Raw genomic sequence first — 56871 nt, 5'->3', positions numbered from 1 at the left:
GCACTATCTCAGGCTCGGCCCGCTGGGCACCGCGCTGCTGCCCCATGAGCTGCCCCGCGTGCTCCTCATCGACGAGCTCGACAAAAGCGACATAGACCTACCGAACGACCTTCTTGACGTACTAGAGGAGGGCGAATACGGAATCACCGAACTCTTCCGCGTGAGCGCCCGCGAACCCGTGGTGAAGGTTCACACCGCCGATCCGGACGGCACGGCCGACATCGTGCGGGGGAGAGTGCGTTGCCGGGCGTTCCCCATCGTGGTCATCACCAGCAACGGTGAGCGGGAGTTCCCGCCCGCGTTCCTGCGCCGGTGCCTGCAGTTCTCGATGAAGGAGCCCGACGAGACCCGGCTCGCCGACATCGTGGCGGCGCATTTCGCCGAGCGGTCCGACGAGCGCACCCGGCGGCTGGTCCGCAGTTTCCTGGAGCACCGCAGCAGCCACCGCGGGCTCGCCGCGGACCAGTTGCTCAACGCCGTCTACCTCGCGACCTCCGGGGCACGGGATCCCGATACCGGCTGGGAACGGCTCCTCGATCTCATCTGGCAACGGTTGGAAGTGGCGCCTGAGTGAGTGAGCGGACCGGAGATCCAGCGGCGCGAGGCTCGGGACGGCCCGACGCCTCGGCCGGTTCTCCCGTCTGGCACGAGGTCTCCGACGCCATCTGGCTGGCCGCGCAGATGAACGCGGCCGCCCTGGCGGCGGACGAGGGCGGCCCCGCCGCCCTCCGCCCACCCCGCGAGGCCCCCGGGCGGCCTGCAGGCGGTGAATCCTCTGGCGCCGACCGCGCCGGGCCTCCGGAGGGCGACGGCTTGGACGGGCCTTCACGCGACTCCCCCGCCGGCGCTGGACGGGCGACGCCGCCCAGTGCGACCAGGACTCCGCGTGCGCCGGGTTCCGGGACGTCCCCAAGTGACGGCCCACCAGACCCCTGGCCACGTCAGGCGACGGGCCTGAACGGACACGCCGGACCCGCTCGCCTCCTCCTCCCCGTCCGGCGCGACCCGTTCGCCGGAGTACGGCCCCTGGCCGACCGCCGCCGCCTCGAGCAGGCGCTCCGCCCCTTCAAACGGGCGGTCGAGTCCCGCCGCGGCGAGGTGGAACTGGACGCCGAGGCGACCGCGGTCCGCGCGGTTCAGGACGGGCTCTGGCTGCCCCAGACACGGCCCGTCCCGGAACGCTGGCTCGATCTCGACGTCGTCGTGGACGACGGGCGCCTGGCCGCGCTCAACCGCCCGACGACCGACCGGTTCATCGACTGCCTCGGGGCCGTCGGCGCCTTCAGGATGATCCGCACGCACCTGCTCGACACCGACACCGGCGAGACTTGCCCGCTGGCGCTGCGCGAGCCGGGGCCGCTGGCCGCCGCGCGCCCGGCCGAGGGGCTCACCTCCCGGGGACGCCGCGACCGGCGGCTCATCTTCGTGCTGACGGACGGGATCGGAGACGCCTGGCACTCGGGGGCCGCCCAGCGACTGCTGGCCCGCTGGGGCCGCCAGGCCCCGATCGTGGTGATCAATCTGCTCGCCCGGCGCCAGTGGCGGCGTACGGGCCTCACCACCCGGCCGGCCAAGCTCTACGCGGCGGGCCCCGCGATCGCCAACCGCCTCTACCGCGCGCGCTATCCCGCGGCGCCGTTCGGCGGCGATTCCGGCACCGGCGCCCCGCACGCGGACCGTTCGCACGTCCATGTGCCCGTGATCGAGCTCGACCCCGGGCAGCTCGCAGGCTGGGCGGGCTTCGCGGCGGCGCGCCGCGCTGACTGGTACGGCGCGGTCGCCGTCTGCGGAGCGCCCCCGGAATCCACCCGGGCACCGGATACGGCGGAAACCGAGGAGGCCTCGTCCACGGACGAGTCGGCGACCGAGATCGTCCGGCGGTTCCGCGCCGCGGTCAGCCCGACCGTGTACGCGCTGGCGGTGCATCTGGCCGCGGCGCCCTTGAACGCTCCGGTGATGCGGCTCGTCCAGCGCACCATGCTCCCGGAATCGCGGCCCTCGGACCTGGTCGAACTGGTCGGCAGCGGGCTGCTGCACCGGGTCGGGCCCGAGCCCGGGCCGGCGGCCGACGCCCGGGACGAGGTCGTCTTCGACTTCGCTCCCGGGGTCCGCGACGAGCTCCTGGCCGGGGGGCGGCGTTCCGACACGACCCGGGTGCTGACGACGGTGGCCCTGCACCTGGGCGACCGCATCGCCGGGCTCCGCGATCTGGCCGGAATGGTCACCGCGCCGGAGCGGGGAGAAATGCCGGAATTGACGCGCGAACTCGTGCCGTTCGCCGTCCCCGTCCTCCACGTTTTCAGGGCTCTCGCGGGGCCCTATCTCAGGCCGGCCAGGGCGCTGGACGCCAAGCTGCACGACAAGGTTGACCACTACTATGGGAAAATGCAGGATAGACAGGATAGAGCCGCCGGGGAAGCGGGAAGGACTGGCTCCATGCAATCGCTGGACATCGCCGCTCTCGACGCGCTCACCGGACCTGAGGACATTGTCAAGGCCCCCCACCTTGGAGTCGGTGTGACAGTTCGCGATATCCCGGAGAAAGTCGGGCGCAAGGCGGACGAGCCGCCGCCCGTCTGGGGAAACGTACCTCCCCAGAACATCAGTTTCACCGGGCGGGAAGAGTTGCTGGAGCAACTGCACGAGCGTCTTTCGCAGGGAACGACGGCGGTCCTGCCCCAGGCTTTGCATGGAATGGGCGGAGTCGGCAAATCCCAGATAGCCATCGAATATGTGTATCGCCATATGGCGGATTATGATGTTATTTGGTGGATCAGATCGGAGAGGCCCGGTCAGATCCAGCAGGATCTCGCCGAACTGGCGGCCGAGCTCGACCTGCCGGTCAGCCAGGAGGTCAACGTCGCGGTGCCGGCCGTCCGCGAGGCGCTGCGCCTGGGCCGCCCCTATCGCAACTGGCTGCTGGTCTTCGACAATGCCGAGGAACTGCCCGACGTCCGGGACTTCTTCCCGACCAACGGTCCGGGAAAGATCCTCGTCACCTCCCGCAACCAGGAGTGGACGAAGGTCGCCAACTCCCTTGAGGTCGACGTCTTCGCCCGGGAGGAGAGCAAGGCACTGCTCCGCCTCCGGGGGCCCGAGCTCGCCGACGCCGAGGCGGACGAGCTCGCCGAGGTGCTCGGCGACCTTCCGCTGGCGATCGCCCAGGCCGGGGTCTGGCTCGCCGAGACGGGCATGCCGGTCGACGAGTACCTGCAGCTCTTCCGGGAGAAGCACGAGAAGGCGACCGAGCTGCTGGCGGACGCCGCGCTGGTGGCCAACGAGCTGCCGGTCGCCGCGGCCTGGAACGTCTCGCTGGACCGGTTGCGGACGAGCGATCCGGCGGCGCTGCAACTGCTCCAGGTCTGTGCTTTCTTCGCACCGGAACCCATTTCGCTTCGGATGCTGTCCGGCGCGCGCAACGTCGACGGTCCCCGGGAGCTGATCGAGGCCCTGGGGGACCCGGTCAGGCGAGGGCGTGCGATCCGCGCGATCAACCGGTACGCGCTGGCCAGGATCAGCCACAAGCACAACACGATCATGCTGCACCGCCTGGTGCAGCGGGTCCTCGTCGGGCAGATCCCTCCGGGGGAGGCCGAGGAACTGCGCCGGTGCGGCTACCAGCTGATGGCCAACTTCGACCCGCGCGACCCGGCGCTGCCGGCGAACTGGCGGCGCTACGCCGATCTGCTGCCGCACGTCCACTACTCGGGCATCGTCGGCTTCGACGATCCCTGGACGCGCCGGCTCGTCCTCAACGAGATCGACTTCCTCTTCCAGTGGGGCGACCACCGGGGCTTCCTCGAACTGGCGGAGACCGCGGTCAAGACCTGGACCGAGACGCTGGGCGAGGGCAACGAGCAGGTGCAGGAGGCCATGCTCCACCTCGGCCGCGCTCTCCGCCTGCAGGGACGGTTCGAGGAGGCGTACGGCCACCACGTCCGGGTCCGCGACCTGCGCGCCGAAGAGCACGGTGCCGACGACGAACGCACGATCGAGGCGCAGCGCTTCGTGACGGCCGACCTGCGCTACCTGGGGCAGTTCCAGCAGGCTCTCGAATACGACAAGCGCTCCTTCGAGGCACTGCGCCGCATGTACGGCGAGGACGACCCGATCACGCTGCAGCAGGCGCATCTCTACGCCATCAGCCTGCGGCTCAACGGTGATTTCCGGGCGGCGTGCGATCTCGATCGGCAGACCTACCGGCACCTGATGAACATCTTCGGGGAGAACCACGGCCGGACCCTGTCGTCCCTGGCGGCGATCGCCGTGGACGAGATGGAGCTGGGCCACTTCGACGTGGCCAGGGATCTGACGCGGCAGAACGCGCAGCGTCTCGAGTCGGCGTTCGGCAGCAGCTTCGCCGGTCTCGCCGAGAGCCTGACGGCGTTCTCCGTCATGGAGCGCAAGGCGGGTGACCACGAACGCGCACTCGACCTCTCCACCGAGGCGCTCGAACGCTACAACGAGCGGTACGGGGGTTATCACCCCGGCTCGATCTCCGCCGCACTGAACCACGCGGTGAACCTGCGCCAGGTGGGCAGGCTCGGCGACTCGATTCACCTCGCGCGCGTGACGGCGCAGAACTTCCTGCGGATGTTCGGCCCCGACCACCCCAACACACCGAGCGCGAACATCAATCTCGCGGTCGCCCTCCGGCTGAACGGGCAGCTCGAAGAGGCCAAGAAACTGGACGAGACGGCACTGGACGTTCTGGCCCGCGTTCTCGGTGTCGATCATCCGCGCAGCATCGTCTGCGCGATCAACCTGGCCAGCGACCACTACGCGATCGGCAATGTCCGCGAGGCCATGGAGAGGGACCGGGAGACCCTGGAACGGGCGCACCGCGTCCTCGGGGAGGAGCACCCCACCGCGCTCGCATGCATGTTCAACCTCGGGCTCGATCTGCGCGCCATGGGCGAGGAGCAGGAGGCCGACGTGCTGGCGGCACGGGCCATCGACGGCATGCGCAGGGTGCACGGACCGCAGCATGCGGCCACCACGGCCGCGCAAGAGGGAGTTCGCGCGGACTGCGATATTTATCCGATTCCGGTCTGAGCCGAAACCGAACAGGGGGCCGGAAGCGTGGTCGCCTTACGTTCCCCTGCTCCTGACTCGGGATTGTTTCAATGCCGGTCAAGTGGGGTATGGATAAACCCCGGCGATACGTCTCGAACGGCGTTGGAACGTAGAGTTCTTGATCTGGACACGGCTATGCTCCCCACGTATAGTAGGGGAGCAAATTTGTATGCCCGCACGGATTGTTTATCTTCGGTAATTGTCGGCGACCACGTGAGCGTCGCGGGAATTCAGCCGATCCGGCCGCCGAGGGATCGGGCTCGCGGACAGCGCCGTCCTCTCTCACCGAGAACCACCGCGATGCTCCCGAGGACGGAAGAGGTAATGGGCGGTCAAGGAGACTGGGACAAGGCGTCTTGGCGCAAGAGCAGGCGATCTGGCTCGGATGGGGCGGGAGGGTGCGTCTCCCTTGCCGTCTCCGCGTCGTACGGCGCCATTCGGGACAGCAGGAACCCGTGCCGGACGACCATCGTCCTTCCCAAGACCGTCTTACGCAGGATGTTGGACGACATCAAGAACGGGGCCTTCGACCTGCGATGACGTGGTCTCGCCACCGGTTGGAGGCGCGACGTCCATCGCGGGATCCGCGCCTCCGCCTCCGTCTGCTCAGCCCTGGAGGGCGTCGGACTTGACCGCGTCCATGAACGTGCGCCAGGAGTCCATGGACAGCGACAGCCGCGGGCCCTCGGGGTCCTTGGAGTCGCGGATGGCGCGGGTGCTGCCGATCGACGCCACTTCCACGCATACCGCGAGGTCGGGGTCGCTGCTCCGGCTGCTCTTCCTCCAGACCGGCGCGGACGCATTGGTATGAGTCATGGCTAAATTCTCCTTGTGAACTGTTTCGACACCGCCTGACAGTGCATGAGGCCGTGTCTGGCTGCACCTGGCGGAAATTAATCTACCGCACGGACAAGATGTTCATCGCCAATCCGAGTCCAAATCCAGGGCTGCGCGACAGTGGCATTGTCCGGCAAAAAAAGCTCAGATCTGACATTTAACGTGAAAGGGAGGAATGTCCACCGAACTACGCAGTTCCTGGGCGGTCTGATGTGGTGCCCCTCGGCCGGCCGTCGGGTGATCGGGCGTGGCGGTCGGGATGGAGGCGGGCGGCCTGGGTGCGGAGTAGGCGGATCATGCGGTGGACGTGGTGGGGGAGGTGGCGGGTGCGGGCGTGCTCGGCGGCGAGGAGGACGTCGGGCCCGTCGGCGTCCAGAGGGCGGCGGGTGATGACGCCGGTGAGTTCGAGGGGGTCGTCGGCGATGCTGTAGTCGGGCAGAAGCGTGACACCGAGCCCCTCGGCGACCATGACCTTGCCCATTTCGGCGCCGTCGACGGAGTAGGCGAACGCGGGCTCCCGCCCTCGCAGCAGGCGGTGGACGTAGCGGTGCATGAGATAGCCGGACCGCATCGCGACGAAGGGCTCGGCGAGCATCCGGTCGAGCGGCACCGCGTCCAGCCGGGCGAGAGGGCTGTCGGTGCGGCAGCAGACGACGGCGCGCCCGCGCAGCAGCTCGACGGCGGCGAGGTCCGGGGGCGGGTCGTCGCCCTCGATGACGTTGATCAGGCCGAGGTCGAGTCCGCCGCCGCGCAGCGCGTCGCGGATGTCGGCCTGCTGGGCGGTGACCAGTTCCACCTGCGTCGCGGGGTGTGCGGCGCGGAACTCGCGCATCGCGGGCGTGACGAGCGGGACGGTCGCGGCGTTCACGGTGCCGATGCGGATCATCTGCCGCGATCCGGCCTGGTCGTCGGCGGCCGCGCGGAGCCGGTGCACCGCGTCCAGCACCTCGGCGATCCAGGGCAGCAGCTCCCGGCCGCCGGCGCTGATCCGGGCGCCGGCGCGGTGGCGGTCGAGCAGCGTGACGCCGAGCTCGCGTTCGAGGTTGCTGATCGTCTGGCTGAGCGCGGGCTGGGACAGGTGCAGCGCCTCGCTGGCCCGGCGCATGGAGCCGAGGCGGGTGACGGCCGCGACGCATTCCAGCTGTTCGATCCGCATGGGCCCTCCGGCGGTGACAGGTTTCCCTTATCGCCCCGTCGCGAACGCCACATTGACCGGCGGCGGGATGGTGCGCACAATCCTAACTATGCCTGTAGGAAATATCGAGAACCATGCGGAGCCGCTGAGGTTCGCGTACTGGGTTCCGAACGTCAGCGGCGGCCTGGTCGTGAGCGGGATCGAGCAGCGGACGGACTGGGGGTACGACTACAACCGGCGGCTGGCCGTCCTCGCCGAGAGCAACGGGTTCGAGTACGCCCTCAGCCAGGTGCGCTACATCGCGTCCTACGGGGCCGCCTACCAGCACGAGTCGACCGGGTTCAGCCTCGCGCTGCTGCTCGCCACCGAGCGGCTGAAGGTGATCGCCGCGATCCACCCGGGCCTGTGGCACCCCGGCGTGCTCGCCAAGTTCGTCGCCACCGCCGACCATCTCTCGGGCGGGCGGGCCGCGGTGAACGTCGTCAGCGGCTGGTTCAAGGACGAGTTCACCAAGCTCGGGGAGCCCTGGCTGGAGCACGACGAGCGCTACCGGCGCAGCGAGGAGTTCATCCGGGTCCTGCGGGAGATCTGGACGTCCGAGCACGCCGAGTTCCGCGGCGACTTCTACCGCCTGCACGACTTCGACCTGCGGCCGAAGCCCGTCGCGGGGCCGGGCCGCCCGCACCCGGAGATCTTCCAGGGCGGCAACTCCACCAGTGCCCGCCGGATGGCGGGGCGCGTCTCCGACTGGTACTTCAGCAACGGCAGGGACTTCGACGGCGTCAGGGAGCAGATCGCCGACGTGGGCGCCGAGGCGGTCCTGCACGGGCGGCGGGTGCGGTTCGGCCTGAACGGGTTCGTGATCGCCCGCGACACCGAGGCGGAGGCCCGCGAGGTGCTGCGCGAGATCGTCGCCAAGGCCGACCGGGAGGCGGTGGAGGGCTTCGGCTCGGCCGTCAGGCAGGCGGGCCGGTCCGCCTCGGACGGCAAGGGCATGTGGCAGGACTCCGAGTTCGCCGACCTCGTGCAGTACAACGACGGCTTCCGCACCGGGCTGATCGGCACGCCCGAGCAGATCGCCGAGCGCATCGTCGCCTACAAGCGCCTCGGCGTCGACCTGTTCCTGCTCGGGTTCCTGCACTACCTGGAGGACGTCGAGTACTTCGGCGCGCGCGTGCTGCCGCTGGTGCGCGAGCTGGAGGCCGCGGACGCCGACCGCGGCGAGCCGGCGCGGACCGGGTCCTGACACGCCCATGCGCCTGGTCAGCCGCCGCCACATCGACCTGCTGAGGACCTGCAGCGCGCTGTGTCGCGAGACCCGCGTCCACGACCGGTCCGCATCCCAAGAGGAGAAGCAGAGGCATGTCCGTCAACACCGAGCAGCAGACCATCACCGACCACCCGAGCCGTGACGAACGATTCGCCGCGGCCCTGAGGCGCGCCGACCTCGTCGCCGCCGAACTGCGCGCCACCGCCGCCGAGCGCGACCGCGCCAACAGGAGTCCGCGCAACGAGGTCGAGCTCCTGTGCGCGCACGACCTCCTGCAGGTCCAGGAGCCCGTCGAGTACGGCGGCGACGGCCTGTCCTACGCGCAGGCGTCCCTGATCACCCGCAGGATCGCCCGCGGCGACACCTCGATCGCCCACCTCATCGGCTACCACTACGCGCAGACCCGCATCGCGCCGCTGTTCGGCACTCCGGAGCAGGCCGACGCGTTGTCGCGCCGCAACGGTCAGGAGAAGCTCTTCTGGGGCGGTGTGCAGAACCCGCGCGGCGGCTCCGACCTCGTCCTGACCCGCTCCGGGGACGGATTCCGGCTCGACGGGCGCCGTTCGTTCGCGTCCGGCGCGAGCCTCGGCGACCACCTGTCGGTGACCGCCGCCCACGAGGGCGAGCTGGTCTTCATCTCGCTGCCGGCCGGGCGGCAGGGCTTCCGCGCCCTCGGCGACTGGGACAACATCGGCCAGCGGCTGACCGACTCCGGCGGCGTCGAGTTCGACGGCACCCGCGTCGACCGCGCGGAGATCCTCGGTCCCGATCCTCTGACCGGGCGCACCCTCACCGCCTACCACACGCTTGTCACACCGCACTGGCAGCTCGCCTTCGTCAACTTCTACACAGGGACGGCCGAGGGCGCACTCGACGAGGCCCTCGACTGGACGCGTCTGCGCGGGGCCCCGTGGGAGACCTCGGGCGTGGACAGCGCCGCCGAGGACCCGTACGTCCTGCAGACCGTGGGGGAGGTGCGCAGCGAGATCCGTGCCGCCGCGCTGCTCGCCGACCGGGCCGGGGAAGCCCTCCAGGCGGCCCTGGACACCGGCCCGTCGCTCACCGACGAGCAGCGCGCCGAGGCGGCCGTCGCCGTCTACGAGGCGAAGTACCTGACGACGAAGATCGCGCTGGCGGCCGCCTCGCGCCTGTTCGAGATCCAGGGCGCGCGGGCGACCACCAGCGCCTACGGCTTCGACCGGCACTGGCGCAACCTGCGCACCCACACGCTCCACGACCCGGTCGCCTACAAGGCGCGCGAGGTCGGGGACTGGACGCTGAACCGGCGCGCCCCGCAGTTCTCGCTCTACCGCTGAGTGACTCCGGTCCCGTGGCGACCCGTCCAATCTCCGCCACGGGACCGGACCCGCGAAGGGAGACCCATGACGACGACCGCACCCGTTTCCCCCGGACCGGGCCGATGACGACCGCTCCCGTGATCCAGTCCGGCGAGGAGGCCGTGGAGGTCGCCCGCAAGCTCGCCGACTCGTTCGCCGAGCAGGCGGGCGACCGCGACCGCGAGCGGCGCCCGCCGGCCGCCGAGGTCGCGGAGCTGTCGGAGTCCGGCCTGCTCGGCATCACCGTCCCGGCGCGGTTCGGCGGGGCGGAGGTGAGCGTGGCCGCGCTCACGGAGGTGTTCCGGACGCTCGCCGCGGCCGACGCCAGCATCGCCCAGATCCCGCACAGCCACTTCGTGTTCCTGGAGGCCCTGCGCCGCCAGGGCACCGAGGAGCAGCACGCGCGCTACTTCGCCGAGGCGCTGGACGGAGCCCGCTTCGCCAACGCGCAGTCCGAGCGGGGCGGGCGGACCGCGGCCGAGGACGCGACGACACTGCGCCGCCGCGAGAACGGCGGGTACGTGCTCGACGGCGAGAAGTACTACAGCACCGGCGCCCTCTTCGCGGACTGGCTGGTGGTGCGGGCCGTCCTCGCCGGCGAGGCGCCCCTGCCGACCGGCGCCGCGCCCAGGGCGCTGGCCTACATCCGCCGCGGCACCGAAGGCGTCACGGTCGAGGACGACTGGGACGGCATGGGCCAGCGCACCACCGCGAGTGGAACGGTCCGGCTCGACGGCGTGCGCGTGGACGACGGCGAGGTCGTCCCGTACAGCCCTCTCTTCGACGGGCCGACCACCTACGGCGCCCGCGCGCAGGTGCTGCACGCGGCGATCGACGCCGGCATCGCCCGCGGCGCTGTCGGCGCCGCGGTCCTCGCCGTGGCGAAGGCGCGGCCGTGGTTCGAGAGCGGCGCCGGCACCGCGGCGGGGGACCCGCTGGTCGCCCAGCAGGCCGGCGAGGTGGAGATCGTCGTCCGGGCCGCCGAGGCGCTGCTGCGCGAGGCCGCGGACGCGGTCGACACCGCCGAGCGCGAGCCCACCGGCGGCGCCACCGCTCGGGCGTCGGTGGCGACGGCCGTGGCGAGGGTCGCCGCGGCCCGCGCCTCGCTGGAGGCGTCGTCCGCGCTGTTCGAGCTGGGCGGGACGCGCTCTGCGGCCGCTTCGCCGAACCTGTCGCGCTACTGGCGCGACGCGCGCACGCACACGCTCCACGACCCGGCCCGCTGGAAGGTGCAGCACGTGGGCCGCTGGCTGCTGTCGGGCACCCCGCCGCCCCGTCACGGCCAGCTCTGAGCCCGGTTCCACGCCCGGCCCCCGAGGCGGGCCGGGAGAAGGAAGGCACACTGTGACCCTTACGTTCCACTGGTTCCTGCCCACCTACGGCGACTCGCGTTCCGTCGTGGGCGGCGGGCACGGCCAGCCTGCCGGGGCCGCGGCCGGCGACCGCCGCGCCTCGATCGGCTACCTGGCGTCGATCGTGCGCTCCGCCGAGGAGTTCGGTTTCACCGGTGCGCTCACCCCCACCGGCGCGTGGTGCGAGGACGCCTGGCTCACGACGGCGATGCTGGCGCGCGAGTCCGAGCGGCTGGCGTTCCTGGTGGCGTTCCGGCCCGGCCTGATCAGCCCGACGCTCGCCGCGCAGATGGCCGCCACGTTCAGCGCGCACGCGCCCGGGCGGCTCTCGCTGAACGTCGTCACCGGCGGCGAGGCCCACGAGCAGCGCGCCTACGGCGACCACCTGCCCAAGGACGAGCGGTACGCCCGCTGCGGGGAGTTCCTGTCGGTCGTGCGGCGGTTGTGGGCAGGCGAGACGGTCACCCACCGCGGCGCGCACCTCGACATCGACGCGGCCCGCCTGCCGACGACGCCCGACCCGGTGCCGCCGCTGTACTTCGGCGGCTCGTCGGACGCGGCGGGGCCGGTCGCGGCCGAGCACGCCGACGTCTACCTGACCTGGGGCGAGCCGGTCGACGCCGTCGCCCGCAAGCTCGGCCGGATACGCGAGCTGGCCGCGGCCCGGGGCCGCAAACCGCGCTTCGGCGTCCGGCTGCACGTCATCACCCGCGACACCGCCGAGGAGGCGTGGCGGCAGGCGGGACGCCTCGTCGACGCGCTCGGCGAGGACACGATCGCCGCCGCGCAGGCCGTCCTGGCCCGCAGCGAGTCCACCGGCCAGCGGCGCATGCGCGACCTGCACGCGGGAGCTCGCGCCGACGGCACGTGGCGCGACCCCCACGCGCTGGAGGTGGCGGCCAACCTGTGGGCGGGGGTCGGGCTCGTCCGCGGCGGCGCCGGGACGGCCCTCGTCGGCTCGCACACCGAGGTGGCCGACCGGATCGCCGAGTACGCCGCCATCGGCATCGACGAGTTCGTCCTGTCCGGGTACCCGCACCTGGAGGAGCTGTACTGGTTCGGAGAGGGAGTGCTTCCCCACCTAGCCCGGCACGGCCTGTTCCACGACACCGGCGGTGTCGGCACGGGGCTCAACGCCTTCCTGCCCAAGGAGACATCGGCATGACGGCCGTGGAACCGGAGCTCCGCCGGGTCTACGGCGCCTACCCGACGGGCGTCGCGGTGGTGGCGGGCCTCGTGGACGGCCGTCCGGCCGGCATCGCCGCCAGCTCGTTCGTCCCGGTGTCGCTGGATCCGCCGCTGGTGTCGGTGTGCGTCGCGCACACCTCCACGACCTGGCCGCTGCTGGGCGGGCTGCCCCGCATCGGCATCAGCGTGCTCGGCGCCCACCAGGAGCACATCGGCCGGCGCCTCGGCGCCCGCACCGGCGACCGGTTCGCCGGCGTCGCTTGGCGCTCGACAGCCGGCGGCTGCGTGCTCGTCGAGGGCGCGTCGGCGTGGTTCGACTGCACCGTCGAGCAGCGGGTCCGGTCGGGCGACCACGACATCGTCGTCTTCCGCGTCCACGACCTGGACGCCGCTCTCGACGTGCCCCCGCTGGTCTTCCACGCCAGCGCCTTCCGCAGACTGGGCTGACAGGCCGCCGCACCAGCGGTCGTCCACGCGCCATGAATCCGAGTGGAGGAGTCGCCGTGAGCCTCTCTGTCCTCGTGGGAAATCCGCGACCGCGGTCCCGCACATTGCAGGTGGCGCTCGACGCCGCCGCCGCGGTCGCGGAGCGGGTCGGTCATACGGGCGCGGCACAGGTCGTCGACCTGTCCTCGCAGGCGCCAGAACTGCTCAGTCCCACCCCGTCGCCGCAGGTGCGGGACGCACTGGACCGCGTCGCGGGCACGGACGTGCTGGTGGTCGCAAGCCCCACCTACAAGGCCACCTACACCGGCCTTCTCAAGGTGTTCCTCGACCGCCTCCCCGGTGGCGCGCTCGCGTCGACGGTGGCCCTGCCGCTCCTGGTGATGGGCGACCCCAGGCACTCTCTGGCGGTCGAGGTGCACCTGCGGCCGCTCCTGGTGGAGCTGGGCGCGACCGTCCCGACGCCTGGACTGGCGTTCCTGGAATCACAGGTCCCCGGCGCCGCCGACGTGCTCGGCGCATGGGCCGACCTGGTCGCCCCGCAGGTGTCCGCCGCGCTCGCTCGCAGGCGGGCGGGCCGGGTGGACGGTCCGTAGAGAGCGTGTCACGGTCCGTCCGTCCGGGGCTTCCCAGGCGGTGTGATCTGCGTAACCGTGGAGGCGATCGGCGCGGAGGGCCGTCCCGGACATATTCCCAGGTAAAACGGTAGGTTTTATCGGAAACTTGCTTCCGAACGGACGTCTTCGCAGGTGAAGCCGGTCTTTTGGGGGCTTCACAGGGACGGATGCCGAGTGCATGCTGAGGACATGAACGCAGCGAAGGTCCTGGTGGCGAGGCGCCACGTCGACCTCCTTCGCGTGTGCAGCGCGTCCTGTTGAGCCGCTCTTTCGTGCGTCGACGCCACTGACCGGCGAGCCCCCCTTCCACCGGCCTCCCCCTGCGCCGGGACCCTGCCGCCTTCCTTCCGTTCCCCTCTTCCGGAGGTGCCCCGTGTCCACCCATCTGCTCGATCCGCCCCGTTCGGCGATTCCCGAAGCGGCGCGGCCCGCGGTCGCGGCCCGTTCCGGCGCCGTGCTGCTGTCCCTGCTGCGCCGGGTCCGCAAGGTCAGCGGGCTCGTCGTCATCCTCGCCCTGTGGGAGGCCGGCGCCCGTGCGGGCTGGCTCGGCAGCACGACCCCGCCGCTCAGCGACGTCGCCGTCCGCGGCTGGGAGATGGTGTCGTCGGGCGCGCTGTTCCAGAACCTCGGGGTCTCGCTGACGCGGGTTCTGAAGGGCCTGGCGATCGGGCTGCCGGCCGGCCTCGTCCTCGGCCTGCTCTCCGGGCTGTTCAGGGTCAGCGAGGACGTCATCGACGCACCCGTCCAGGCGGTCCGGATGCTTCCGCACCTCGCGCTGGTCCCGCTGTTCATCATCTGGTTCGGGATCGGTGAGACGTCCAAGGTCGGCCTGATCGCGGTCGGCGTCGTGTTCCCGCTCTACATCAACGTGTTCCATGGCATCCGGGGCGTGGACGAGCGGCTGGTGGAGTCGGCCCGCACCTGCGGGCTCGGCCGTCTCGGCCTCATCCGGAAGGTCATCCTGCCCGGCGCGCTCCCGCAGATCCTCGTCGGCCTGCGCCTGTCGCTCGGCGTCGCCTGGCTGACGCTCGTCGTCGTGGAGCAGTCCGCGACGGCCAGCGGCATCGGCTTCGTCATCAACCAGGCCACCCAGTTCCTGCAGATGGACACGGTCTTCCTGGTCCTCGTGGTCTACGCGCTGCTCGGCGTGTCGACGGACCTGCTGGTGCGGCTCGTCGAGCGGCGGGCCCTGGCGTGGCGGAGGGGGCTGGTGGCGCGATGACGACGACGGTGGCGAGCGGCGTGCGCGTCCGCGGCCTCAGGCGGGTGTTCGGCGAGCGCGCCGTCCTGGACGGCGTGGACCTCGACATCGCGCCCGGCGAGTTCGTCGCCCTGCTCGGCGCGAGCGGCTCCGGGAAGAGCACGCTGCTGCGCGCGCTGGCCGGGCTGGACGGCGAGGGGGGCGGCGAGATCGACGTCCCCGGCAGGCGCGCCGTCGTCTACCAGGAGCACCGCCTGCTGCCCTGGAGCCGGGTGTGGGACAACGTCGTCCTCGGCCTGCGAGGCCGCGACCTGCGCAGGCGGGCCGAGGCGGCCCTGGCCGAGGTCGGGCTGACGGCTCGCGCCGACGCGTGGCCGCTCACCCTGTCCGGCGGCGAGTCCCAGCGCGTCGCGCTGGCCCGGGCGCTGGTGCGGACGCCCGACCTGCTCCTGCTCGACGAGCCGTTCGGGGCCCTGGACGCGCTCACCAGGCTCAACGCCCAGGCGCTCGTCGCCGACCTGTGGGCCGAGCACCGGCCGGCGGTCCTGCTGGTCACCCACGACGTCGAGGAGGCGCTCCTGCTCGCCGACCGCGCTCTGCTGCTCGCGGACGGCCGGATCGAACGGGAGTACTCCGTGGACCTTCCCCGGCCGCGGTCGGTGGACGACCCGAGGTTCATCGCGCTGCGGCGCGACCTGCTCGACGGGCTCGGAGTGCGAACCGTCCTCCAGCCCCCACCCACCGCCATACAACCGACGAGCTCCGCTCGACGAACCGTCTGACTGCCAAGGAGGCATCATGACCGACCTGACCGCCGATGTGCTCGTCGCGGGCGGCGGCCCCGCCGGCGCGTGGGCCGCGATCAAGGCGGCGGAGGCCGGCGCCGACGTCGTCCTCGCCGACAAGGGGTACCTCGGGACGAGCGGCGCGACGGCGTCGGCCGGGACCGGGGTCTGGTACGTCGAGCCGGAGCCGGAGGCCCGGGAGGCGGCCATGGCCAGCCGCGAGGCCCTCGGCGGATACCTCGCCGACCGCGGGTGGATGGCCCGCGTCCTCGACCAGACGTACGCGAACATGAACGAACTGGCCGAGATCTCCAGGTACCCGTTCCCGGAGGACGGGAACGGCCGCCAGATCAGGCGCGGCCTGCAGGGCCCCGAGTACATGCGGCGGATGCGCGTGCGGGTCCGCCGGTCGGGGGTGCGGGTCCTCGACCACAGCCCCCTCACCGAACTGCTCGCGGACGGCGCCGGGGCCGTCGCCGGCGCCGCCGGGTACCACCTGCGGGACGACCGGCCGTTCCGGGTCCGGGCGGGCGCCGTCGTGCTCGCCACCGGCGGGTGCGCCTTCCTCAGCAAGGCGCTGGGCTGCGACGTCAACACCGGGGACGGCGCCCTGTTCGCGGCGGAGGCGGGCGCGGAGCTGTCCGGCATGGAGTTCTCCAACGCCTACGCGATCGCCCCGGCCTTCACGTCCGTGACCAAGACGGCGTTCTACTCGTTCGCCACCTTCTACCACGCGGACGGGACCGTCCTGGAAGGGGCGGGCAGCCAGCGGGGACGGTCGGTGATCGCCCGGACGCTGCTCAGCGAACCCGTCCTGTGCCGCATCGACCGGGCCACGCCCGAGGACCAGCGGGCGATGCGGCTCGCGCAGGCGAACTTCTTCCTCCCGTTCGACCGGCAGGGCATCGACCCGTTCACGGACCTGTTCCCCGTCACCCTGCTCGCCGAGGGGACCGTCCGCGGCACCGGCGGCATCCGGATCACCGGCGCCGACTGCTCCACCACGGTGCCCGGCCTGTACGCGGCGGGGGACGCCGCCACCCGCGAGCTGATCTGCGGCGGCTTCACCGGCGGCGGGAGCCACAACGCCGCGTGGGCGATGTCGTCCGGCACCTGGGCCGGGCAGGGCGCCGCCCGGTACGCCACCGGACTGGGCGGACGAGCCGGAGCGCGGACCGTGCACGCCCTCGGCGAGGCGGGCGTCCGCCCGGAGGGCCCGGCGGCCGGAGGCCACGCCGACTACGTCGCCGCCGTCCAGGCCGAGGTGCTGCCCTACGACAAGAACCTGCTGCGGCACGGCGGGCGCCTCACCCCGGCACTGGACGTCCTGGACCGGACGTGGCGGCAACTGCGCGGCACGCTCCGCGAGGAGGGCGCCGGGATCGTCCGGGCGCGCTCGGCCGCAGCGATGACCGCGCACGCCCGCTGGATGTACCGCGCCGCGCTCACCCGCACCGAGACGCGGGGCATGCACAAGCGCCAGGACCTGCCGGACCAGGACCCGGCCCAGCACCGCCGGCTCGTCACCGGCGGCCTCGACGACATCTGGACGCGTCCGGAGGCCGAGGCGGTGGCGTCGTGATCGAGATCGTCTCGCGGGAGCGGTGCATCGCCTGCGACAAGTGCGTGGACGTGTGCCCGACGAACGTATTCGACCGCGGCGCGGACGGCATCCCGGTCATCGCCCGGCAGAGCGACTGCCAGACCTGCTTCATGTGCGAGGCGTACTGCCCGGTCGACGCCCTGTTCGTCGACCCGCGCTCGCACGCGCTGCCGGAGCCTCCGGACGAGGCGGCGCTCGCCGCGGACGGGACCCTCGGCGCCTACCGCGCGCAGATCGGCTGGGGCCGCGGACGCACCCCCGGGGCCAGGCTCGCGATCGGCCCGTCGCTGAACCGGGCGGGCGCCCCCCTCACCTCCTGAAACACGACCCGACAGACCCCCGCGAAAGGCAACACCGTGAGATTTCCCCGAGTTCTGGCCGCCGGCCTCCTCGTCCTCGCCGCGACGGCGTGCGGCTCCTCCGAGGCCGACAGCGGCTCCGGAACGCTCCGCATCGGAGTGATCGGGTCGGGGGTCGGCAACAAGCTGACCCGCGCCGTCGGGTTCCTCGACCAGCGCGGCGAGCTGCTGCCGGAGCTGAAGGCCGCCGGCATCACCAAGATCAAGGTCGCGACGTTCCCGAACGGCCCCGACCTGAACCAGGCCCTCGCCGGAGGCTCCCTCGACATCGGCCAGTACGGCGACACCCCCGCCCTGATCGGCCGGGGGCAGGGCCTGCCCACCCGGCTGCTGTCGCTCAACTCCGTCCGGCTGGACGCCGCGATCGTCGCCAAGAAGGACGGCGGGCCCGCGTCCCTCAAGGACCTGGAGGGCAAGCGGATCGGCGTCCAGACCGGCTCCTACATCCACCGCTACCTGCTCGGCGCGCTGGAGCAGGCGGGAGTGAAGCCGAAAGAGATCATCCACATGTACACGCCGGCGATCATCGCGGCGCTGGAGAAGAACTCGATCGACGCGGGCGGCCTGGTCTCCGCCGACCAGGCCGCGCAGGAGAAGAAGGGCTACAAGTCGATCGACATCGCGTCCCGCGACCATCCCGACCTGCTCGGGACGTCCGTCACCGTGGTGACGGAGAAGTACCTGGCAGGGCACAAGGACATCGTCCAGGTGTGGCAGAAGGCCGAGACCAAGGCCGTGCAGGCCGCCAAGGCCGACTGGCCCGGCTACACCGCGTACGTGGCCGAGACCGGCGGGTACGCCGCCGACATCTCGATCAAGACGACGCTCAAGGACCAGCTTCCCGACGAGCCCTTCCCCGCGGAGGGGCTGAAGCTGCTCGAAGGGACCAAGACGTTCCTCGTCCAGCAGGCGCTGATCAAGAAGGACTACACGCTCGACTCGTGGCTCGCGCCCGGGGCCAGGCCGTGACCCGGCTGGACACCGACGTCCTCGTCCTCGGCGGCGGACCCGCCGGGGCGTGGGCGGCGCTCGCCGCGGCCGGCGCCGGGGCCAGGGTCGTCCTCGCGGACAAGGGCTACTGCGGCACCAGCGGGCCGACCGCGTCGGGCGGCAACAACCTCTGGTACGTCCCGCCGGACGCGGAGGTGCGGGCACGGGCGGTCGACGAGCGCTTCGAGCAGAGCGGCCGGCTCGCCGACCGCCGCGTCATGGCGCGGGTCCTCGACGAGACCTACCGCCGCGTCGACGACCTCGCCTCCTTCGGATACCCGTTCCCCGTCGACGAGGGCGGCGTCGAGCGGCGGGGCAGCCTCCAGGGGCCCGAGTACATGAAGCGGATGCGCCGTCGTGTGCACAGATCGGGCGTGACGATCCTCGACCACCATCCCGCGCTGCGGCTGCTCGTGGACGACTGGGGCGTCGCGGCCGGCGCGTCCGGCATCGCCCGCCAGAAGGGCGGCGAGACCTGGACCGTCCGCGCGGGCGCGGTCGTCCTCGCCACGGGCGGCTGCGCGTTCCTCTCCGGCGCGTTCGGCACCAACGTCGACACCGGAGACGGGCACCTGATGGCCGCCGAACTGGGCGCCGAACTGTCCGGCATGGAGTTCTCCAGCGCCTACGCGTTCTCCCCGGCGCACGGTTCGCACACCAAGGGCTTGATGATGCAGTTCGCGACGTACTACACCGAGGGCGGCGCCCCGATCGACGTGCCGGATCCCCTCGGCGCCAGGATCCGCGTCGCGGAGCGGCTCGCGGCGGGGGAGAAGGTCTACGCGCGGCTGGACAAGGCGCCCCCGCAGCTCCACGAGGCGATGCGGCACGCCCAGCCGAACTACTTCCTGCCGCTGGACAAGGCCGGGATCGACCCTTTCCGCGACCGGTACGAGCTGCGCATGGTGCTGGAGGGCACGGTCCGCGGGACGGGCGGCCTGCGGATCGTCGGCGACGACTGCGCGACGACCGTCCCCGGACTGTACGCCGGCGGCGACGTCGCGACGCGGGAACCGGTGTCCGGCGCCGTCAGCGGAGGGGGCGCCTACAACGGGGCATGGGCGATCTCATCGGGAACCTGGGCCGGCCGCGGCGCCGCAGGGTTCGCGGTGGGCCGGGCGCGTCCGCACGCCGTCCCGGCCGGACGCGCGGGCCTGCGCCCGGGACGGCTCGACGCGGCGGCGGTCATCCGTGCCGTGCAGGACGAGGTGCTGCCCCTCGACCGCAACCTCTTCCGGACGCGTGACAGGCTTCGCGACTCCCTCGCCTCCCTCGACGCGTTGTGGGAACGGATCACGTCCCAGGGCATCGCGGGAACCGGCCGCGAACGCCTCCGCGCGAGGTCGGCCGCCGCGATGACGGCGCACGCCCGATGGAGCTACCGCGCCGCGTTGGCCCGTCCCGAGTCCCGGGGCATGCACCGGCTGGAGAACCTTCCGCAACTACCGCGCTACGAGCACCGGTACCTCGTCGGCGGTCTGGACGAACCGTGGACGACCGCCGAACCCCAGGAGTCGCCGGCATGATCGAAGTGGTGAGCGCGGACCGCTGCGTGCGGTGCGACGTGTGCGTCAAGGTCTGCCCGACGGACGTGTTCGACCGAGGCCCCGACGGCGTTCCGGTCATCGCCCGGCAGAGCGACTGCCAGACGTGCTTCATGTGCGAGGCCCACTGCCCGACGGACGCCCTCTACGTCGCGCCCTTCTCCGGCCCGGCACCGGCGGGCTCCCCGCACACCGACGAGGGCGCGTTGGCCGACGCGTTCGGCGACTACCGCCGCATCGTCGGCTGGGGCCGCGGCCGCACCCCGGGCAGCCGCGCGGACCGCAACCACATCTTCACCGAACGCCTCCGTTCGTCTCCTTGACCTTCCGGGTACGGCCACCGCTGGGAGGGCCGGCCGGCGATGGGGCCTGCCGCCCGGCCGCGAACCTCCGGGCCGGAGTTCGCGGCCGGCGGCGTCTCAGCGGGCGGAGCCCCGGTGATCGTCCTTGGCGAGGGTGAGGAAGAAGTCCCGGACGTCCTCGGCGAACAGGTGCGGCACCTCCATCGCGGCGAAGTGGCCGCCGCGCTCGAACTCCGACCAGTGCCTGATGTCGTACAGCCGCTCGGCCAGCGGTCGCACCGACTGCGTGATGTCGCACGGGAGGACCGCCACCCCGACGGGCACCTGGCACGGCTCGGTCCGGCGCGGAGCGTCGTGGTGCAGCCGAGCCGAGGAGGCCGCGGTGGCGGTCAGCCAGTACAGCGAGATGTCGGTGAGCATCCGGTCGTCGCTGATCTGCGAGCGAGGGTCCGTCCACTCCGCGAAGCGCTCGGCGATCCAGGCCAGCTGGCCGACCGGCGAGTCGGTCAGCGCGTAGCCGATGGTCTGCGGGGTGAGGGCCTGCAGAGCCTGGAAGGGCGGACGGTTCGCCATCAGCCGCCTGACCTTGTCCAGCCGGGCCTCGTCGGTCTCGGACAGTTCGATGCCGGCGTCCGGGACCGGCCGGGTCGGCAGGTAGTTGACGTGCACCCCGACGACCTGCTCGGGCGCCACGGCGCCGAGCGCCAGCGAGACGCCCGACCCGAAGTCGCCGCCCTGCGCGCCGTAGCGCTCGTATCCGAGACGGTGCATCAGCTCGGCCCAGGCACGCGCGATCCGGACGACGTCCCAGCCGCGCTCGTGGGTCGGGCCGGAGAAGCCGTAACCCGGGATGGACGGGATCACCAGGTGGAAGTCGCGGGACAGCGGCTCGATCACGTCGAGGAACTCCAGGAACGAACCGGGCCAGCCGTGGGTGAGGACCAGCGCGAGCGCGTCCGGCCTCGGCGACCGGACGTGGACGAAGTGGATGTTCTGCCCCTCGATCTCGGTGGTGAAGTGCGGAAGCTCGTTGAGCCCGGCCTCGTGCCCGCGCCAGTCGTAGCCGGTGCGCCAGTACTCGGCCAGTTCCCTGAGCCGCGCCAGTGGGAAGCCGTAGTCCCACCCGGCGTCGGCGACCTCGTTGGGCCAGCGGGTGCGGGAGAGCCGGTCGGCCAGGTCGTCGAGGTCGGCCTGGGGGACATCGATGCGGAACGGCTTGATCATGCTCTGACTCCAGGGATCGCCATTTTATTGGCAAGGCCAACGTTGGTCGAGCCAACTATATAGAACATCGTTGGTCCTGCCAACAATGCATGGCCGCCGTCGCGCACAGGGGACGACGCGCGATCGCCGTGGAGCCAGGGTGAGGGTGTTACACGCGCCAGAACGAGTGGGGGAGTGCCTCGATCTCGGTTGCGGCCTGCTCCAGCTGTTCGCCGAACGGCCGCAGCGCGGTCTGGCCGGCCTCGACCAGGTGCCGGATGATGGCCGCCTGACGGCGGGCCCGGCCCACGACGATGCCGGCGAAGGCCCCGCGGTCGCCGTCGTAGCCGTAGCCGTCCAGCAGGAGGTGCAGGCGGCGGGACCTGTCCTCGAACGCCGTGAACCCCTGGAACTCCGCGACGTGCCGGGCCTGTAGCGGCACCCAGGTCAGTGCCAGGTGGGCCAGGTCGAACTCGCGTGAGGAGGGCCCGGCCGTGTCCCAGTCGACGAACCCGACCAGACCGTCGGCCTCGGACCACACCACGTTGTACGGCGAGGCGTCATGATGGCCGATGACCGACCCGGGCCGCCAGCTCTGCCCCGCGAACCAGGTCGCGTCCTCTGGTGGGACGAAGGTCGCGGTCGCGTCGTGCAGCCGCCGCATCCATGCGGCCACCTGCCGTAGCGCCCCGTCCGAATGAGGCCATGCCGGCCAGGGGTGGCGTTCACCGATGGTGTCGCCGTGCAAGAAGGTCAGGACCTCGCGCCCCTGATCGTCGTACCCCAGCACCCGGGGCGCGCCTTCGAACCCGACCGTCTCCAGATGCCGCAGCACCGCGTGCACGGTGGACGTCCAGGGATTCGCGGGACGGTGCACGGTGTCATCGATACGGACCCCGCCCACGTGCCTGCCACCCGGCAGCGGTTGCTCTTCCATGCCGGCTTTGTAACCCGCGGCCACGGGCCCGCGCATCTGGTTTTCCCTGGTGCGATCGGCCGATGGCCGGCCGCGGAGCCAGGACGGGGGAGCGCGTCGAGGGCGGCGCGGATGGGACGGACGGTAGTACTCTCCGAATCTCGATTATGGTGCGAACCTTTCCCCGCCGGTCGGCCGTCAGACAGACGCGTGTTTCTTCAGTGCCCGTCCGTTACCCCCTCTCCCCGGAGCTCCCCGTGTCCAAGACGATCGCGATCCGCCTGGCCGTCAGCGGCCTGGTCCTCATCGGCGCCGCCGCGTGCGACGGCGACGGCCAGAACGCGGCGGCCGGCTCATCGTCCCCGCCGCCCGCGGTGAGCACGCCCTCCACGGGCACCACCGGGGCGGTGCCGCCCTCCACGGTGCCGACCACGAGCGCCCCGCCGACCCCGCGGGCCACTCCCACCGACCCCAAGATCACCAACAGCAAGCAGATCGTGATGATCGATCCGGAGGGCAAGCGCTACACGTTCACGACGATGGCGCAGATGGCCGCGGGCATGCGCGCCACCATGGGTGAGAACGCTCCGTCGGGCTTCTGCGAGAAGTCCTACCAGCAGGGCGTGGAGGGAGGCGGGTCGTTCCCGGCGGGACGCGACGCCTTCCTGGCCGCCTGCCGCGAGGGATGGCGCAAGAGCGAGAAATGGTTGCGGCAGCAGTAGCGGACCGTACGAGACACAGCGGAATGTGACGGAGGCACTGTGCGGCACCAGGTGTACGAGCCCCTGGCCCAGGGCGATCCCGCCGAGATCGGCGGGTACCGCATCCTCGCCCGGCTGGGCGCCGGCGGGATGGGGCGGGTCTACCTCGCCGGCACGCAGAGCGGACGGAAGCTCGCGATCAAGGTCGTCCGCCCGGAGTTCGCCGACGACCGCGAGTTCCGCCGCCGGTTCGCCCAGGAGGTCACCGCCGCGCAGCGCGTGCAGAACCTCTACACGGCCGCGGTCATCGACGCCGACCTGAACGGCCCGATGCCCTGGCTGGCCACCGCGCACATCCCCGGCCCCTCCCTCGCGGCCGCGGTCGCGGAGTCGGGGCCGCTGCCGCCGTCGGCGCTGCCCACGCTGGGGGCGGGGGTCGCCGAGGCCCTGCAGAGCATTCACCGGGCCGGGATCGTGCACCGGGACCTCAAGCCGTCCAACGTGCTGCTGGCCGACGACGGCCCGCGGGTCATCGACTTCGGGATCGCCCGCGCCGCCGACGCGACACCGCTCACCCGGACGGGGAGCGTCGTCGGATCGCCCCAGTTCATGGCGCCGGAGCAGGTGCGCGGCGACGCGGCCACCACCGCGGTCGACATCTTCGCGTTCGGCACCCTCCTGCACTACGCGGCGACGGGGCTCAGCCCCTTCGGGGAGGGCGACCCGCAGGCGGTCATGTTCCGCATCGTGCAGGAGGCGCCCCGGCTCGACCGATGCCCCGAGCCGCTGCGGCCGATCATCGAGCGGTGCCTGGACAAGGACCCCGCGAACCGTCCGTCCGACGCCGAACTGCTGGACGAACTCACCGCCATGCAGTCGTCGCAACCCGCGGTCTGGCCACCTGAGCCCGTCACCGAATACCTTCGCGCCTATACGGAGATACCCGCCCCAACCCGGGTCCTGGCCGAGCCGCCCACCGGCACGCTCATTGCCGACGCGCCCGAACAGCCCCGCTATGGCGCGCCCGAACAATCTCGGTACGGCGCGCCCGAACAGCCCCGGTACGGCGCGCCTTCAAGTGTCTCGTACGGTGCTCCCACCCCGCCTCCGCACGGTGCGCCCACTCCGCCCCCGCACCCTGCGCCCACGCTGCCCTTCCAGGGCGCGCCCCCTCGGCCCCCGCACGGCATGCTCGCACCGCTTCCGCCGGGGGCACACGCCCCCTACCCGGTGAGGCGTTCCGGGGGCTCGGGCTGCGGCAAGACCCTGCTGCTGGTCGGCGGCGGCCTCTTCGCGCTGCTCCTCGTCCTCGGGTACGCCGTGAAGGCCGGCCAGTCGGGCACGGGGGACGGTGCCGGAAAGACGACCGCGTCGCCGCGGTCCGGCGGCGGTAAAGGCGGTAAGGGCGCGAAGCCGCCCGGCACGCTCCTGGCCCACTACACCAAGATCGACATCTCCACCGGCTACACCATCAACTTCACCGGGAACCCGAAGCGCCCCCGGAAGGGCGAGGGCGGCGATCTGGACTTCCTGGCCGGGAACATCCGGGGCGACAGCAAGTTCGGTCCCATCGGAAGCGGCCGGCCGGCGACCTACAAGACCTGTCACGACAACACCAGGTACATCGAGAACGGGCTCTTCCAGCCCAGGCGAGGGACGACCTGGTGCGTCTACACCGAGTCCGGCCTGCTCGGCATCATCAACATCAAGGCCAAGGACTACGAGTTCATGACCATCGACCTGAAGGTCTGGCAGGGTCCTGCGGACTGAATGACGCCCCGGCCCGTCCTGTGAGATCCTCCTGGCCGGCGACGCGCTGTGCTCTGCGCAGCCCATCGGCGCGCCGCACCGCGCACTCGGTCACCGTGGCCGGCCCCTGGGTTCCAGATCGGTGGTCATCGTGGACGTGATCTTCTCCAGCACGGCGGTGTAGAGGTGTCGTCTGTCCGGGCGTGCCCTTCCGGCGGCGTGCCTGAGGGCCGGAATCGCCGGCGCGCCGACGAGAACGAGCCCGTCGGAGGTGGCCCTCCGGACGGCGGGGTGGGAGTGCGTGAGCAGATCGACCAGCGCCGGGATGGCCGGCTTCCACGCCGCGTGGCACAAGGTCTTGACCGCCGAGCGCACGATGTCGGGTTGCCGGTCGTCCAGCAGCGACATGGTCTGTGCCAGATAGTCCCCGTGGTCCATCACCTTGCGGGAGATCCGGTGGGCGTGCAGCCGGACTCTGGCCTCGGGATGGCCGAGTGACTCGGCGAGCAGCTCCCCGAGTTCGGGATCGCGATCCGCCGGCCGGTCCGCGCCGTGTCGGCGCGTGCGGGCGGGGTCGTCGTCGTGATGCTCGGCGAGCAGGGTCAGCGCCCGGCGGATCTGCTCGGGGCCGCCGGTACGGGCGAGGCGGAACAGTTCCGCTCGGGCAGGCCGTTGCTCCGCTTCCGGGACGCGGGTTCGGCTGCGGAGTGCCGAGAGGGCGGCGGCGTCCTGCCGGGCCGCGTCGGGATGGCGCAGCGGCCCGTCCACCATCACGATCTTGTCCGCGAGGTCGTGACGTCCCTCTTCCCGAAGCCGCCGATGCGCCCGCACCAGTGCGGGGGTACGCAGCAGCGCGACGCCGGAGACGAGATCGAGCAGGCCCCAGTCTCCGGTTTCGATGCGGGGGGAGAGGGCCTCGGCCAGGACGTCGGGGTCCGCCTTGCGCAGGGCTCGCCCGGCCGACGCGCGGAGGGAGGGGCCGCCGTGTTCCCACCATGCCGACAACAGGGGGATGAGCCGTTCCAGGTCCGGCGGGTCCAGATGGGCGGCGACGCGGGCGATCCGTTCGCGAACCGCCTCGCCGCCGGAGTCACCGTCACCGGATCGGCGCAGTTCGGCCTCGCTCACGAGGGTCAGGGCCTCCGCGAGATCAGCGGAGACGGCGAGGTCGACCCGGCCGTCGAGGAAGGCGCGCAGCACCGTCAGCCGGAATCGGGGTTCGGGCCAGCTCAGCATGACGCGGGCCGCGGCTTCGCGTTGATCGTGCGCGGGATCGTCCAGCAGCTCCAGGAGGCGCTCATGCAGAATCGCCGAACGGGGCCGGTCCCGATCAATGGAGGGAGAGGCACTGTCGGTCGGTGCGGATCGGCGGGCGTCCTCCGTGATGGTCCACCATGGTGCGTCGAGCGGCTGCAGCTCGATCATCCAGTCCAGCAGAACGTCGCGCGTCCTGGTGCCGGCGTTGGCGAAGACGCCGATCAGTGCGTCGAGCCGGTCCCGTGAACCGGCCGGGGGACCGGCGAGATCGACGGGCCGGTCCGCGGTGCGGAATCGCCGGAGGGCGTCGGGCGTGCGGGCCGCCGCGGCGAGGGCGTCCTCCCACCGGCGTGCGGCGAGACGCCCGGCCGTCTCCTTGCCGCCACCCGGCGCGGCCGGTGTGACCGGTCCCGCCGGCCCGAACGCCTCCCGCAACACCTCCTCTTCGGCCAGCCACGGGTTCGCGCCCGCGCGGGCCGCGGCCAGCGCCCGTTCGAGATCGGCGCGGGTCAGCACTGCGCCGCATCGGCGCAGCAGCACCAGCACGGATCGGCCTCCCAAGGCCTCCGGCGGCAGCGCGCGAATGCGCGCGGCGATGTCGAACCTGCCGGTGGAGGGCAGCCGCACGACGACGTCCTCAAGCAGCGCGACAAGACGGTCGCGGTGAGCATCATCGACGTCGGCCAGCCCCGCGACCAGCGTCCGTACCGACCGGGCGAAGGCCTCCGTCTCACCGGCCGTCCACGGCGGGGGGCAGAGCAGCAACGTGAGCCGCAGGACCCGGCCGCGCTGTTCTGGCCCTTCGGCGGCCAGTTCCAGCCAGCGTTCCAGCATCGGCCGGAGCCGGCCCAGCCGTTCGGCGGTCAGCTCGCCCGGATCCCGCTCGGACCGTGCCGCGAGGCGCCGTGCGATCTCGGTGCTCCAGCCGCGGTTCGCCAGGGCGTCGAGGTCGGCGTCCGGCGGGGCGGCCGGCCGCCCTTGGCGGCCTGGCGGCGTGATGCCGCGTGCCGCCATCCGGTCCGCCAGTTCCGCGGCCGTGCCCGAACCAAGCGTGAGCCGGCCTGCGGCGACGAGCGAGAGCAGGGACGCCCCGGCCGGCGACCCCTGGTCGGCCAGAGCGCCGACGGCACGGGCGGACAGTGAGCGGTCGAGTCCGGTCAGCAGCAGGGCACGGGTGCGGTCGTCGGCGGCGCGGTCGGCCGTGGCGATGACGGTGGCGGCGTAGGCGTCGCCGAGAATCGTGCGCGATGCCGCGATGAGGGCATCGCGCAGGCCCGGATTGTCGTGCCTTCCGAGCCAGAACAGCAGCTTCGGCACGGCCACCGGGGCCCCAGCGCGGATCAGCGCGTTCGCGGCGGTCTTCTTGACGTTCATGTTGGGGTGGTCGAGGCAGGCGGCGATCGCCGCCGCGGCCCAGCATGCGCGCACGTGCCCGAGCGCGAGCAGCGCCTGGCGCGCGGTCTGCACGTCGGGGGCGGTGGTGAGCGGGATCAGGCTTGCCGACAGGGCCTGGGCGTCCTCGCCATCGGTGTCGCGGGCGAGGAGCGCGATCACGTGCTTGCGGACATGGCGGTCACCGTGGCGCAGCAGCGGATGTACCCGTGCCCGGATTCCGCGATGAGGAGTCTGCAGGAGCAGGCCGAGCAGGATCATCTGTTCGGCCGCCGTGAGCTCAGGGCGGTCAAGCAGATCGAGCGTGATGCCGGCGACGAGCGCGTCGCCGGCATCACGCGCGTCCGCGGCGTCCAGCAGGCAGCGCGGCCTGATCCTTCCTCTTTCATGGAGGCGGCCGCCGAGGTCACGAACGGCCGCGACGACCTCCTGCGGCACCGCCGGCTCGCCGGCACCTCCGGACGCGCCCGGCGCCCGGGACGCCGCGAGATCGGACACGACCCGCAGCAGAAGATCGGCGATGGCCGGCACGGTGCCGGAGCCGGCGTTGCGCGCCAGCCTGCACAGGGCCGCCACGGGCTCGTCCGGTTCCAGGCCGGCGCGGACCAGCGCCAGTTCCCGTTCGTCCGGGCCGCCGAGATCGGCGGCGATCCGGCTCGGCAGATCCTGCGGGTCGAGCCGGACCAGGATCGACCGTCGCCCGTCGGGCTCCTCGGTGAGATGCCACAGCACCTCCAGGGCCCGGCGGCGTACCGGTCGCAGGTAGGACACCACAGCGCCTTTTCCGTCCGGCCCGTCCAGGCCCAGACCGTCGCGCAGCGCCGCGACCGTCCGCGCTCCGCCCACGGCTTCGAGGGCCTCCACCGCCGCCGCGGGTGACCGTGGTAGCGCGGCGAGGACGGCTTCCTCGGCGGCCGTATGGCGCAGAGCGCGGATCGCTCGCAGGAACGGCCGCGGATCCGGCGCGGAGCGCAGCAGATCGGTGACCTTCTCGCCCACCGGCAGGTCCCCGGTGCCCTGAGCGGCCAGGGCGACCAGGAGCTCCAGCCGCCGCGGCCAGTGCGGATCGTCCGCAGCCGCCCCCGTCAGCTCCCGGAGCGTCTCGTGCCGGCACGTGAACAGGAGGGTGGCGACCTCGTGCGCAGGCACCGAGTGGTCGGCGATGGCCAAGCGCGCGATCGCCGGGACGGCGTCGCCTGCTGGAAAGTGCCCACGCCGGTGCAGCCCGCGCAGGCACCGGGTGACCGGCCCGGCCAGCAAGAGGGGGTCGGTGGCGGCGATGCCCACGAGGTCGCCGATGTCGTCGCGGCTCGCGAGGTCCCCGAGCAGCTCCAGCGCTCGTCGCCGGAGCCCGTGGGGCCGGCTTCGGTCCGCGGCCACGTCGCGGAGCACGTCCTGATGCCCATGGTGGGCCGCGGCTTCGATCGCCGCGGCGGCCACCGCGGAGACGGTGCCGCCGGACCCGGATTCGAGGAACCGGTACAGGTGCTCCTGCGGGAGCGGATCCAGCGCGGCCCAGGGCTCGGACAGCTCGCGCAGCGCTGCCGAGGCGACACCGGCCGCGGCAGCGCTCGTGGCGGGCTCCCCGGCGATCGCCCCGGCGAGCCGCACCACGAGCGCCCGGGCTCGTTCCGGTGCCAGCAGGCCGGCGTGCACGGCCTCGCGAGTCAGCCGCAGAGCCTCCCCTCGCAGCACAGGATCGAGCCGGTCCATCAACTCCTGTGCCAGGCTCTCGGGGGCGTCCACATCAGCCATGCCGATCCCGCGGACGGCCTGGTAGAGCAGTTCGCCCGGGGGTTCGCCCCGTAGGGTCTCCGGCCGGGCGGCGATCTCGGCGCTCAGCCAGGCGATCTGGACACGGGCCGGCAGATCCGCCTCGCGCCACCGCGGCCAGGGCCGGGGCCGGACGTGGGCGCGCAAACGGAGATAGAGGTGCGCCAAGGCCAACGCGGCCTCCGGCGGACCATCGAGTGAGCCAGGCAACGACGCCGCGAACTCGGCCAGCTCGGAACGGTCCTCATCTCGTCTCGACCCAAGGCGTTCGGCAAGGCAGACGAGGCCCAGTTCCCGCAGGCGCGGGTCCTCGTGCCTGATGAGGAGCTGCAGGACGGCGGGTGGACACTTCCCAAGGTCGAGGACGGCTGAAAGCCGGTCCGCATCAGCGCGGCGTATTGCGGTGAGGACCGCGTCGTCGACCGACGTCATGCGCTATCAACTCCAGCCAGATCACGGAATGGCGCTCAGCGTAGCGAGGTCCCCGCGAAGGCCTTCATGACGAGCAGGTGAGGGCGGCCGGTGTCGATCGCGTCCATGCGGAACCCGACCGAGCGGACGCGGCGACCTGCGATCCGTCCGGCAAAGACCTCGCGATGTCGGTGTGATCAACGAAGGGGGCCGCGCAGAATGACCACAGCTCAGGCACGCAACCGAATGATCGCGCGGCGGGCTCTCCAATCGGACGATCACCCTCGCTCAGCTCGTTCTCAAACAGACGATGGTGTTTGACAAACAGGCAGGTGAGATGTCCGGCACGGGACTCAAGGCGCTCAGGGCCGCCGACCCGCAACGGGTCGGGCCGTACCGGCTGCTGGCACGGCTGGGAGCGGGCGGGATGGGGCAGGTCTACCTGGGCCGGTCCCAGGGCCGGAGGCTGGTCGCGGTCAAGGTCGTCCACCCTCACTTCGCCGACAACGCCGTGTTCCGGCGCCGGTTCACGAAGGAGATCGCGGCGGCGAGCCGCATCACGGGCTTCTACACGGCGCAGGTGATAGACGCCGATGCCGACGCGGACCCGCCGTGGCTGGCCACGGAGTACATCGCCGGGCCGTCGTTGCAGGACGCTGTCGAGGCGAACGGCGCCCTGCCCGAGATCTCGGTGGCGGCGCTGGGTGCGGGGCTCGCCGAAGGGCTGCGGGCGGTCCACAGCCAGAACGTGCTCCACCGGGACCTCAAGCCGGGAAACGTGCTGCTGGCCCAGGACGGGCCGCGGATCATCGACTTCGGGATAGCGCGCGCGATGGACGCGCCCACCCAGAGCCTGACCCTGATGGGCACGCCCGGGTACATGTCGCCCGAACAGTATCTGGGAGGCGACCTCGAACCGGCCAGCGACGTGTTCTGCCTGGCCGCCGTGCTGATCTTCGCCGCGACAGGCCGCCATCCCTTCGGAGAGGGACCGGTCGACGCCCTCGGCTACCGGGTCCGCCACGTGGACCCCGATCTGTCGGGCGTCCCGGCGTCGTTGAGGCCTCTGATCGCGGCCGGTCTGGAGAAGGACCCGGGCGACCGCCCGGAGACGGGAGAGTTCCTGGACCGCTGTTCCGCGCTCGTCGCCGACGAGGGCATGGCCCTGCCGGAGACGTTCACCACCATGATCGCCATACGGGTGGCCGAGACCGAGGTCTTCACGGGGAAGGCCGGCACGGGCGACCACGGGGCGCACCCTGCGCTGGACGAAGGGAAGCGGCCACCCGCGGACCGGCCCGGGGGGTCGTCGCCGGCGCCGCGACCGGTGACGGGGGAGCGTCCGCAAGCGCGCCCACCGGCCAAACCGGCCGCCGCGGTCATGGCCGGGGTCGTCGGCGTCGTGCTCGTCGCCCTGCTCATCGCCGTCGTCGGCGGCAGTGACTCCAAAGGATCGAACGACGGCGACGCGTCGACCTCGACGACGAGCCGCTCGACCGGCCGCACGGGCGACCGAGGCGGTACCCGGCCGAGCCCGAGCCCCGACAGGACCTGGAAGGCGTTCGACGACATCTCGGTCAATGACTGCTTGGACGCGTCCGGGGACCCCTGGAACCCTGGCGGGTGGCGCGAGGACATGCCCCACGCGGTCTCCTGCGGGGAGAGCGACGCCTACCTGAAGGTGGCCGAGGTGGGGGAGACGAGCAGCGCGTGCGCCTCCAAGCCGCTCGATGGAGAATCGTATTGGGAGTCCCCCGCCCACGATGGAGGCAGAATCTATCTCTGCGTGGAACGGCAGTTCAGGCACGGCGAATGTTTCCTGGGCAAGAGGGGCAGGAAACCGGGCCTGGCGGCCATCAGCGGGTACGGTCTGATGACCTCGTGGAGATGTGACGAGAACGACCTCCCGCAGGAATACTCCTACGTCCTCCAGTTCACCGGCTACTACAAGAGCAGGTGCCCCAGAGGCTCACTGGCATGGGACTTCCGACGGGGCGTCCTCTGCGCCAAGGTCGTTTAGGCGAGGGGACCGCGGCTCGAGCGTGCCCGGGGGCTTGACCGGGGGTGGATGTCGGTGCCGTCGCGTTTAATCGAGGGGTGGACGTTGGAGAGCGCATCGCCGAGCTGACCGCTCAGGTCAAGAGGCTGAACGATCTGTACTACGGCGCCGGCGACAGCCCGCTGCCGGACGCCGACTACGACGCGTTGAAGGACGAGCTGGCGGCACTGGTCGCCGAGCATCCGGAGCTGGAGCCGGCCGACAGCCCGCTCGGCAAGGTCAACGCGCCGGCGGAGCTGACCGGCCCGACCGTGCGCCACGCGCGCCCGATGCTCTCGCTGGCCAAGGCGACGAGCGAGGAGCAGATCCGCACGTTCTGCGAACGGTTCGGCGGCCAGGTCTTCCGCGTGTCGGAGAAGCTCGACGGGCTCTCGCTCAGCGTCGTCTACACCGACGGAAGGCTCGACTACGTCGCCACGCGCGGCACCGGTGCGGTCGGCGAGCTGGTGACCGAGAAGGTGCGCCACGTGATTCCGGGCCTGCCGGCCGAGATCGAGGCGCCCGGGCGCGTCGAGGTCCGCGGTGAGGCGGTGATGCTGCGGTCGGTGTGGGCGGCCTACAACGAGGCGCACCCGGAGCGGATCCTGACCAACCCCCGGTCGGGCGCCGCCGGGACGCTGGTGCTGAAGGATCCCGAAGCGGCCGTGAAGGCCAGGCGCGTGCTGAGGTTCTTCGCGTTCGGCGCCGATCGCGGCGGCGTCGCGATCGATGTCCCGGCGGGCTTCGAATCGGTAGCCCAGTACGTGGGCACCGGTGCCGAAGAGGTCATCGACGCGATCCATGAGATCGGCGGACGCCGCGACGGCCTGGACTACGACATCGACGGCGCGGTCGTGCGGCTGCACGAGCCGGCGGCCTTCGACGCGGCGGGTTTCAACAGCGCCGAGCCGCGCGGGGCGATCGCGTTCAAATACCCGCCGGAGGAGAAGCTGACGACGCTGCTGGCGGTCCAGTGGCCGGTCGGCAAGATCGGCCGCGTCCCGCCCCGTGCGAAGGTCGCGCCGGTGTTCGTCGGCGGTGTGACGGTGGAGAACGTCACCCTGCACAACCCTCGCCTGATCCGCGAGCGCGATCTACGGATCGGCGACACGGTGGCGGTCGTGCGGCGCGGCGATGTGATCCCGTTCGCGGGCCGCTCGCTGCCGGAGAGGCGCGACGGGAGCGAGGTCGAGATCGTCCCGCCGGCGCACTGCCCGTCGTGCGATTCCGAACTGGAGGTCCGCGGCACCGGCGAGGAGCGCTGGTGCGTGAACCTGCAGTGCCCCGCGCAGGCGACGCGCCGCCTCATGCACTGGGCCTCGCGCCAGGCGGCCGACATGGAGGGCGTCGGCGACGTCTGGATCGAGAAACTCGCCGAGGACGGCGTGCTCAAACGCCGCAGCGACTTCTACGACCTGACGACCGAGCAGCTCCTCGGCTACGAGCGGATGGGTGAGGTCAGCGCCCAGAACATGGTCGACTCGATCGCCTCGTCCAAGGAGGTGGGCCTGCGCCGCGCGCTGATCGGGCTGGCGATCCCGATGGCGTCCGAGGGCACGGCCAAGCGCCTGTGCCTGGCCGGCTACCAGCGCATCGAGGACGTGGCGGCGGCCACGGCCGAGGACCTGGTGGCGATCCGCGACATCGGGCCGAAGGCCGCCGAGAGCATCGTGGCCTTCTTCGCCCGCGCGGAGGTCCAGGAGGAGATCGCCGCGCTGCGCGAGCGCGGCGTGGACCTCGACGTGCTGGCCGAGGACCGGCCGCTCGACGCGGCGGCCGCGGGCGACTCGCCGCTCAAGGGCAGGTCGGTCGTCATCACCGGCGCGTTCACCGACCCGCGCTCGGGCGCGAAGATCAGCCGACCGGACGTCACGCGCCTGGTCGAGCAGGCGGCCGCGACGACCGCGTCGTCCGTTTCGAGCAACACCGACTACCTGCTCACCGGAGACAACGTCGGAGCCGCGAAGACCGGCAAAGCCGAAAAGCTCGGAGTCACCGTCGTCCCCCAGGACGAACTGTGGCGCTGGCTGGCCGAAGCCGGAGTCGTCTGATCCCGTCGGGCTCGCTCGGTCGGGGCCCGACGCCCCACCGCCGCGGTCCGGCACAGCGCTCAGGAGCTTCGCGGCGGTGCGCGTGTCGGCCTCATGCAAGTCAGGGTGGCCATCTTGACTGATCGTGGTGCCCGGTTATCATTCCAACATGTCGATTGATTCCGAATTTGGAATGACGTCGCTGGACGGACTGGCGCCCGCCGCCGCGCTGTTCCACTCGCTGGCCGACCCGGTGCGGCTGTCGATCGTCCAGCGGCTGGCGCTGGGCGAGGCCCGGGTGGTGGACCTGACCCGCGAACTGGCGCTGGCGCAGTCCACGGTGTCCAAGCACCTCGCCTGCCTGCGCGGCTGCAAACTGGTGGACTACCGCGCCGAAGGCCGCCAGTCCTTCTACTTCATCGCGGTGCCAGAGTTGCTGGACCTCCTGCGCTCGGCCGAGCATCTGCTTTCCGCCACCGATCGCGCCGTTGCGCTGTGCCCCGTCTACGGCACCGCCGGCGACCAGCAGGCGGGCGCTTGCCCTCCCGACGCCGAACGGCGGGCATGACCGCCGCGTCGCCGGGCCCCCGGGTCGGCGCGCAGCGGCCACCGACACCGGCGCCGCGACCATGAGGCCCGGCTGCGCCTGATCCCCTTCACCGAGTTCGGAGGACATCGTGGCGATCCCCGCGCTGGTCATCTATCTGGTCTGGGCCGCGCTGGCGTTCGGCCTGCGCACCCTTCTGCAGTGGCGCCGCACGGGTGACACCGGCTTCCGTGGCGGCGACCTGGGCAAGGGAACCGTGCAGTGGTGGGCTCGGCTGCTGTTCACCGGCGCGCTGCTCATCGGCGCCGCCGGCCCGATCTCCGCGCTGGCCGGCCTCCCCGCCTTCGGTGCTCTGGAGAACACCGGCGTGCGGGCGGCCGGGATCGCGCTGGCCCTCGCCGGCGTGGCGGGCACGCTGGTCGCGCAGAGCTCGATGGGCGCCTCCTGGCGGATCGGCGTCGAAGAGGACGAACGCACCGAACTGGTCACCGGTGGCGCTTTCGCGCTCGCCCGCAACCCCATCTTCACCACGATGATCGCCACCGCCGCCGGGCTGGCCGCCATGGTCCCCAACGTGATCGCGCTGTTCGGCCTCGTCCTGACCGTGGTGGCCATCCAGATGCAGGTCCGCGCCGTCGAAGAGCCCTACCTGCTCCAGGCCCACGGTGACGCGTACGCCGCCTACGCCTCCAAGGTCGGACGATTCCTGCCCGGCATCGGACGTCTTGTCCCATCCCCAGGCACCCGACAGTGACCCGTATCGTCTCGGAGGGCGGGGACGTGGTTCATCATCTTGAACATGGTCCGGCCGGCCTTGGAAAAGGTTGCCATCTCCTTGTCGATGCCGCGGTGTGCGCCCCGCGCGGCGGTGCACGGCCGTATCGTCGGCGAGGACGGCGTCTCCATTCCCCGCCGCTTCTCGTCGAGCAGGCATGCGAGTTGGGCCTGCGGAGGACCACCTCGTGTTCCGGATTCTCAAACGAACATCTGCGTTTGTACGGGATAGAGTCGGCCCGTGATGAGAGGGGACGTGATCAGCGGCCGGTACCGGCTCGGCGAGGAGATCGGCCGGGGCGGAATGGGGATCGTGTGGAGGGCGTACGACCAGGCGTTGGAACGCCGCGTGGCGATGAAGCGCCTCCAGGTTCCCGATGACCTGGCCGAGGAGGACCGGGACGGTCTCAAGGGCCGGTTCCTGCGCGAGGCCCGCGCCGCCGCGCGGCTGGAGCATCCGTCGATCATCAACGTGTACGACGTCGTCGACGACGCGGAGGGCCCGTGGATCGTCATGCAGTACGTCCAGGGCCGCTCCCTGGAGCAGATCGTTCGCGAAGACGGGCCGCTCTCCGTCGTCCGGGCGGCCCGGGTCGGGCTCGCCCTGCTGGACGCGCTGGACTGCGCACACGGGGCGGGGATCCTGCACCGCGACGTCAAGCCCGCCAATGTCCTGATCGCCGATGACGGTCGTGTCCTCCTCGCCGACTTCGGAATCGCGGCGGTCTCCAACGCCACCGCCTACACCAGGACGGGCGGCTTCGTCGGAACGCCCGTTTTCATGGCCCCCGAACGATTCCGGAACGGCACGCCGGGCCCGGCGTCGGATCTGTGGTCGCTGGGGGCGACACTGTACACGGCGGTGGAGGGTCATCCGCCTTTCCAGGCCGATGAGTTGGAGGTCCTCATCGGCTCGCTCCTCATGGGAGACGATCCCGCCTACGTCCGGTGCGGCGCGCTGGAGCCGGTCCTCAGGGGACTCCTGGACAGAGACCCGGGCAAGCGCTGGGGCTCGCGGCAGGCCGCGCAAGGGTTGAAGGCCGTCGAGGACGGGCGAAATCCAACAAGGCCGCTGGCAGGGAACGCCGTACCCGGGAAACCGGGAAAGGGCGTGACGGTCATCGCGGGCCTCCTCATCCTCGTCGCCCTTGTCGGAGTCGGGCTGAGCTTCCCCTTCCTGAGATCGTCCGACTCGGGCTCGAAGGAGGAGTTCGAGTCCGTCCCGGATGCCTGCGCCGTCGTCAGCGACGGCCCCACCCTCAAGGAGACCCTGTCCAACCCCGGCGAGAGCGAGACTCTGGATTGGGGCCCCTACAAGGACCACGCCGATGCCGAGACGTGTACGTGGAGCAATGTCGTCTCCGAGGACGCGAGCTCCAAGACCGTCGACGCCACGCTCGCGATCCGCGCCGACCTCCCCCGGAGATCGACGGTGGTCGACCTGCTGACCTGGAGCAAGGTCCCGGGCCTCGGGGACGCGGCCGTCCGGAGAACGCTCCCCGGTGACGGACAGAGCGACTGGCAGACCGAAATGGTCATCTTCACCCTGCGGAACGCTGAGGTCGGCGTCTACCTCAGCGAATCCCCCTCACGGCGCACCAACGGCGAACGGCGGCCAAGGGCCCTTGAGATCGCCGAAATCATCGAAAGGGCACTCAGCGAGACCCTCTGAGCGCCCATGAGCGTGTCCTGTTCTCGTCGGTCACCCGACTCGTCCGACGCGCCCATGGCACCAAGAGCACACGGTCGGCAGTGCCCCGCACGGAGGTGCCCGGCGCGCCTGCGACTCGCCAGGACGCCGGGCACCTCATCGCCGTTCGGGTGCGCTGGTCACACGGAATCCGCGGACGATGCCTCATCGGCGGTCTCGTGCTCCTGCAAGCTGATGACCTGGTTGGGGCACATCCGGGCAGCCTGGCGGACGGTCTCGTGAAGGTTCCCGGGTGGGGACTCGGTGAGCAGCACGATGGTGCCGTCCTCGTCGGACTGGTCGAAGACCTCCGGCGCGTACAGGGCGCACTGCCCCGCGCCGAGGCAGTGGTCGTGATCGGCGACGATCCGCATGGCGGTCACCGCCCCCAGCTCACCTGGAGCCGGTGGACGCCGTAGACGAACATGTCGTGCCGCATGGGCACCTCGTCAGGCGGCACGGCGAGGCGCAGGCCGGGCAGCCCGTCGAACAGGGCGGTCAGGGCGATGCTCATCTCCACGCGGGCCAGCTGCTGTCCAAGGCACTGGTGGATGCCGTGGCCGAACGCCACATGCTGGGACGGCGGCCGCGCGAGGTCCAGCTCGTCGGGATTCTCGAAGTGCTCGGGGTCGCGGTTGGCGGCCGGCAGCGACAGGACCACGGTCTGCCCGGCGCGGACCGGGTGGCCGTGGATCTCGACGTCCTCCCTGGCGACCCGGACGACGCCGAACTGCAGGATGCTCAGGTAGCGCAGCAGTTCCTCGACCGCGGGGCCGGCGGCCCGGGGGCCGCCGCGAAGGGCGCCCAGCAGGCCGGGACGGGTGAGCAGGGTGAGGGTGCCCAGCGCGAGCATGTTGGCGGTGGTCTCGTGCCCGGCGACCAGCAGCAGCCGGCCGATGCCGCTGAGCTCGGCGTCGCTCAGCCCGGCCCCGGAAGTGATCAGTGAGCCCAGCAGCGCGTCGTCGGGGCTGCGCCGTTTGGCGGCCACCAGTTCCCCCATGTAGCCCAGCAGCGCGTCCCTGGCCTCCGCCACCCGCTGTGCGTCCGCGGTGATGCTGAGGAGGGCGGCGGACCAGGTGTGGAAGCGGTCGCGGTCGGTGTAGGGCACGCCGAGCAGCTCGCAGATCACCAGGGACGGGATCGGGAGGGTGAACGCCGGAACCAGGTCGGCGGGCGGGCCGGCGGCGCGCAGGGCGTCGAGGTGGTCGGCGACGATGCGCTCGACGCGCGGCGCGAGGGCCCGCATGCGGCGGGTGGTGAAGAACGGCGTGAGCAGCCGCCGGTAGCGGGTGTGCTCCGGCGGGTCCATGAACAGTAGCGAACCGGCCCGGTCCTCGGGCCGGAAGGCGGGCCGCCTGATCGGTGAGGAGGCCAGCGTCCGGTCGGCGCTGAAGCGCTCGTCGGCCAGGACCTCGCGCACGTCCTGGTGCCGGGTCAGCAGCAGGCCGGTCGCGCCGTCGGGGAACGACAGCGGGGAGACCGGCGACTCCCTGCGGAGGAGGCCGAGCGCCGGTGGCGGGTCGAGCGGATCGTCGCGCCGCGTGGGCAGCGGGGCGGGGGCGGAGGCGGGGGGCTGCGGAGCGCGCATGGGACGAGATCCCTTCCTCGGAGACTCGCGCTGTGCCGCTCCCGGCGGGACGGCTGATGGCGGGCTCGCCGGAAGGAACGGCATCCGCTCCGAAAATAGAACGGATCCGTTCTATACGCGAGGTTCCGGCAGGTTGGGGACGTCCAGTAGGGGAGACAGGATGCCGTCCACAAACCGATCGACCAGGTCGTGGCCGGGAGGTTCGTCCTGCATCAGCACATGCCCGAGGATGACCGCGAACGGCAGGTCCGCCAGCAGCCCGGCGTCCACCCGGCCGGGGATCTCGCCGCGTGCGCGGGCCCGGTCGAGCGCCGCCTCGATGGAGTGCCGCACGGGATCGGCGAGCCGTTCGCGGCGCAGCCTGGCCAGCTCGGGGTCCCGGCGGCTGCCCTCCAGCAGCGCGATGACCAGCCCGCGGTCCAGGCTCGACCAGCTGGCGACATAGGCCATCAGCAACTGGCGTATGTCCTCGGTGAACGAGCCCGCGTCCCGCCCGGACACCGCGGGCCGGTAGCGCTCCATCGCGGCTATCACCAGATGGGCCTTGGCGGGCCAGCGCTGGTACAGCGTCGCCTTGCCCACCCGCGCGCGCCGCGCCACCAAGTCCATGGTCAGCCGCTCGTACCCGACCTCCGAGAGCAGGGCGAGGACGGCGTCGAACAGTTCCGCGCGCCGCTCGGGCCTGCTCAGCGGCACCTTCCTCAGCCCGCTCCGCGCCGTCGCGTCGTCCCGCATGCCGCCCGCCCTCCGTGCCGGACCGAGAGTGCTCAACACCGTAAGCCAGCCGAAGCGTCACGGCAGTCCCCAAGACGGAAAAGAGCGGATGCAGCGCGCTCTGCTTTACATCACGCAGGTGCCCGGCGTTCGCGACAAGACACGGACCGGCTGAAGGGGTGAGGAGAAGTGTTCTCAAGGAGTGACCAGTGCGGGCACGGGCTCAGGCCCTGGTCAGATTGGTGGGACGCCTGGGACTCGAACCCACGAGGCGCTCAAACGGCGCCCGGTTCTGCCGGGGTGGTGCTGTCCAGGTGCGCGAACACCAGGAGCCGGGTCTGGTGGACCATATGATCCAGCTCTGCGATCGCCTCATGCAGGATCCGGCGCAGTTGCTCACTGTCGGGATGCAGGTGAACGCTTCTCTGAGCAGCCAGGTGGGCGGCCGGGGTGACGATGGCGGGCTGCGATCGGCCGGTACCACCGGCTGGGGCGCTGACACGGCCCAGGATCCCGTGCAGATCCATGCTGATCGCGAACATGTGGCGGACCAGGGCGTCGGCCAGCATCTCCGGGGCCGTCTCTGGGGCGATGTCGAGATCAGCGATGGGGCCACCGGCAGGGGTGATGATGCGAGCCACCGTGGGGCTGCTGGATGCGTTGGGGCCGTGCCGTTGATTTGCCGGCGGTGAGTTCGGCATTGCAGACCACTCTCATCTGCCGGAGCAAGGAGTTCACCGGGCGGCACTCCGGTGCCGTCCGGCCGCGAGAGCGAGTGCTCAGCGGTTCGGCCCGGCGGCGGGTAGTTGCCGGGACGAGACCGGGACCGGGGCGGGACCGCGAGGATCGCGGTCGGCGTTGGTCGGGCAGGTGAGCAGGGCCGCTGCTTCCAGCAACCCTCCCAAATTCAGCAGGTCGGCCTGCGCCCCGGCCGAAGCCGGGACAGAGCGGGCGGGTTGGTCCATGACCATGCTCCTTGGTCGCTCTCTGGAAGAGGTCTTGCGGACGTCGATCATCAGTCCCAGCCAATCTCGCCCTTGCCGGAAGGGAAACAGCCGATTCGCAATGAGGTAATCACCGCAAAAGATGACACGTCGACAGATGCCGGCCGACAGAGATGATGTAAGTGAGCACGTCCCGCCGGGGCACCCATCTGGACACCCGCACCGCGGCCGTGATCGGCCAGGTGGGGCGAGGTGGGGACCGAGCGCTTCCCCGCCACCCCGGCCACACCGGCCCGGTCAATGCGCTGACGTTCGGCCCGGGAACGAGGACGCTCACCAGTTCCAGCGACGACCACACGGTGGGCTCTGGGACCCCGCTCTGTACGTCGACCCCATACGCGGCATCTGTTCGAGATTCGGCCGCTTCTCGCGGATCTGTCGGACGTGATCTGTACTGTCGGCGACATCCGGGCCAACGGGTTCGCGACATCAGGTGATCGAGAGGCTGGAATGGCGGAGCACCGCACGTATCTTGAGTTGTCCGAAGACAACGCCACCGCTCACAAGTTCTACGAGGTGGTCCGCTCCGGCACCCGAGTCACCATTACCTACGGAAGGATCGGCGCCTCCGGCCAGACGAAGGTGTCCGATTTCGCGACCGAGGCCAAGGCCGAGACGGCGGCCGCCAAGAAGATCGCGGAGAAGACCAGGAAGGGCTACGCCCCGGCGGTGCGGGGCGTACGGCGGGCCCGCCCTGTCAGCAGGCGCTCCATGGTCAGCACCAGGTCGACCGCCCGCCAGGCACCGGTGCTGTGGCGGTTGGCCACCGGCGCCGCCGCGTTCGGCATCTTCGTCGACCAGGACCGATGCTGGGTCGGCAACCAGAACGGCGACGTGTACACCGTTACCACCGACGGGACCGTGACCGGCCATTACCGCCTGCCCGACGGGGTGAAGTGCATCGTCGCCGACGACTTCTGGATCTACGCCGGCTGTGACGACGGCCATGTGTACGACATGAGCGGCAAGGTTCCGCACGTGGCCTACGAGATCTCCGCCGATGTCGACATCTACTGGCTGGACATCGACGACGCCATCCTCGGAGTATCCGACCGCAACGGCCGCGTCACCGCAGTCGACCACGAAGACGAATACCAATGGTCACGCGACGTCGAAGGCGACTCCGCCTGGATGGTGCGCTGCGACGCCGGAAGCAACACCGTCTTTCACGGCCATTCACGCGGTGTGGCCTGTTATTCGGCCGCCGACGGCAAGCCGGTCTGGCAGACGCCGGTCGGCGGCGGCGTGTTGTTCGGATGGCAGGAAAACCGTGCGGTGTACGCCGCGACCAGTAATAACGACGTCTACCGGCTGGCCAAGGGCAACGGGGAGGTCGAAGCGGTGTACCGCTGCGACGCCGCCGTCTTCTCCTGCGCGGCCTCGCCCGACGGGCGCTATGTGTTCGCCGGCGACAACCACTCCTCCATCTACTGCTTCGACGAGGACGGTACCCGCCTGTGGAAACTCGGCACGGGTCACGGCTCGGCCTATTCGATGCAGTTCCTGGACGAGCGGGTCTACATCGTCACCACCGACGGTTCGCTGGTCTGCATCGACGCCTCAGAGGCGGCCATCCATGCGGCCCACCAAGGATCGGTCCCCAAGCCCGTTGATGTGAAGGTCGCCGCGTCGCTGCCGACGGCCGAGCCGGTGACGGTGCTCGAGACCACCTCCCAGCCCGGTGACGCCGTCATTCTGGAGTGCTACCAGGACGGCTCCCGTCACCGCGTGCGCGTCATCAGCGAGGGTTACGAGCGGGGATGGAACGTGCAGTTCCCCAAGGAGATCCGCCAACCCGGCGCCCGCTACGCCGTCGAAGGCGTCCGCACCTCCGGGCGGGGTGGCTTCTACCGGGCCTACGGCGAGATCAGACGCCTCCTCTGACGTCTTGGGTTCGAGCGCCGACGTCGCGGAAGGGCATTCGCGTCCGCGAAGCCGAGTGAAACCGTCTGGGACGGCAATACCCGGGGGGACACGTCCCCCCGGAGGTGCGCATGGTCTGGCTCGGACTGGTCCTCGTCGTCGCGGGTGCCGTCCCGGCACTCACCGTGGACGGTGATCTGGGCGGTGTCGACATCACCGTGGCGGGCGCCGCGGTCATGGCCGTCGGCGCGGCCCTGCTGGTCGCGGGCATCTTGCGGCTACGCGGTCGCCGCCGCGCCGGGCCGGCCGGCGCGGCCGCGCAGGCCTACTACCGGACGTCCACCGGAAAGATCGTCGCGATGGTGATCGCGGTGATCTACATCGTCTCACCGGTCGACCTGATCCCGGACGTCTTCCTGCCGTTCGGGATCGTCGACGACGCCACCGCCCTCACCTGGCTGCTGTTCGCGCTCGGCCAGGAGTACACGCGACGGTCTCGCACGGAGCGCCGCGCCCCCTGAGGCCGCAGGCCGGCGGCTCGCTCAAGAGCCGCGAGCCGCGTCCGTCACCTCGCACCGTTCCTGCCGACCTCTTGGGCGAAGGTCAGCAGGGCTGCGGCGAAGCGGCCGGGTGCCCGGAGATGCGGCTGCCCGGGCAGCCCCGGCAGGACGACGAGGCGGGCGTCGCGCGCCAACGTCAGGGCGGCGGCGTCCTTGGCCGCGAGCCGGTCCGATTCGGCGTTGAGCAGGAGGACCGGTACGTCCGCCGTCGCGAGCGCCTCGGACGGGTCGTACCGGAACGCGGCCTGGTAGCCCCACTCGTAGCGGTCCGCGACGCGCATCAGCTCGACCACGGCCAGGTGGAGCAGCTCGCGAGGGAGGTCGGGTCCCCAGGTGCGCCGGTAGCGTTCGACGGCCCAGGCGAACTGGGAGCCGCGGTCGTCCAGGGGCGCCTCGGGCGTCCAGCCGGCGACGAAGCGGGCCCGCTCCTCGGCGTCGAACAGCGGGACGCCGCTCAGCATCAGGCCCGCCGGGGGGAGGTGGGCGGCGGCCGCGATCGCGAGGGACGCCCCGCTGTGCACGCCGCCGAGCACCGGCTTCTCCATTCCGATCCCGGCCGCCGCCTCCGCCAGCACGCGGCCGTAGTCCGGGATCTCGAAGCCGGGTCCGGGCGGCGGGTCGGACGCGCCGTAGCCGGGGGTGTCGAACGCGACGGCGCGGGCGTGCCGGCCCAGCAGGGGCAGGACCGCCTCGTAGACGCGGCAGGACAGCGGGGACTCGTGGAACAGGCCGATCCATGGTCCGGACTCGCCGCTGACCCGGTAGTGGACCTGGCCCCATTCGGTGGCGACGTAGCCGCCCTCGGTCGTCACCGGCTCAGTGGTCGCGCAGCAGGGAGCCGGCACCGAGGACCCTGTCGTCGATGCCGTTGTCGCGGAGCGCCATCCACCAGGTGGCGGCGTTGATGGCGATGACGGGCAGGCCCAGCCACCGCTCGGCCTCGTCGGCCGTCGCGACCATCGACAGGTTGGTGCCGCACTGGACCAGGGCGTCGACCTCGCCCTCGGCCAGCGCGCGCAGCGCGGTGCGCAGCTCGACCCCGGTGACGTGCGCGATCGACACGGCTGTCGGGCACTTCAGCCCGATGATCCGGTCGACCTCGAAGCCGATCTCGGTGAAGAACCGCCGGACGTTGGCGTCGCCGACCGGCTGGTACGGGGTGACGACGCCGATGCGCCGCGCCCCGTACAGCTTCAGTGCGCGCTCGCACGCCTCGGCGCCGGTCGCGACCTCCAGGCCCGTGATGTCGTTGATCTGCTTGACGAACCTCTTGTTGCCCTCGGCGCCGCCCCAGAACGTCTCGGCGGACATGCCCATCACCATGTAGTCGGGTTCGCAGGTCAGGACCCGCTCGCAGGCCGCGCCGATCTCGTCGCGGATCTGCTCCAGGAGCCGTTCCATGCCCGCGTCCCCGGCCATGTTCTGGTCGCGGATGTGGATCCTGGAGAAATGGGACGTCACCCCGGGGACGCCCATCCGGTGGAAGTCGGGTTCGACGATGGTGTTGGTGGACGGTGCGATCACGCCGAACTTGCGCCGCCAGCCGAGTGCGTCCGTCACGCGGCAACCCCTTCCTCTTGCCCGGCCCTGGTCCGGGCCGTCGCGGCGAGCCGCCATGCCGCGAACGCGAAGGCCGCCTGGGCGATCGTGTTGCAGGACTGCTCCACCCATTGCAGGGCGATGGACTGCTCGGCCCGCGCCGCCATCGGGCCGAGCAGGTACTGTCCGGCCAGCCAGAGCCCGAAGAGCGTCGCGGCGAGCGGGTCGCCCGCGCGCGCGGCGGACCTCAGCAGCAGGACGGCCGCGACGGTCACCGCGATGATCGTCCAGACCATCGCGGGCCAGGTGTCGCGTAGGGCCGCCGCGGCCGCGAGAGCGGCCGCCGGCGGGACGGCGAACGCGGCCGGATGCGGCGGACGGGCGGTCTCCCGCGACAGCGCGAACGCCAGCACGGTGAAGCCGGTCGCCAGCAGCGGGAACAGCGCACCCTGCAGCCAGGGCAGGTCCGGGCCGTCCAGGGCGACGATCAGCTTCCACGCGGCCTTGGCGGATCCGCCCGCCACGATCAGCGCGGCCGCGGCGGGCACCAGCGGATGCCGGCGCCGCAGCAGCGCCACGCCCAGCGCGGTCAGCGCCACCGGCACGAAGTCCTCGGCGGCGAGGGCGGGCGGGTAGGCGCTCATGCGGCGTCGCCGAAGAGGTCGCGCCTGCGGAGCGGGGCCAGCAGGAACCGGCCCATGATCTTCGGGGTGGTGAGCCAGGCGACCGTTCCGCCGTTCCTGGTCCCGGCCAGCACCCGGTCGGCGAGCCAGGGCGTCACCGTCTCCACCCGGTCGGCGAGGATGTTGAAGACCTTCCTGGCCTTCGCCAGCTCGTCGGGGGAGTAGTCCCGGGTCAGCAGGTCGGTGACGACCATGCCGGGTGACAGGTGCGCCACCGTGACCGGGCCGCCCTCGACCTCCTTGGCCAAGCCGGTGGTGAGGTAGTCGGCGCCGCGCTTGGTCGCTCCGTAGGCGATCAGGCCGGGGACGGTGCGGCCGTCGCCGCCGAGCCCGGCCATGTTCCAGAGGGTGCCCCCGCCCTGGGCGGTCATGCCCCGCACCGCGACGGCGCTGCCGTGCATCAGGCCGAGCAGGTTGGCCGCCACCACGGTCTCCAGTTGCTCGGCGGGGAGTTCGCTGAGAGGCCGGCGCGACGTGGAGACACCGGCATTGTTGATCCAGTGGTCGACGTGCCCGAACGCCTCGGCCGCCGCGTCCCAGAGCGCCTGCACCCGGTCCCGGTCGGCCATGTCGCAGACCACCCCGACCACGCCGTCGCCGAGTTCGGCCAGCGCCTTGTCGACCGACTCCCGCGACCGGCCGCAGACGGCGACGCGGGCGCCCCGCGCCAGGAACTCCCGGGCGAGGCCGAGCCCGATCCCGCGCGTGCCGCCGGTGACGACCACCACCGGCCCCGTCATGTGCCGTCCTCCCAGGTCAGCACCCCGTGGAGGACGCTGTTCAGGACGTTGCCCTTGAACAGCTCGTACACCACGGTGAGGGTCCGGCCCGCATTCATCCCCGGCTCGGTGTCGATCATGAACTCTCGTCCCTTGGCCTTCCACACGTCGGTGAAGTGCAGAACGGGGTAGTTGGCCCGGCCGAAGGCCTGCGCGTTGCCCCAGGCGTCCGGGCCCTCGTAGAAGGAGCGGAACCCGTCCCGCCGGGCCTCCACGGTGTAGTGCCGGTCGAGGGCACCGCTCCAGGTGACGTGCCGGCGGGTGCGCAGCAGGTCGATGGGCTGCAGCTCGATCGAGACCGTGACCTCGCCGGCCGGTTTCTGGTCGGCGCCCCACAGCTCGCAGGTCCCGCTGTACGCGCCGTGCTGCTTGGTCGGGAGGATGTGGGGGACGGGCCCGTTGCGGGTCTCGTCCGTGAGGAACCGGTCGATGGCGTCCCTGGTCTCGGCGTTGGCGTCGTAGTCGGTGCTGCGCCTGTAGACGCCGTTGAAGCAGCCCACGACCGCCCAGCCCTGGTACAGCATGGACGAGTACACCTGCGTCCGGCCGTCCGGCAGGACGTGGTTCCAGGTGTTGAGGTCGGCCTGCCAGCCCGGCCCGTAGTAGTGGGCGTCGACGAACCCGCCGTAGGGCTGGCCGGTGCCGTGGAAGTCGGGGCCGGTGTAGACGCGGTCGCTGTCGGAGTCGGTGACGCCGAACGCGAACGGAGCGCCGAGGCGGAACCGCCCGGCGAGGGGGCCACCGCCTTCCAGCCCGCCGTCCATGTAGTACGTGGTGACGCCGTCCTCGAAGACCGACGACCGGCGGATGTCCTCGTACCCGCGCCAGGTGCCGGTGGCGTCGAACAGGGACGGACGGCCGTGCCATTCGCCCTCGATCCGGCTCTGCCACGCGCTCGGCTCAGGCATCCGCGGACTCCTCTTCCGGCAGGTCGTCGGTCAGCAGTTCGGCGCGCAGCTCCTCGGCCTGTTCGTCGCCGAGCAGCCGGGCGACGTTCCCCCACACCGGGTCGACCTCCGGGCTGAACAGGGCGGCGCGGTTGCGGGCGTCGCGGGCGGCGAGGTCGGTGTCGGCGAGCGTGGCGCGCACGTCGTCCGGGACGCCCTTCACCAGCAGGTCGCGCCAGTGCTCGAAGTAGCGGTCGAGGTAGGCGCCCATGGCCGCGAAGTGCTGCTCGTCGGCGCGATCGACGAGCATCCAGGGCGACATCATGGCGTGCTGGCGGGGGCCGATCGCGGCCGTGGACGGCCCGAACCGCTCCCGGACCTCCTCGTACACCGGGGTCAGCGGCTGGAACACCGCGTTGACGTACTCCAGGTGCGCGCCCAGGTCGGCGCGCGGCACGAGGTCGATGTGGTAGGCGAGATGGCCGCCGGCCCGCACCGAGTCGAGCGTGAAGTGCGGGACGGCCGAGTCCGCGCCCGTGAACGCGAAGATCATGTGGCTGTCCATGTCGATCTGGTCGACGGTCAGCCCGATGCGGACGACCTTGGCGATCCTCTCGCCGCGCAGCACCGTCAGCGTGCCGACGGGCGCCGGGGACATCGGGCTGGTCAGGACCCTTTCACGGACCGTTTTCAGGTTCTCGACGCCGGCCAGTGCCGCCAGCGTCCGGTCGCTCAGCGCCTTGGGCGGCGACACGCTCACTCGCTCTCTCCTTCGGTGGCGGTGTTCCCGCCGGCGGGCGCCGGGTCGCCGCCGCGGGCGCGGTGCTGCCAGGCGCGGGCCAGCTCGGGGTTCTCCCGGCGGGCGGGGGAGGGGATCACGGCGGCGCTGCCGCGCCCGCCGTTGACCGCCGGCCGCGCCTCGTCGCCGAGCCACCAGCCGGCGGCCATCAGCTGCCGGCGCCGCCGCCGGTAGGCGACCTGCAGGGAGTCGCTGCGCAGGTGCAGCTCGTCGGCCAGGTCGTAGGGCAGCAACTCGGGCCGCTGACTCTCCACCACGGGCTTGTCCTGCAGCAGGATGCTGCGGATCCGCTTGCGGGCGTCCCGGTCCGCCCACCGGCCGGTGAAGAAGTTCCGGTACCCGACGATCTTGACGAGGGTGCGGTTCCGGTCGAGGGGCACGTTGTGGTCGTAGAGGATCATGTCGCCGAACGGCAGCCGGACGTGCAGCTTCACGATGTTGGGCAGGTACCAGCCGTTGGTGACCAGCACCTCTTCCGGCCTCTCCTTGTACAGCCGTTTCCACAGGCCCTTCGCGGGCGGCGGGCTGAGGCTGATGTCGGCGACGGCCGACCAGTCGTCCTGGACGATCTCGTAGTCGGGGATCTCCGGCTTGTCCGGGTTGCCGAACCGGGTGCCGTGCACGAACGGGGTGTGCGAGGCGTCGACGACGTTCTCGAACGTCCGCTCGTAGTTGGCCTCGACGACCAGTTCGACGTACACGGTGGCGAAGGACGGGTCGTCGTGCTCGGGGAAGTGCGGGATGGGCGGGCGCTCCTCCTCCGCCAGGTCGCCGAGGAACGCCCAGATCATCCCGGACTCCTCCCGGACGGGGTAGGAGTCGACGCGGGCCTTCTTCGGGATGCCGCGTCCCGGCGGGTTCGCCGGGATCTTGCTGCACGCGCCGTCCGGCCCGTACTGCCAGCCGTGGTACGGGCAGGCGATCGTGTCGTCGCCGACGAGCCTGCCCGCCGACAGCGCGGCGCCCCGGTGCGCGCACAGGTCGGACAGGCACACCACCGCGCCGTCGCGCTTGCGGTAGAGGACGAAGTCCTGGCCCAGGCAGGTCACCCGCCTCGGGGCCCGGGTGACCGCGTGCGCGAACTCCACGGCGTACCAGAAGTTCTTGAGCATGAAGGCTCCTAACGGCGCCGCAGGTCGATGAGCGCGGGGTCGGCGGACGGGGTGACGTCGTCCCCGCGCACATGGACGCGCAGGAAGCCGACGGTCAGGTCCGCGAAGGCGCGGCGGGCCTCGGCGGGATCGGTGTCGGGCTCCAGGTCGAGGAACGCGCGGGCGGCGGTCGGGTCGACCGGGTCCGCGACGGCGAAGTGGTTGGCGCCGCGCACGACGGCGAGCAGGTCGCGCGGATCGCGCAGGGCCTCGGTGAAGGTGCGCGTGACCGGGTCGGAGCGGGCGTCCTGGCCGTACCGGTCGGAACTGCCCATGATGACGCCGTCCCGCGTGCCGACGCCCAGCAGCACCGGGCAGTCGACCTGCGCGGTCAGGACGGTGCCGGCGGGCCAGCCCAGCATGGTGGCGACCATGGTGTGCGTCCCGTAGGCGAAGCAGGCCCGTACGCCCGGGACGAAGCGCGCCGACTGGAGGACCACGGTGCCGCCCGCCGAGTGCCCGCCGAGCGCGATGCGGTCCAGGTCCAGGGCCCCCTTGAGCAGGTCGATCCCGCCGAGCGCGTCCAGCACGGCGGGAAGGGCCGGGCAGGTCGGCCGGGTGCCGTACGCCTCCGGCCGGGCCGCGTCCAGGTCGACGCCGGGGGTGAGGCCGTACCGGCCGCCGAACAGCTCCGCGACCCGGTCGAACGTCACGACGACGAAGCCGGCGGCGGCGATGGCGGACGCCAGCGGCCGGTAGACCGCCTGCTCGACGTTCACGCCGGAACAGAACACGACCACCGGATAGGGGGCGTCCCGCGGGTCGGGCGGGAACTCCCCGGACAGCCGCTCGGTGTCGGTGCCGTCGGCGCGGGCCGGGTAGTACACCTTCAGGTGCGCGGTGCCGAACGGCGCGGCGCCGCCGGTGTCAGCCGACCACCACAGCGAACGGACCTCCCTGGCCGTGCTCATGGGCGGGGCAGCTCTCGGTCGCCGCCCCACAGGGCGCGGACGAGGCGGTCGGTGGTCTCCTGCCCGAAGTAGCGGACGCCCATCACGTTCGCGGGGTCGCGCTCGGCGATGTTGCGGCGGGTGGCCAGGTCGGCGGCGGCGAGCGCGGCTCGGTCCGCGCCGGGGACGGGCTCGGCCGCGTCGACCCAGCCGAGCCAGCGGTCCACGTGCTCGGTCAGCAGCCGCTCGACCAGGTCGACGTTCTTCTCCGACCGAGGGAAGGAGTAGCAGTGCGCGGTGGGGGACAGGCTCGCCCGGATGAACCCCGCCCGGCTGGTGAAGAACTCCAGCTCGGGGTTCTCCTCCCGCACCGCCAGCCAGCCGTCGTTGAGCGGCTCGTAGTACGCGTCGTAGTAGCCGCCGTCGGCCAGGAGGTTGGTGCGCGGTACCGAGTCGACATAGAACCAGCCCTCCGGCCACACCAGCAGCGCCATGCCCAGGTGCGGCACCCGGACGTGCGGGCCGAGCCACACGGTCAGGTGCAGGTTGGCGAACCCGGCCGCCGGGTCGCCGAGCCACGAGTGGACCATCCAGTCGATCTCGGGCCCGCTGTAGGCGGCCAGGCGCCCGCCGGGGCTCTCGGGCGGGTTCCCGTAGGACTCCAGGGCCTCGGTGGACGGATCGCGGGCCACCTCGAACCGCGCGTCGATCCTCGCCTTGAGCCCGGCGAGGATCGAGGTGTAGCGGTGGAAGGTCTCGGTCACGTCGATGGCGGGGGACTCGTCCACCATCTGCTCGACGTGCCGCAGGGTCTCCTTCGGCTGCGGGGTCTGCTTCAACGGGGCGCTCCGCTCGGTGCGTCGTCGGCCAGCGCGGCGACCGCGTGCGCGGGACGCCCGCCGACCAGGTCGGTGTTCTTGGAGACGAGCCGGTTGACGGCCTGGGCGGGGTGGATCGCCGCGACGGTGACCGGTTCGGTGGCGCGGGTGACGCGAGGATGGCTGATACGGCCCTCGAAGGGGCCCTGCCAGGGCGTCCACAGGGTGAAGTCGGCGGGGAGCGCGAGGATCAGGCCGCCGTCCGGTCCGGAGGCGACGACGTTCAACCGGTTCTCGGCGGCGCGCTCGGGCAGGCCGAGGGCGGTCTCCCAGTCCTGCGCCGGCGTGAACGGGACCGCGACGGCGTCGGCGTCGGCGATGGCCGCCAGCCGGAACACCTCGGGGTAGAGGGCGTCGTCGCCGGTGACGAGCGCGAGCCGTCCCCAGGGGAGGACGAAGACCTCGAGCCGCTCGCCGTACTCGGTGGCCCAGCCGCTGTGCCGGGCACTGGCGTGCAGTTGCGGCCGGCTTCCCACCAGGCCGTCCGCGTTCACCAGGTAGGCGGCGTGCGCGGCGCCTGCCCGCACGCTGGTCACCGCGTGCGCGGTGGTGCGGTGGAGCGCGGTGGCCAGCTCCTCGACGACGGCGCCGGCATCGGCGTCGAGGCCGAACGCCAGTTCCGGCAGGACGATCAGTTCGGCGCCCGCGCGCGCCGCCCGCCGCACCTGGTCCGGGGAGCGGACGACGGCCACGTCCACCTTCTCCTCGCCCGGCGGGGCCGCGCGAGGGCGGGGGGTCTCGGTGATCGGGGCGTACAGCCGCGGCCTGCGCGCCGCGAACGGGTCGGTGCCGTCCGGGCGCGTCTTGCGGTCGGCGCGGGACGGGTCGATGTCGGCGACCACGACGGCCTCGCCGGTGCGCGGCCCCTTGGCGGCGACCGTCCCGTCGGGGGCGACGATCTGGCTCTCGCCCGCGCCGTCCAGCAGTTCCGGCGGGACGCCGAGCCGTTCGGCGATCGCGGGCAGCAGTGCGGTGGGCAGGAGCGGGCCGACCTTGTTGGCCGCCACCACCCACACCCCGTTCTCGGCCGCGCGGACCGGGACGTGCAGGCTCGCCTCGTCGGTGGCGAACGAGTTCAGGCTGTTCAGCAGCACCTGCGCGCCGCGTACCGCCAGGTCGCGGGGGACGTCGCTGGTGACGCCCTCCATGCAGGCGTACATGCCGAGCCGGCCGTGCGGGGTGGCGATGACGGGGCCGGCGGCGGTGCCGGGATCGAGGTGGTCGCCCTCGGCGCCCATCAGCGTCAGCTTGTCGGAGCGGCCGAGCAGCGTGCCGTCCGGGCCGTAGAGCAGGCTGCTCACGGTCACGCGGCCGTCGCCGCGGGCCAGCGTCACGTTGGCCTTGACGTGCGCGCGGTGCGCGGCGGCCCGGGCGGCGATGGCGGTGAGGAACGGGCCGTCCGGCGCGCACGCGTGCCGGCGGGCGTCGTCGCGGTCCTCGTGCCAGGACAGGCGGTTGCAGAACTCCGGGAGGACGATGACGCTCGCTCCCTCGGCCGCCGCCCGGTCCACCATCCGCAGGCAGGTGCCGAGGTTGTCGGCGACGTCGAGCCCCACCGCGAACTGGACGGCGGCCACCCGGACCGGACCCATCGGGCCTCCCGGTTCCTCTAGCGAAACGCTGTTTCCAAAAACCTTACAATCGCGGTCCCTCCTCCGCCAGATCCCGCGGGCGGAAACTTCCGGCCGCGGGATCCGGCGCGGGCCGGAGGAGCCGGGCGGTTCAGGAGGCGCCGGCCAGGGTCTCGATCAGGCCCGAGCCGAGTTTGCTCTGGTAGTACGACCCGCCGGGCAGGTACGCGGCGGTCTGCGTGCCGTTGAAGGCGTCCTTCGCCCAGGCGACCGCGAACGTCTGCAGCACCTCGACGTTCTTCGCCTGCGGCGTGCCGCAGGCGAGCGTCCCGACGGAGTCGGTGCTGGCGCCCTCGGCGTCGGTGTGCGCGCCGTCGGTCAGCCGGACGCCGACGAACGGGGCGTGCACGTCCGCCTGGACCGCGTCGGTCCCGCTGCCGCTGTTGTTGCAGAGGCCGTCCGGCCCGGAGATCGTCCGGACCGTGCGGCCGGTACCGTCCACGGCCTTCAGCCCGGTGCCGAGGTTGTTCCCGGCGAACGACTTCACCGGGTCGAGCAGGACCAGGCCGCGCAGCCGCGCCCATGCCGCCGCGCCGTCGCCGCGGAGCCGCCCGGCCGCGTAGCCGACGGCCTCGCCGCCGGCCGAGTGCCCGGAGAAGACCAGCGAGTTCGGCAGCGCGAGGCCGGGCCGTCCCGCCTGGGCCTTGGCCTTGGCGAAGCTGCGGCCGAGTTTGTCCGCCGGGTCGGACATCTTGGCGAACAGGTCGGCGACGTTGCCGAGGAAGTCGGTGTTGTTCCCGAGGTTCTGCAGGGTGCAGCCGTAAAGGTTCGCCGTGGGCAGGGTCGGGGCGAAGACCAGGTAGCCGGCCCCGGCGTACTTGGACGCCAGGTCCGCGATGTTGTCCTTGGAGCGGGCGAAGCCGTGCTGGAGCCACACCAGGCCCTGCGGAGCGCCGGCGGGGAAGTACCAGTCCGCGCCCTGGTTCAGGGTCGTGAACGCGCAGCGGATCTCGACGGTGGTCTGGACGCGGGTGACGGCGGCGTCGGCGGGGGAGAGGGGGCCGAGGGCGGTCAGGGCGAGGGTGGCGGCGCTGGTCGCGGCCAGGGTCCGGACGGCATGTACGGCGCGCATGCTGCCTCCGAAGGCAACCACTCCGTTTCTTCTAGAGAAACAGAGTTTCCAATAATGGCCCCCTTATTAAGCACGCCGGGGAACGCGAAGGCAATGGCGCGGTGCCGCGATCGGGTAACGATGCGCCTGGCGATACGGCGGTGACCGGCCGTCAGGACGGGTAGGCCCCCGCGCCCATCCCGCCGCCGCCCGCGCGGAACGCGGCGGGAGCGTGGATCGCGCAGGTCTGCGTGTACTCCAGCAGACCCTCGGCACCGTACTCGCGGCCGTGCCCGCTGCGCTTCACCCCGCCGAACGGCGCGCGCAGCGCCATCCCGGTGCGGTTGTGGGTGTTGACGAACGTGAAGCCGGCGTCGAAACGGCGGGCGAACGCGAACGCGCGGTCCTCGTCGGCCGACCACACCGAGGCGGCGAGACCGAGGTCGCCGGCGTTGGCGCGCGCCAACGCCTCGTCCTCGTCGTCGTAGCCCAGCAGCGGCACGACGGGGCCGAACTGCTCCCCGGCGACCACCGGCGCGTCGTCGTCCACGTCCGTGACCAGCGCGGGCCGGACGAAGTACCCGTCATCCATGTCGGTCCGCACGGAGCCCAGCTCCGTGACGGCGCCGCCTCGCCGCACCGAATCGGCGACGAGTCCCCGGACGCGGCCGGCGGCCTCGGCCGAGACGACCGGGCCTACCGTCGTCCCCCGGTGCAGGGGGTCGCCGAGCACCAGCGTGCGCTCGGCCGCCGCGAGATAGGCCTCGCGGACCTCGGCCAGCCGCGACGCCGGCGCGTACAGGCGCTTGGCGGCCATGCAGACCTGCCCGGCGGTGGCGAAGGAGGCCATCACCAGCCGGTCCATCGCCGCCTCGGTGAGGTCCGCGTCGTCCAGCAGCACGACCGGATCGTTGCCGCCCAGCTCCAGCAGCACCGGAGTGACGGCCTTGGCGGCGGCCGTCCCGATGGCGCGGCCCGCCTCGGCGCCGCCGGTGAACGCGACCCGGTGCACGCGGGGATGGCCGGCCAGCGCCCGCGCCGTCTCGGCGCCGCCGTGCACGACGCGGACGAGCCCCGGCGGGAACGCCGCCAGCACCCGGGCGACCGCCAGCGGCGCGAGCGGGGACGGCTTGACCACGACCGTGTTGCCGGCCGCCAGCGCGGGCCCCGCCTTGAGTAGAGTGAGGACGATGGGCGCGTTCCATGGGGTGATGGCCGCGACCACGCCGTAGGGACGGTGCCGCAGGACGAGCCGTCCGGCGTCGTCGTCGGTCTCCCGGTCGGCGTACGCCGCCGGGGCGTGCTCGGCGGCCCAGCGCAGGTAGGCGGCGGCGAACCGGATCTCCCCGGCGCAGTCGGCGAGCGGTTTGCCGGACTCGCGGGCCAGCAGTTCCGCGACGCCGGGCATCCCGTCGACGGCGTCGGCGGCCCGCGCGAGCGCGGCGGCCCGGTCCCCGACCGGAACGCGGCACCAGTCGCGCTGCCGCGTCTCGGCGTCGCGGACGGCCCGGTCGACCCGCGCCGCGTCCGCCACCGGGACCCGGCCGACGATCTCCTGCGGCCGGGCCGGGTTCTCCCGGACGATCTCGCCGGCCCCGGAGGAGGCCGGCATCAGGCGACGTCCCGCAGGGAGGCGATCATCGAGGTGCGCAGCAGGTGCCGCCGCGCCTCGGCGGGATCCGCCGCGAGCCTCCGCAGCTCCTCGTGGTGACCGGCCGGATCGCGCATCCGCTCCCAGTTGCCGTGCGTCATCCGCCGCACGAAGGACCGCGCCGTGTCGCGGCGCGCCGCCGCCACGGCGTCGAGCGCCGACTGCGCACCGCCCCCCAGGACGTCCGCGAGCGCGCCGGCCAGCAGGACGGCGTCGTGGATGCCGCTGTTCATCCCCATGCCGCCGAGCGGGTTGTTGACGTGCGCCGCGTCCCCGGCGAGCAGCACCCGCCCGGCGCGGAACGTCCCGGCGACGCGCTGGTGAACGCGGTACAGGCTGGCGTGCGCGACGTCCCACGGGGCGTCGGCGACCTCGCGCAGCCGCTCCGGCAGCCGCGCCAGCTCGCGGGCGTCGGGCGTGCCCTCCGGTGTCGGGAACAGGACCCGCCAGTGGTCGGGGGTGCGCAGCAGCACCAGCCACTCGTCGGGGTCGAAGACGTAGCTCACCGCGGCGATGCCGGGCAGCAGGTCCTCGACGGCGGTCGTGGTCGAGGCGACCAGGAACCGTTCGGGATAGGTCATGCCCGCGAACTCCACGCCCAGGGAACGCCGTACCGCCGAACCGGCGCCGTCCGCGCCGATCAGCCAGGCGCCGCGGAACCGCTCTCCGTCCGCGGTCGTCACCTCCACGCCGCCCCCGTGCGCCAGCACCGCCCGCACGGCCGCGCCGAACCGCACCTCGCCGCCCGCGTCCAGCAGGTGATCGCGCAGGACCGGGGTGAGCTTGCTCTGCTCGCACTGGACGCGGAACGGGTAGGGCGTGTCGCCGGACAGCACCGACAGGTCCAGCTCCGCGATGACGCCGCCGCGCCGGTCCCGGTACTGGAAGGTCCGGGAGACGAGGCCGCGCTCCAGCAGCCGGCCGAGCACGCCGAGCCCGTCCAGCATCTCCAGCGATGGCGGATGGAACGTGGACGCACGCGACTCGGCGGCCAGTCCCGGCTCCGCCTCCAGCACGGTGACGGGGACGCCGCGGCGGGCGAGGGCGAGCGCGGCGGTGAGACCGACCGGCCCGGCCCCGGCCACCAGCACGGGCGCCATCACGGTTCCCGGGAGTGCAGGGCGAAGCCGTCCTCCACGCCGACGACCCGCGGATTGGTGAAGAACCTCAGCGTCTCGGCCGTGCCCTCCGAGCCCAGCCCGGACGCCCCCCACGCGGGGCGGGGCGCGAACAGGTGCAGGCTCATCACGCTGGAGCCGTTGACCTTGACCTCCCCGGCCCGGATGCGGCGCGCCACGGCCAGCGCCGCATCCTCGTCGGTGCCGGCGACGTACCCCTCCAGCCCGTACGCGGTGCCGTTGGCCAGCGCCACGGCCTCGTCGAGCGTCCGGTAGGGGTGGACGGTGGCGACGGGCCCGAAGATCTCCCCGGTGGCGTCGCCGGGGTCCACGCCCGCGACGAGCGCGGGCGCAAGGTAGTTGCCCTCGTCCGGCACCTTGGTCGCGGAGACGACGCGGCCGCCGAGCGCGTCCCGCCGGGCGGCGACCAGGGCGCGGTGGCGGGAGTGCACCAGCGGGCCGAGGTCGGTGCCCTCGTCCAGCGGCGGTCCCGCGTGCAGGGCCGCGAGCCGCTCACCGATCGCCTCCAGCAGCGCCGCCTGGAGGTTCCCGGGCACGATGAGCCGGCCGAGCGCCCGGCACCATTGGCCGTTGAGCGTGGTGAGCAGGTCGACGGCGGCGCGGGCGGCCCGGCCGGTGCCGGCGTCCGGCATGACGATCAGGGGGTTGTTGCCGCCCAGCTCCAGCTGGACGGGTTTGATCCCGGCGGCGCAGGCGGCGGCGACGGATCCGCCGCCGGCGGCCCCGCCGGTGAACGAGACCGCCCGGATCCGCGGATCGGCGGCCAGCCGCGCACCGGTGCGGCCGTCGCCGTGGACGAGCTGGAAGACCCCGCCCGGGACACCGCCGTCGGCCAGCACGCCCGCCACGATCTCGGCCAGCCGCTGGCCGCCGTACGGCGCGTACTCGCTCGGCTTGAGGATCGCGGGGCAGCCCGCGGCGAGCGCGCTGGCCACCTTGTGCGCGGCCATCGGCGCGGGCGCGTTCCACGGGACCAGGCACAGGGCCGGACCCCACGGCAGCCGCCGCACCTCGGCCGCGCGGCCGTCCTCACGGGTGAGCACGGTGTCCAGCCCGCCCCCGCGCAGCTGCTCGGCGGCCAGCCGGAAGGACCCGGACACGATCATCCCGAGCGGCCTCGTCTGCCGGATCGGGACACCGGCGGCCGACGCCTCCAGGGCCGCGATCTCACCCGTCACCGGTTCGAGGGCGTCGGCGACCGCGTCCAGAAGGGCGGCGCGTTCGGCGGCGGGCCGGGCGGCCCAGCCGTCCGCCGCCTCATCGGCCGCCGCCAGGGCCCGCTCCACCCGCTCGCCGCCGGTGCTCCCGGCGGGACCGATCTCCTCGCCGGTGGCCGGGTCCTCCAGGACGGGGCCGCCCCCGGGTGACGCGGCCCAGGTCCCGGCGACCAGATCACGATGCGGAGGGCTCACTTCGGGACGCTCGCGAACAATGCGTTCTCCTTGCTCTCGGTCACCATCCGGGCGGCCTCCAGCCTGCCCCGCTCCGCCGGGAACGTCATCACCAGGCCCATCGCGAGATCGCGCAGCGCCCGCCCGATGAC

Annotated in this window: 50 protein-coding genes (2 of these 50 running past the window's edge); 25 read left to right on the top strand and 25 right to left on the bottom strand. The window is 72.1% G+C overall.

The window, feature by feature from the left end; translation table 11 throughout:
* From AB0H37_RS09195 to AB0H37_RS09185, 3 genes are all read left to right on the top strand, one after another.
* Positions 1-574, top strand: the 3' portion of a protein-coding gene (locus AB0H37_RS09195; RefSeq protein ID WP_329092449.1) for a MoxR family ATPase. The gene continues 584 nt to the left of window position 1, outside the view; the window shows 574 of its 1158 coding nt (coding positions 585-1158); the start codon falls outside the window, past its left edge; it ends in the stop codon at positions 572-574.
* A complete protein-coding gene (fxsT, locus tag AB0H37_RS09190) occupies positions 571-5055 on the top strand; it encodes an FxSxx-COOH system tetratricopeptide repeat protein (RefSeq protein WP_360612062.1) in 4485 nt (1494 codons plus the stop codon). The genes AB0H37_RS09195 and fxsT overlap by 4 nt, the downstream gene beginning before the upstream one ends.
* A 156-nt stretch (positions 5056-5211) precedes the next feature.
* Entirely contained in the window at positions 5212-5616 is a 405-nt protein-coding gene (locus AB0H37_RS09185; RefSeq protein ID WP_360612061.1) for a DUF397 domain-containing protein, read from the top strand.
* 66 nt (positions 5617-5682) lie between these two features.
* Here the strand turns inward: AB0H37_RS09185 and AB0H37_RS09180 are convergent, their stop codons facing one another.
* Both AB0H37_RS09180 and AB0H37_RS09175 read right to left on the bottom strand, forming a co-directional pair.
* Entirely contained in the window at positions 5683-5892 is a 210-nt protein-coding gene (locus tag AB0H37_RS09180) for a DUF397 domain-containing protein (protein WP_329092446.1), read from the bottom strand.
* A gap of 208 nt (positions 5893-6100) precedes the next feature.
* Positions 6101-7069 carry a LysR family transcriptional regulator gene (locus AB0H37_RS09175; RefSeq protein ID WP_329092444.1) on the bottom strand — a complete coding sequence of 323 codons (969 nt, stop codon included), beginning with the start codon at positions 7067-7069 and terminating at the stop codon, positions 6101-6103.
* 88 nt (positions 7070-7157) lie between these two features.
* Between AB0H37_RS09175 and sfnG the strand changes: the two genes are divergently transcribed.
* From sfnG to AB0H37_RS09110, 13 genes are all read left to right on the top strand, one after another.
* Complete coding sequence (gene sfnG / locus AB0H37_RS09170; protein WP_360612060.1) at positions 7158-8294, top strand: dimethylsulfone monooxygenase SfnG; 1137 nt, start codon at positions 7158-7160, stop codon at positions 8292-8294.
* A 116-nt stretch (positions 8295-8410) separates the two neighbouring features.
* The gene (locus AB0H37_RS09165) at positions 8411-9634 is read left to right on the top strand and encodes an acyl-CoA dehydrogenase family protein (protein ID WP_360612059.1); all 1224 of its coding nucleotides are present in this window, start codon (positions 8411-8413) and stop codon (positions 9632-9634) included.
* Between the two features lie 104 nt (positions 9635-9738).
* Positions 9739-10947 (top strand): SfnB family sulfur acquisition oxidoreductase, encoded by a 1209-nt coding sequence (locus tag AB0H37_RS09160; RefSeq protein WP_360612058.1) that lies wholly within the window; start codon positions 9739-9741, stop codon positions 10945-10947.
* Between the two features lie 52 nt (positions 10948-10999).
* On the top strand, positions 11000-12172 hold the full coding sequence (locus tag AB0H37_RS09155) for an LLM class flavin-dependent oxidoreductase (protein ID WP_360612057.1): 1173 nt from the start codon (positions 11000-11002) through the stop codon (positions 12170-12172).
* Complete coding sequence (locus tag AB0H37_RS09150) at positions 12169-12642, top strand: flavin reductase family protein (protein WP_179834187.1); 474 nt, start codon at positions 12169-12171, stop codon at positions 12640-12642. Before AB0H37_RS09155 ends, AB0H37_RS09150 begins: the two co-directional genes overlap by 4 nt.
* A 56-nt stretch (positions 12643-12698) precedes the next feature.
* Positions 12699-13235 (top strand): NAD(P)H-dependent oxidoreductase, encoded by a 537-nt coding sequence (locus tag AB0H37_RS09145; RefSeq protein WP_360612056.1) that lies wholly within the window; start codon positions 12699-12701, stop codon positions 13233-13235.
* A gap of 394 nt (positions 13236-13629) precedes the next feature.
* A complete protein-coding gene (locus AB0H37_RS09140) occupies positions 13630-14478 on the top strand; it encodes an ABC transporter permease (RefSeq protein WP_329092432.1) in 849 nt (282 codons plus the stop codon).
* Positions 14475-15239 carry an ABC transporter ATP-binding protein gene (locus AB0H37_RS09135; protein ID WP_360612055.1) on the top strand — a complete coding sequence of 255 codons (765 nt, stop codon included), beginning with the start codon at positions 14475-14477 and terminating at the stop codon, positions 15237-15239. Before AB0H37_RS09140 ends, AB0H37_RS09135 begins: the two co-directional genes overlap by 4 nt.
* A gap of 16 nt (positions 15240-15255) precedes the next feature.
* A complete protein-coding gene (locus AB0H37_RS09130; RefSeq protein WP_329092428.1) occupies positions 15256-16824 on the top strand; it encodes an FAD-binding protein in 1569 nt (522 codons plus the stop codon).
* The gene (locus tag AB0H37_RS09125; RefSeq protein WP_329092426.1) at positions 16821-17165 is read left to right on the top strand and encodes a ferredoxin family protein; all 345 of its coding nucleotides are present in this window, start codon (positions 16821-16823) and stop codon (positions 17163-17165) included. Before AB0H37_RS09130 ends, AB0H37_RS09125 begins: the two co-directional genes overlap by 4 nt.
* Positions 17166-17201: 36 nt before the next feature.
* Positions 17202-18173 (top strand): ABC transporter substrate-binding protein, encoded by a 972-nt coding sequence (locus AB0H37_RS09120; protein ID WP_360612054.1) that lies wholly within the window; start codon positions 17202-17204, stop codon positions 18171-18173.
* A complete protein-coding gene (locus AB0H37_RS09115; protein ID WP_360612053.1) occupies positions 18146-19720 on the top strand; it encodes an FAD-binding protein in 1575 nt (524 codons plus the stop codon). Before AB0H37_RS09120 ends, AB0H37_RS09115 begins: the two co-directional genes overlap by 28 nt.
* On the top strand, positions 19717-20061 hold the full coding sequence (locus tag AB0H37_RS09110) for a ferredoxin family protein (protein WP_179834193.1): 345 nt from the start codon (positions 19717-19719) through the stop codon (positions 20059-20061). Before AB0H37_RS09115 ends, AB0H37_RS09110 begins: the two co-directional genes overlap by 4 nt.
* A gap of 96 nt (positions 20062-20157) precedes the next feature.
* Here AB0H37_RS09110 and AB0H37_RS09105 read toward each other — a convergent pair whose 3' ends face one another.
* Both AB0H37_RS09105 and AB0H37_RS09100 read right to left on the bottom strand, forming a co-directional pair.
* Positions 20158-21264, bottom strand: a complete 1107-nt coding sequence (locus AB0H37_RS09105) for an epoxide hydrolase family protein (protein WP_360612052.1) — start codon at positions 21262-21264, stop codon at positions 20158-20160.
* Between the two features lie 148 nt (positions 21265-21412).
* Positions 21413-22180: a phosphotransferase gene (locus tag AB0H37_RS09100; RefSeq protein WP_360612051.1), complete on the bottom strand. Its 768-nt coding sequence runs from the start codon at positions 22178-22180 to the stop codon at positions 21413-21415.
* 236 nt (positions 22181-22416) lie between these two features.
* On the opposite strand from AB0H37_RS09100, the gene AB0H37_RS09095 reads away from it, so the two are divergent.
* The gene (locus AB0H37_RS09095) at positions 22417-22881 is read left to right on the top strand and encodes a hypothetical protein (protein WP_179834196.1); all 465 of its coding nucleotides are present in this window, start codon (positions 22417-22419) and stop codon (positions 22879-22881) included.
* Between the two features lie 39 nt (positions 22882-22920).
* Entirely contained in the window at positions 22921-24630 is a 1710-nt protein-coding gene (locus tag AB0H37_RS09090; protein WP_360612050.1) for a serine/threonine-protein kinase, read from the top strand.
* A gap of 90 nt (positions 24631-24720) precedes the next feature.
* Here AB0H37_RS09090 and AB0H37_RS09085 read toward each other — a convergent pair whose 3' ends face one another.
* Positions 24721-29463: a HEAT repeat domain-containing protein gene (locus AB0H37_RS09085; protein ID WP_360612049.1), complete on the bottom strand. Its 4743-nt coding sequence runs from the start codon at positions 29461-29463 to the stop codon at positions 24721-24723.
* Between the two features lie 316 nt (positions 29464-29779).
* Between AB0H37_RS09085 and AB0H37_RS09080 the strand changes: the two genes are divergently transcribed.
* From AB0H37_RS09080 to AB0H37_RS09060, 5 genes are all read left to right on the top strand, one after another.
* On the top strand, positions 29780-31462 hold the full coding sequence (locus tag AB0H37_RS09080; RefSeq protein ID WP_360612048.1) for a serine/threonine-protein kinase: 1683 nt from the start codon (positions 29780-29782) through the stop codon (positions 31460-31462).
* A 77-nt stretch (positions 31463-31539) separates the two neighbouring features.
* Positions 31540-33531 (top strand): NAD-dependent DNA ligase LigA, encoded by a 1992-nt coding sequence (ligA, locus tag AB0H37_RS09075; protein WP_360612047.1) that lies wholly within the window; start codon positions 31540-31542, stop codon positions 33529-33531.
* A 148-nt stretch (positions 33532-33679) separates the two neighbouring features.
* Positions 33680-34078, top strand: coding sequence for a metalloregulator ArsR/SmtB family transcription factor (locus tag AB0H37_RS09070; protein WP_360612046.1), 399 nt, complete (start codon positions 33680-33682; stop codon positions 34076-34078).
* Positions 34079-34187: 109 nt separating this feature from the next.
* Positions 34188-34811 (top strand): isoprenylcysteine carboxylmethyltransferase family protein, encoded by a 624-nt coding sequence (locus tag AB0H37_RS09065; RefSeq protein WP_329092402.1) that lies wholly within the window; start codon positions 34188-34190, stop codon positions 34809-34811.
* A 264-nt stretch (positions 34812-35075) separates the two neighbouring features.
* Positions 35076-36503, top strand: a complete 1428-nt coding sequence (locus AB0H37_RS09060; RefSeq protein ID WP_360612172.1) for a serine/threonine-protein kinase — start codon at positions 35076-35078, stop codon at positions 36501-36503.
* Between the two features lie 158 nt (positions 36504-36661).
* Here AB0H37_RS09060 and AB0H37_RS09055 read toward each other — a convergent pair whose 3' ends face one another.
* The 5 genes from AB0H37_RS09055 to AB0H37_RS09035 form a co-directional block, all read right to left on the bottom strand.
* Positions 36662-36895, bottom strand: a complete 234-nt coding sequence (locus tag AB0H37_RS09055) for a ferredoxin (protein ID WP_360612171.1) — start codon at positions 36893-36895, stop codon at positions 36662-36664.
* Between the two features lie 5 nt (positions 36896-36900).
* Positions 36901-38109 carry a cytochrome P450 gene (locus tag AB0H37_RS09050; protein WP_329092399.1) on the bottom strand — a complete coding sequence of 403 codons (1209 nt, stop codon included), beginning with the start codon at positions 38107-38109 and terminating at the stop codon, positions 36901-36903.
* 111 nt (positions 38110-38220) lie between these two features.
* The gene (locus AB0H37_RS09045; protein WP_360612045.1) at positions 38221-38844 is read right to left on the bottom strand and encodes a TetR/AcrR family transcriptional regulator; all 624 of its coding nucleotides are present in this window, start codon (positions 38842-38844) and stop codon (positions 38221-38223) included.
* Between the two features lie 254 nt (positions 38845-39098).
* Positions 39099-39464 (bottom strand): hypothetical protein, encoded by a 366-nt coding sequence (locus AB0H37_RS09040; RefSeq protein ID WP_360612044.1) that lies wholly within the window; start codon positions 39462-39464, stop codon positions 39099-39101.
* Positions 39465-39602: 138 nt separating this feature from the next.
* Complete coding sequence (locus tag AB0H37_RS09035; RefSeq protein ID WP_360612043.1) at positions 39603-39788, bottom strand: hypothetical protein; 186 nt, start codon at positions 39786-39788, stop codon at positions 39603-39605.
* Positions 39789-40277: 489 nt separating this feature from the next.
* Between AB0H37_RS09035 and AB0H37_RS09030 the strand changes: the two genes are divergently transcribed.
* Together AB0H37_RS09030 and AB0H37_RS09025 are read left to right on the top strand one after the other, a co-directional pair.
* Entirely contained in the window at positions 40278-41711 is a 1434-nt protein-coding gene (locus AB0H37_RS09030) for a WGR domain-containing protein (RefSeq protein ID WP_360612042.1), read from the top strand.
* 110 nt (positions 41712-41821) lie between these two features.
* Complete coding sequence (locus AB0H37_RS09025; RefSeq protein WP_360612041.1) at positions 41822-42211, top strand: YkvA family protein; 390 nt, start codon at positions 41822-41824, stop codon at positions 42209-42211.
* 44 nt (positions 42212-42255) lie between these two features.
* Here AB0H37_RS09025 and AB0H37_RS09020 read toward each other — a convergent pair whose 3' ends face one another.
* From AB0H37_RS09020 to AB0H37_RS08950, 15 genes are all read right to left on the bottom strand, one after another.
* Positions 42256-43062, bottom strand: coding sequence for an alpha/beta hydrolase (locus AB0H37_RS09020; RefSeq protein ID WP_360612040.1), 807 nt, complete (start codon positions 43060-43062; stop codon positions 42256-42258).
* A gap of 4 nt (positions 43063-43066) precedes the next feature.
* Positions 43067-43810 (bottom strand): arylmalonate decarboxylase, encoded by a 744-nt coding sequence (locus AB0H37_RS09015; RefSeq protein ID WP_360612039.1) that lies wholly within the window; start codon positions 43808-43810, stop codon positions 43067-43069.
* Positions 43807-44433, bottom strand: coding sequence for a hypothetical protein (locus tag AB0H37_RS09010; protein ID WP_329092386.1), 627 nt, complete (start codon positions 44431-44433; stop codon positions 43807-43809). Before AB0H37_RS09010 ends, AB0H37_RS09015 begins: the two co-directional genes overlap by 4 nt.
* Positions 44430-45212, bottom strand: coding sequence for an SDR family oxidoreductase (locus AB0H37_RS09005; RefSeq protein ID WP_360612038.1), 783 nt, complete (start codon positions 45210-45212; stop codon positions 44430-44432). The genes AB0H37_RS09010 and AB0H37_RS09005 overlap by 4 nt, the downstream gene beginning before the upstream one ends.
* Positions 45209-46159: a hypothetical protein gene (locus AB0H37_RS09000; protein ID WP_360612037.1), complete on the bottom strand. Its 951-nt coding sequence runs from the start codon at positions 46157-46159 to the stop codon at positions 45209-45211. Before AB0H37_RS09000 ends, AB0H37_RS09005 begins: the two co-directional genes overlap by 4 nt.
* The gene (locus AB0H37_RS08995) at positions 46152-46898 is read right to left on the bottom strand and encodes a hypothetical protein (RefSeq protein WP_329092380.1); all 747 of its coding nucleotides are present in this window, start codon (positions 46896-46898) and stop codon (positions 46152-46154) included. Before AB0H37_RS08995 ends, AB0H37_RS09000 begins: the two co-directional genes overlap by 8 nt.
* Positions 46895-48049, bottom strand: a complete 1155-nt coding sequence (locus AB0H37_RS08990) for an aromatic ring-hydroxylating dioxygenase subunit alpha (RefSeq protein WP_329092378.1) — start codon at positions 48047-48049, stop codon at positions 46895-46897. The genes AB0H37_RS08995 and AB0H37_RS08990 overlap by 4 nt, the downstream gene beginning before the upstream one ends.
* A gap of 8 nt (positions 48050-48057) precedes the next feature.
* Positions 48058-48999, bottom strand: coding sequence for an alpha/beta hydrolase (locus AB0H37_RS08985; protein WP_360612036.1), 942 nt, complete (start codon positions 48997-48999; stop codon positions 48058-48060).
* On the bottom strand, positions 48996-49817 hold the full coding sequence (locus AB0H37_RS08980) for an oxidoreductase (RefSeq protein ID WP_329092375.1): 822 nt from the start codon (positions 49815-49817) through the stop codon (positions 48996-48998). The genes AB0H37_RS08985 and AB0H37_RS08980 overlap by 4 nt, the downstream gene beginning before the upstream one ends.
* A complete protein-coding gene (locus tag AB0H37_RS08975; protein ID WP_360612035.1) occupies positions 49814-51448 on the bottom strand; it encodes a nitrilase-related carbon-nitrogen hydrolase in 1635 nt (544 codons plus the stop codon). Before AB0H37_RS08975 ends, AB0H37_RS08980 begins: the two co-directional genes overlap by 4 nt.
* Positions 51449-51578: 130 nt before the next feature.
* Positions 51579-52559, bottom strand: a complete 981-nt coding sequence (locus AB0H37_RS08970; RefSeq protein WP_360612034.1) for a hypothetical protein — start codon at positions 52557-52559, stop codon at positions 51579-51581.
* A gap of 151 nt (positions 52560-52710) precedes the next feature.
* Positions 52711-54150 (bottom strand): aldehyde dehydrogenase family protein, encoded by a 1440-nt coding sequence (locus AB0H37_RS08965; protein WP_360612033.1) that lies wholly within the window; start codon positions 54148-54150, stop codon positions 52711-52713.
* Positions 54150-55289, bottom strand: a complete 1140-nt coding sequence (locus tag AB0H37_RS08960) for an NAD(P)/FAD-dependent oxidoreductase (protein WP_360612032.1) — start codon at positions 55287-55289, stop codon at positions 54150-54152. The genes AB0H37_RS08965 and AB0H37_RS08960 overlap by 1 nt, the downstream gene beginning before the upstream one ends.
* A complete protein-coding gene (locus tag AB0H37_RS08955) occupies positions 55289-56740 on the bottom strand; it encodes an aldehyde dehydrogenase family protein (RefSeq protein ID WP_360612031.1) in 1452 nt (483 codons plus the stop codon). Before AB0H37_RS08955 ends, AB0H37_RS08960 begins: the two co-directional genes overlap by 1 nt.
* A protein-coding gene (locus tag AB0H37_RS08950; protein ID WP_360612030.1) for an acyl-CoA dehydrogenase family protein crosses the window boundary here: on the bottom strand, positions 56737-56871 show its 3' end. The gene runs 1149 nt beyond the window's last position; 135 of the gene's 1284 nt are visible here — the last part of the coding sequence; its start codon lies off the right edge, out of view — the gene reads right to left on this strand; the stop codon is at positions 56737-56739. Before AB0H37_RS08950 ends, AB0H37_RS08955 begins: the two co-directional genes overlap by 4 nt.

This window comes from Actinomadura sp. NPDC023710 (genome assembly GCF_040639875.1).
Classification (GTDB): Bacteria; Actinomycetota; Actinomycetes; order Streptosporangiales; family Streptosporangiaceae; genus Spirillospora; species Spirillospora citrea.
Note: the sequence above shows the minus strand (reverse complement) of the source record. Positions and strands in the feature narration are given on the sequence as shown.

What these genes read in the sequence shown, in the direction of transcription:
- AB0H37_RS08990 (WP_329092378.1), bottom strand. Translation starts at nt 48,049, where the DNA reads ATGCTCAAGAACTTCTGGTACGCCGTGGAGTTCGCGCACGCGGTCACC.
- AB0H37_RS09005 (WP_360612038.1), bottom strand. Translation starts at nt 45,212, where the DNA reads ATGACGGGGCCGGTGGTGGTCGTCACCGGCGGCACGCGCGGGATCGGG.
- AB0H37_RS08960 (WP_360612032.1), bottom strand. Translation starts at nt 55,289, where the DNA reads ATGGCGCCCGTGCTGGTGGCCGGGGCCGGGCCGGTCGGTCTCACCGCC.
- sfnG (WP_360612060.1), top strand. Translation starts at nt 7,158, where the DNA reads ATGCCTGTAGGAAATATCGAGAACCATGCGGAGCCGCTGAGGTTCGCG.
- AB0H37_RS09045 (WP_360612045.1), bottom strand. Translation starts at nt 38,844, where the DNA reads ATGCGGGACGACGCGACGGCGCGGAGCGGGCTGAGGAAGGTGCCGCTG.
- AB0H37_RS09070 (WP_360612046.1), top strand. Translation starts at nt 33,680, where the DNA reads ATGTCGATTGATTCCGAATTTGGAATGACGTCGCTGGACGGACTGGCG.
- AB0H37_RS08975 (WP_360612035.1), bottom strand. Translation starts at nt 51,448, where the DNA reads ATGGGTCCGGTCCGGGTGGCCGCCGTCCAGTTCGCGGTGGGGCTCGAC.
- AB0H37_RS09085 (WP_360612049.1), bottom strand. Translation starts at nt 29,463, where the DNA reads ATGACGTCGGTCGACGACGCGGTCCTCACCGCAATACGCCGCGCTGAT.
- AB0H37_RS09030 (WP_360612042.1), top strand. Translation starts at nt 40,278, where the DNA reads ATGGCGGAGCACCGCACGTATCTTGAGTTGTCCGAAGACAACGCCACC.
- AB0H37_RS09165 (WP_360612059.1), top strand. Translation starts at nt 8,411, where the DNA reads ATGTCCGTCAACACCGAGCAGCAGACCATCACCGACCACCCGAGCCGT.
- AB0H37_RS09055 (WP_360612171.1), bottom strand. Translation starts at nt 36,895, where the DNA reads ATGCGGATCGTCGCCGATCACGACCACTGCCTCGGCGCGGGGCAGTGC.
- AB0H37_RS09105 (WP_360612052.1), bottom strand. Translation starts at nt 21,264, where the DNA reads ATGATCAAGCCGTTCCGCATCGATGTCCCCCAGGCCGACCTCGACGAC.
- AB0H37_RS09000 (WP_360612037.1), bottom strand. Translation starts at nt 46,159, where the DNA reads ATGCCTGAGCCGAGCGCGTGGCAGAGCCGGATCGAGGGCGAATGGCAC.
- AB0H37_RS09185 (WP_360612061.1), top strand. Translation starts at nt 5,212, where the DNA reads ATGCTCCCCACGTATAGTAGGGGAGCAAATTTGTATGCCCGCACGGAT.
- AB0H37_RS09100 (WP_360612051.1), bottom strand. Translation starts at nt 22,180, where the DNA reads ATGGAAGAGCAACCGCTGCCGGGTGGCAGGCACGTGGGCGGGGTCCGT.
- AB0H37_RS09025 (WP_360612041.1), top strand. Translation starts at nt 41,822, where the DNA reads ATGGTCTGGCTCGGACTGGTCCTCGTCGTCGCGGGTGCCGTCCCGGCA.
- AB0H37_RS08965 (WP_360612033.1), bottom strand. Translation starts at nt 54,150, where the DNA reads ATGCCGGCCTCCTCCGGGGCCGGCGAGATCGTCCGGGAGAACCCGGCC.
- AB0H37_RS09135 (WP_360612055.1), top strand. Translation starts at nt 14,475, where the DNA reads ATGACGACGACGGTGGCGAGCGGCGTGCGCGTCCGCGGCCTCAGGCGG.
- AB0H37_RS09150 (WP_179834187.1), top strand. Translation starts at nt 12,169, where the DNA reads ATGACGGCCGTGGAACCGGAGCTCCGCCGGGTCTACGGCGCCTACCCG.
- AB0H37_RS09110 (WP_179834193.1), top strand. Translation starts at nt 19,717, where the DNA reads ATGATCGAAGTGGTGAGCGCGGACCGCTGCGTGCGGTGCGACGTGTGC.
- AB0H37_RS08985 (WP_360612036.1), bottom strand. Translation starts at nt 48,999, where the DNA reads ATGAGCACGGCCAGGGAGGTCCGTTCGCTGTGGTGGTCGGCTGACACC.
- AB0H37_RS09175 (WP_329092444.1), bottom strand. Translation starts at nt 7,069, where the DNA reads ATGCGGATCGAACAGCTGGAATGCGTCGCGGCCGTCACCCGCCTCGGC.
- AB0H37_RS09080 (WP_360612048.1), top strand. Translation starts at nt 29,780, where the DNA reads ATGTCCGGCACGGGACTCAAGGCGCTCAGGGCCGCCGACCCGCAACGG.
- AB0H37_RS09035 (WP_360612043.1), bottom strand. Translation starts at nt 39,788, where the DNA reads ATGGACCAACCCGCCCGCTCTGTCCCGGCTTCGGCCGGGGCGCAGGCC.
- AB0H37_RS09180 (WP_329092446.1), bottom strand. Translation starts at nt 5,892, where the DNA reads ATGACTCATACCAATGCGTCCGCGCCGGTCTGGAGGAAGAGCAGCCGG.
- AB0H37_RS08970 (WP_360612034.1), bottom strand. Translation starts at nt 52,559, where the DNA reads ATGCGCGCCGTACATGCCGTCCGGACCCTGGCCGCGACCAGCGCCGCC.
- AB0H37_RS09050 (WP_329092399.1), bottom strand. Translation starts at nt 38,109, where the DNA reads ATGCGCGCTCCGCAGCCCCCCGCCTCCGCCCCCGCCCCGCTGCCCACG.
- AB0H37_RS09060 (WP_360612172.1), top strand. Translation starts at nt 35,076, where the DNA reads ATGAGAGGGGACGTGATCAGCGGCCGGTACCGGCTCGGCGAGGAGATC.
- AB0H37_RS09010 (WP_329092386.1), bottom strand. Translation starts at nt 44,433, where the DNA reads ATGAGCGCCTACCCGCCCGCCCTCGCCGCCGAGGACTTCGTGCCGGTG.
- AB0H37_RS09160 (WP_360612058.1), top strand. Translation starts at nt 9,739, where the DNA reads ATGACGACCGCTCCCGTGATCCAGTCCGGCGAGGAGGCCGTGGAGGTC.
- AB0H37_RS09130 (WP_329092428.1), top strand. Translation starts at nt 15,256, where the DNA reads ATGACCGACCTGACCGCCGATGTGCTCGTCGCGGGCGGCGGCCCCGCC.